The organism is Mesohalobacter halotolerans (assembly GCF_006120725.1).
GTDB classification, from domain to species: Bacteria; Bacteroidota; Bacteroidia; order Flavobacteriales; family Flavobacteriaceae; genus Psychroflexus; species Psychroflexus halotolerans.
The window spans coordinates 519,042-576,712 of record NZ_SWMU01000002.1 but is presented as its reverse complement, the minus strand read 5'-3'; the positions used below and the strand labels follow the sequence as shown (position 1 = coordinate 576,712).

Here is a 57,671-nt window from a genome sequence, read left to right as displayed (position 1 = left end):
ATCAATTCTCACATCATTGGGATCGATTTCGATATCAAATTCTTCGGCTTCTGGAAATACCATAACAGTGGCTGCACTGGTATGAACTCGACCTTGGGTTTCAGTTTGTGGGACGCGCTGTACACGATGCACACCGGCTTCATATTTTAATGTACCATAAACATTTTCACCACTGACCTCAAACTGTATTTCTTTAAAACCGCCGTTGGTTCCTTCACTGTAATCTACAGTACTGACTTTCCAGCCTTTAGATTCACAATATCGTCTCAACATTTTAAAGATATCACCTGCAAAAATACTGGCTTCATCGCCACCTGTTCCAGCTCTAACTTCTACAACTGCATTTTTTTCGTCTTCCGGATCTTTAGGAATAAGCATAAAGCGTATTTTCTCTTCGAGTTTTTCAAAAGCAGCTTCAGACTCCTCGAGTTGGACTTTAGCCATTTCTATCATTTCATCATCATCGCCGTCTGCAATTATTTCTTTAGCTTCATCAATGTTATCTTTGAGTTCAATATATTTTTCGCGCTCTTCATTAATTTCTTTCAGCTCTTTGTATTCTTTGGTCAATTCGACATAGCGTTTACGATCATTGATGATATCGGGTTGGATGATCAAATCACTAACTTCGTCAAAACGTTGCTTGAGTATATTGAGTTTATCTAACATAGATTTTATTAATGAATTGCAAATTTACGAAAGTTAAGCCTAAATAAGGTAGAGATAAACAGAATTAAAGTTCAAAAGTAACCCCTATACCGAGCTGTTGTTTCCATTGTACTCTGGAACCACCTTCAACAAAACTGCCATCCTCTTGTTCTATCCTAATTTTTACATCATCATCGTATCTTAAATGAGATCCAAAATTGGCTTTAATAAAACTATTGACTTTAAAGCTAAAATTGACTTCCCAGTCTATATCAATATTGCCAAAATTATTGATGTAATCAGTGTAAATGCTAATGCGATGGTTCATCAATACATTGTCAAAGAGTTCTTTTTTGTATTCATTGTTTATCAATATACCGCTTTCTACTCTGACCTGTTTGCCTTCTTCAATGATGTTCCCATCAGTATCTCTAATGGCTTCATCGACACCAAAAGCACCATCATTGGCGAGTTTTTGGTTTAAAACAAATGTAGATTTAAAGGTCATCGGTGAGAGATACATATAAAAATTTTGTTTTTTGATTTTATGCTCTACACCTAAACCCATAAAAAGATAACCCGGAGCCATAAATTGAGATATGATATCAGATGTGTTAGGAAAATTGAATCCGTTAAAAAATTGAGTATTAAAATTGAGTCTACCCAAATAATACCAATTGGAGTTTTTTTTAAAACTAAATCCGGCTTTAGAATTGATTTCTAAATGATCTTCTGTTTTTCTAATATCTTGGTCACTTTGTTTGTTTGCACCAACTCTGATAATCAATTGATTATCCCATTTGAACCTCTTATCTTTATAGTTTCTTTCAATTTCAATCCCCAAAAGTCCTGAAACTGAGTTTGTACCACCGCTATTCCAATTTGTAAATGATACTTCACTAGCCTGTAAACTAAACATATTGACTTTAGTCCAAAATACAGGATTATCAATTATTCTGACGAGTTCCTTTTCGTCAAGCTCAAGAGGCAGCATATGATGCATCTTTTGAGCCTCAAAGGATGTGATAATGACTCTTGGAATTTTAGATTCAGGGATTTGTGAATGTACAAGTGAAACATTCAAAATAAAAATCAGAATTAGACAAACACTTAATCTCATTATGTTAAAATACTACCTATTTTAATAATTGAAACTCCCAACCTCAGAAGTAATGCTTAGCTCTGTTTTTGATGAGGTTTCAACACGGCCTATAACCTTAGCATCGACACCAAATGATTTAGAAATATCGATGATTTCTTGGGCATTGTTGGGATGTGTGTAAAATTCCAGACGGTGTCCCATATTAAAAACTTGATACATTTCCCTCCAGTCGGTTTGACTTTCGCTTTGTATGAGTTGGAATAACGGTGGGATATCAAACATATTATCTTTTATAATCTTGAGATTTTTGACAAAGTGCAAAATTTTAGTTTGTGCACCACCGCTACAGTGTATCATCCCATGGATATCTTTTCGAGGTAATTTATCAAAAATTGATTTGACAATTGGCGCATAGGTACGGGTAGGTGAGAGGATAAGTTTGCCGACATCTAGATTTAATCCATTTACAGCGTTAGTAAGTTTTTGACTTCCGGTATAGACTAAATTTTCAGGAACGTGACTGTCAAAACTTTCCGGGTATTTTTTTGCTAAATATTTATTTAACACATCATGCCTGGCAGAAGTGAGTCCATTACTTCCCATACCAGAGTTATAAGTGTCTTCATAGGTGGCCTGACCGAACGACGACAGACCTACAATGCAATCGCCTGGTTGAATATTGGCATTGTCAATAACATCTTCACGCTTCATTCTTGCTGTCACGGTAGAATCTACAATAATTGTTCTAACTAAATCACCGACATCAGCTGTTTCACCACCTGTAGTGATGATATTTATGCCGTATTGTTTAAGATTTTGGGCAATTTCTTCTGTTCCATTTATGATTTCAGCAATGACTTCACCGGGTATTAAATTCTTATTTCGCCCTATAGTAGAAGATAATAAAATATTATCAGTAGCACCGACACAAAGTAAATCATCAATATTCATAATAATGGCATCCTGAGCAATGCCTTTCCATACTGAAAGGTCTCCAGTTTCTTTCCAATACATATAGGCCAGAGATGATTTGGTTCCAGCACCATCCGCATGCATAACAATACAATGTTTATTGCTATTAGTGAGATAGTCTGGTATAATTTTACAAAAAGCCTTAGGAAACAGTCCTTTGTCTATATTTTTTATGGCTTCGTGTACGTCTTCTTTTTGATGAGATACACCTCGACCGGCATATCTATTTTGATTGTTTTCGTCCATGTTTGCAAAAATAAGAATACTTTCGGGATTAAATTTTAATCATAAAAAAAACCGCATTACAATAAAGCAATACGGTCTTAATAGTGTAGTGTAAGAAAAAATTATTTCATTTTTCCTTTGATATCTTCAGCAGCTTCTTCAGCTGATGCTTTAACATTTTCAGCGCCTTCTTCAACAGCTTCTTTAGCGTCTTCAGCAGCTTCTTTCACGTTTTCTGCACCTTCTTCAGCAGCTTCTTTGACATCTTCAGCGCCTTTTTCAGCGGCATCTTTAACATTTTCAGCGCTTTCCTCCATGTCTTCTTCTGCTTCCATAGCAGCATCATCATCTGCTTCTTCGCTATAGTCTGCAGCTTCTTCTGAAGCTTCTTCTGTAGTTTCTTCTACTTGGTCTTCAGTGTTTTCTTTCTTTTCAGGCTTGCAACTAGTGATGCTGATCGCAAAAAAGGCAAGCATGGCGAGTGATAAAATAGTTTGTTTCATAATAAATTGAATTTTTAGCAATATTAAGTTAAAAAAATTAACAATCAAAGTATATTATAATTAATTTAAAAATTTATTCAATTTTTAAAAATGTGGGTCAGAAATTATGAAAATCTAAATGTTTTCAAAGTCTTTCCAGAATTCAGGATAAGATTTACCAACAACTTCCGGATCGCGAATTATGAGGTTGGTTTTTGTTTTTAATGGAGCAAAAGCCATGGCCATTCTATGATCGTTATAGGTATTTACAGTTGGATTTGAATTAAGTGTTTTAGGCGGTGTCATATGGAGATGGTCGTTGTCAATTTGAACTGAAGCGCCAAATTTTTCCATTTCATTTTTGAGTGCGACTAAGCGATCGGTTTCTTTGATTTTTAAAGTATGTAGTCCACTTAATTGACACGAGATTCCAAGACCTAAGCAAGTTACTGCAATGGTTTGTGCTAAGTCCGGTGTGTGGTTTAAGTTTTGGCTATAAACGCCCAATGGTGTTTTATTAGAGTTTTCCAATATGATTGAATCGCCTTTGAATGTTGTCTTGACACCAAGCGAACTGTAAAGGTCTACAAGCTTTGAATCTCCTTGTAAACTGTCGTTTTTAAATGTGCTTAAATTTAACTTTAAATCTGATGATAATGCCACTAAACTGTAATAGTAGGAAGCCGAACTCCAATCAGATTCAACTTTAATTGTTTGTGTTTCAAAATGGTTTTTGGGTTTTATATTTATTGATTTAGAATCAAAATTGATTTCAAATCCTAGGTTTTGCATCAGCTTTTGAGTCATTTTCAAATAGGGGAGAGAGGTGATTTTTGAAGTAAAGTTGATTTGAAGTCCTTCTTTGAGTTTTGGCGCTACAAGCATTAAGGCACTGATGTATTGACTACTAGTGTCAGCTCTTATATTTAGCTTATTCTGTTTAAGTTTTACTGGATAAATTTTAAGTGGTGGATAGCCTTCATTGTTAATATATTCTATCTTGGCTCCAAGTTGTAAAAGCCCATCAACTAAAATTTTGATAGGTCGCTGTTGCATGCGTTCACTGCCAGTTAAAGTAACAGTTTTGATTGTAAAGCAAGCGTAATAAGCTGTAAGAAAACGCATAGCGGTTCCAGCATGATGTATGTCTATAAGGTCTTTATCAGAACTTAAAGCTGCTTTTAAAACTTGCGTATCGTCTGAGGTTGATAGGTTTTGAATGTTCAGTTTATTGTATAGGGCTTGTATGATAAGCAACCTATTACTTTCACTTTTTGAACCACAAATGCTTATTCTATGTTCACCTTTATGCGATTTTTGCTGGAGTATTTTATTCATTCAGTTTTTGAGATTGGCTAGATTTTTTCAATTTATTTCTAAATTTAAAGAAACTGATAATAAACCCATACACAAATCCGCTCAAAATGTTAGCAAAGATAAACTGCAGTAATTTTTCAGACTTAAATCGTTCATTTAAAAAATCGCTTACATCAAAATTAAAGGCCATGCCCCAATCTACAAGATTATAAACTATGATAAACATTACTGATAGAAATGTGACTGATCTCCAAAAGCCTTTATGGCTGATTACTTTGGTAAACATTTATTTTAATTTTGGATTGTTATGATGTCTATCGTGATCTCTTTTTGATTTGGTGTCCATTTTCTTATCAAATGCGGCTTGCAAATCTACGCCAGTTTGATTGGCTAAACATAAGACGACAAACATCACATCGGCGAGTTCTTCTCCCAAATCTTTGTTTTTATCGCTTTCTTTTTCGCTTTGCTCGCCATAACGACGGGCAATGATTCTAGCTACCTCGCCAACTTCTTCTGTGAGTTGAGCCATGTTGGTCAGCTCGTTAAAATACCTGACGCCGTGCTGGTTGATCCATTCGTCAACTTGTTGCTGTGCGGATTTAATGCTCATATTTATTGTTTTACAAGAACAATTTTGTCTGTTTCTAAATTGACAATAGTTTTATAAAAATCTTTTAAAACTTGATAGTAATCGTGACTCAGTATAGATTCTTTGAGTTCTTTTTTTACTACAATTTGCAAATCACCTGTTGGAGACTCTTTGATGTTAAAACTGTAGTACCCTTTATCATTAGGAAGCTTAAAGGCTTGAGCTTTTGGTATATAATCTATTGTATAAGCCTCGGGTACATCAATATTTATCATATATTTATTGGATTTAGGAAATGTGAAATTGATGGGCAATTTTCGTTCCATTTGATCTTGCTTAAATGGATTTTCAGATTGTGCCAAAAACAATAACGGAGAAATATAAATGTTATCATTGATGTTATCAACTGCATCTTCTGATTCAAAAGATAGGGTTTCTACAACTGGTTTTGATAAGCTTGAGATATTTTGGATGTTGTAGTCGTTTATAGTTACCTTGAGTAAGTTTTGAAGTTTATCAACATAATCTTCTTGATCTACAGCGCTATACTTCACACGATATTGATAGGCATATTGATTGGTATATTGACGTCTCATTTGACCTTCTAGTTTTCCGGTCTCATTGATTTTAAGTGTCATAATAAAGTTATCTTTAGACAAACTTTTGGGGTTGAGAGATATTCTCTTGGAAGTCCCGTCGGGTCTTATCAATCTTCCATGCCAATTCAAGCACCTAGTGGGTAAAAGATTTGGAGCCGTAAATGGGTTTGAAGCATCCAGAAGTAAAATCTGATTATTTTTAAATTCTATAGCAGAAATGATGTAGTTGTAGTCTTCTGTAGATACAGTGGGACTTGGAATCCCGTTGTCTATTGTGCTTACCAAAACCGGATACGCTTCAAACCCTGCGTATCTGAGCATAGATGTCAACATAAGATTGATGTCTGCTATACTTCCGGTACGTTCTTTATAAGCCCGCTTTAATTTGTCTGAACAATAAATACCGACATAATTATTCCAAGTCATTTGGTTTTTGACAAAATTGAAAATATTATATATTTTTTCATCTGCGGTGTTAGATTGACTTAATATCGCATTAATATCGTCTTCAAAATAACGGGTATTGTCAAGCTCTTTTCCAAAAGAATCAGATTTTTGCAACATTATGCTTGCTTTTTGCCAGTTGGTTGTAAATTCTTTTATGTCATTGTTAGATGGATTTCTAAAAAAAGATAGCTCATGACCTATAGACGTCAAGAAATTACTGTGGTTATTAACAAATGGTTCATCTTTAAGTTTTGGTATATTATGACATTCATAAGTGTACTTTACAGCTTTTATTCTTGAGGTACCGGTTTTGGATCTATAGTTTGCATCTTGTCTAAAACGAAAATCAATTAAAGTGTTTTCCGTATTTCTTTTGATAGTATGAAAACCTTTTGAACGTTCGTTGTATCCGAAATATTCCGGAATAACGAGTTCGTACACCGAATGATTCACCGGAATTTCGTCTTGAAAAGACCATTCAGGAAAATCGTCAATATGCGGAGAAGTATGTATATAGGTATATTCTATGACCGATCCCGGTTTGATGTTGGGGAATGTAAATTTTACCTTATTCCTAAGTTCTGTTACTTCTTCATCTATAATATCTCTTTTTCTTATCTTATCATCTTTTATTTTGTTGCCTTCAAGATTGTAAACGTAAGCTTTTACCTTCATGATATTTTCTCGACTTGAGGTATTATCGCTATAATAATAAGGTAATTCAACTGTAGCATAATCATAACCCTCTGAATTATAAATTTTAACCCGTTTTTTGACTTCCAGCTTATACTTCCAACCATCATCGTACATCATAGTAAGATAGCCTTTTTCATAAAGCACAGCTGCCGGTGCTGTAGAGTCCTTGGGATGAAATTTTTCCTCTAATTCGGCTTTAGTGACATCTTTAAACTTATAGTCTTGTGCATGAATATTTAGGCAAAAAAGTAAAAGTAAACTTAAGATTGAAAGTCTCATAGTGTAATATTTATGGGATAGATTTATGTTTTATCAACTAAAATTATTTTAGAATTATCCGCTTTATGAACAGACTTCATAAATTCTCTGAATGCATTATAGTCTTCATTAGAAAATTTACCCTGTTTTAAAAGCATACTGCGCTTGTAGATCATTTTCCCGGTTTCATCTTGAGAAACCTCAGCGGTATATGCTCCAAACTTTGTCTCGATTTTAATAGGTTTTGGCATAGATTCTATTTGCATACCTTCCGGGAAGTTAAATGTAAGTTGGTCTTTATCAAAAAAACCACGACTAATCACAAAAGGAGTTTTTCTATTATCGTATTTATCAGGAATGCCAATGCTTTGATTTAAAACATTTGGCTTAAACATAAACCGATTACCAAATTTTGAACAGTACTTTCCAGCTGTGAGTTTTAGCGTTTCAACGAATTCAACCTTTTCATCATCTTGGGCAAACTGAAATGATTTTATCTCTAATTGTTTGAGATGAGAGTAATAAGATTTATAATATTTGATAATTTCATGATCAGGTTTACCGGCAAGTCTATATTTTCTATTGAATTGTGTGCCCTCTGATATGATACTAAATTCTGCTTCTAGGCTACCACTTTTGTTAAGCTTGATATCAGCTGTAATATTTTGAAAATTATCTTTGGCGTAGTAGCTGTCTGTGCTTTTTATTTGACCGCCGTTCTCATCTATTACCAAGACTTTACGGTCATCGGTATGGGTGCCTAAAAAACCAAAAGGAATATCTTGACTCGTGCATTCTAGCCATAAATCTTGATTGTCTAAGGGCACGTTTAAAATCACATGGTTCCCTTGTATAGATGCAAAATCTTCATCTATGTCAATTTTTTCTGTACCGGCAAAAACAACGCTGTATTTGGCATCTACACCTACAATTTTTAAAAGTGCTTTGGTATAATTAGTCAAACCTTTGCAGTCGCCGTACTTTACTTTATCTACAGTTTCAGCATCTATGGGTTGCCAGCCGCCTATACCAACTTGAACACTGATATATCTTGTATGATCTTGTACATATTGGTAAACAATTTTAACCTTTTCTAGAGGGTCATCTACACCTTGAGTTAGGTTTAAGATTTCTTGCTTGGTTTTTTTAGTCACCCTATCACGACCTTTGATTAATTTTTCGTACTGCCATTTTCCCATTTCATCCCAATTACTTGCTGTACCTGAAACGCCTTCCAAATTAAATTTGGATAATGCAAAATTAACTTTAGGCGAAAAAGAATTTAAACTTGGACTATAATTTTCTTTTTTGATGGCTTCAATAGCGTTGGCTTTGCAGCTGATGTGATTTTCTGAGTCGTTTACTTTTAGACCTTTGAGAAAATCGAAATTAAATGTTTTGTAACGAAGCTTCGCATCGGTATGGTTTTCTATGACAAACTCACTGAATTCAATACTTTGATAATAATTTCTCACAGGTCGCCAAGGCCTAATAAATGCGGTGTTGGAAGTTTTAATTCTATAGGTGAACTCTACGGTGTAAGGGTAATTTAAAGGGGTGTAATCTAAAAAATATACACGATTATCACTGTATAAAGTCCCACCATCAACAGCGCTCACATCTCTGAAATCTCTTTTTTTAATTTTTTTGATTTCGTTACCATATGTATCATAAATTTTTGCCTCTATATTTTTAACCTTTACATTGTCATCATAATGTAAAAAGGCATCGATATCCCTGTCTCCACTTTTGTTGAAGACCGTGATAATCTGTGTATGTTCTACATACATCTTGTCCTGAGCTTCTATATTGATGTGTGTGGAATAATGCCTGATACAAGAATTGGCATTTTTAGAATACTTTTTGTCTAAAAGTAAGGACTGGTAAGTTGTTGATTGCCCGATGCTTAGTTGAAAAAGAAATAAGGGCAAAATGAGTAAAATACGGTTTTTCAAAAACTAAAAATTTAAAAATATAAAATTAAACATTTAGATTTTTTTAAGAAAATAAGAAATGTTAATTATTATGATTCATACAATTTACATCCTCAATATATTTTCATTTAAGGGATTTGTGGTGTATGGCTATTAAGACTGATCGGGATAAGCAATAACAGTCATGATGCCTAAAGACTTTTGTTTTTCTTTGAGTTGTTGAGGTAAAAACTTAAACTTACCCCAGAGAAAATTCAAAAATTCGTCTTCCATGTTTTTACTCCAATCGATATTCTTAGCTTGCATTTTGCTCATCCAGAATAAAAGATATGGATCCATAGTGCCATGGCAAAGGATATCATCTGTTTTCCAGCCACTATTTTGCAGTAAGAGTTTAATATTATTGGGCGAAAACAATGAGATATGTCTTGGCGTGTGCCATCCTGCCCAATCTTTACCGAACTTTTGTCGAGATACAGAATCAAAGTTGGGGACCTCAATAATCAGTCTGGTTTCGGGTTTTGAAATGGACCTTAGATGTTTTAGGTGCTTTTCAGGCTTGTAATCGTGTTCCAGATAATGCCACATCGTTATCACATCCGGTTTGAGCTGATTTGATAAATCTGAGATTTCACCAATTTTTAAATCGATGTTTTGGTAAATTGCTTCTTGATTTGCCCATCCACTATCGTTAAAATCGATACCCATGGTCTGGCAGCTTAATTTATCGTGACAGGCTTTTAAAAAACTTGGTTTTCCGCAGCCTATATCAAGGATTAAGGATTTTTTGCTGATTTGGGCATTATCAGTTACACATCTAAGCTTTTTTAAATCTTGGTTGTGCTGACTTTTAGCAACGATCGATTTGTATTTTCCCCAAACTTCAGCACCTCTGTAAGGCAAATAATAGGGTGTGTAATAGCGGTGAAGTTCTTTTTCTTCAACTCTTGGGTTCAGAAATACATAATCACAATTTTCACATTGGTCAAAATTGAATTTTTCCTTTACAGGATGCATTTGAGTAGCGTTTTGATCAAAAAATTTAATTTTTGAAGAATAACAAACAGGACAAGATTTAAGTTTGTAAGTTGATGGTAGAATAACTAATTTTTGATGTAAATATGAATATTAAGTTTGATGAAAAAAAAATTACCCTATGTTACTAACAAGATATTATAATAAATTCATTATTCATTATTGATTGTTTTATTCTTCGATTTTACTTTGTCCTTTTTGGTTTTGGCACTGTAGCGTCTTTGCTCATTAAGTTCCTCTTGCAATTTGAGTTCTTCTTCTGTGATGACTTTTTTAAATGAAGGATGCTGTTCAATAGCGTATTCAATTTTTTCTACAATGTCTTGAACGCTATCGTTTTCATAATCGACATCTAATGGCTCTTTGATTTGCATAGATTGTAAAATTCCTCGTTTTTTGATATTAATTCCTTTTTTATCAAATGAACGTCTGAAACCATCTATAACAATGGGAATTACCGTGGGTTTATATTTTTTAATGATATGTGCCGTTCCTTTTCTGATGGGTTTCCATGGTTTTGTGGTGCCTTGTGGAAACGTAATGACCCAACCGTCCTCTAAAGCCGTCCCAATATTTGAGATATCGCTAAATTTTACTTTTCGGTTAACTTCTTGTCCGGCAGCACGCCAAGTTCTATCTATACTTACAGAGCCAGCGTAGGCTAGAAGTTTGGGTAGAAACCCGCCTTTCATGGTTTCTCTAGCCGCAACATAGTAAATGTTCAGTTTTGGATTCCATAAATAGCCTACATTTTTTATCGAGTCTACACGACCGCTTAAACTGGCATTAAACACGTGATACATGGCTACAACATCAGCAAAATAGGTTTGATGATTGGAGACAAACAAAACGTTTTTATCCGGAAGCGTATTGATAATTTCTGAACCTTCAATTTGAAGTTGGTTAAATCCTGAATACCTCCTATGCGTTAAAACGCCCATGATTCGAATGAGCCACTTTTTTAATATAAGATAATGTCCAAAAGGATTTTGTTTGAATAACCCCATAGCGTAAAATTAATGTGTAAATATACTAAACCTTGAGCGATACACGTATTTGATATCATTTGGCATCAAAAGTTGAAAGGCTAAATCTGTTTGTACAATGCCTTCAATTCTTCTTGGCTAAACATACGGTACTGACCTACAGGAACATCTAGTTTTATATGCATAATTCTAATGCGTTTTAGGGCAATTACTCGGTAATTTAAGGCTTCGCACATACGTCGTATCTGACGGTTGAGTCCTTGAGTTAAAACAATTTTAAATGTATTTTGATTTACTTTTGAAGTTTTACAGGGTCGAGTAGTGGTATCCAAAATGTCTACGCCGTTTTGCATTCGGTTTAAAAAAGTGTTGGTGACCGGTTTATTGACTTTAACCAGGTATTCTTTCTCGTGATGGTGTCTTGCTCTTAAAATTTTGTTGACAATTTTACCGTCGTTGGTCATAAATATTAAGCCTTCACTCATTTTATCCAAACGCCCGACAGGGTAGATGCGTGTAGGATAATTGATATAATCTACAATATTGTTTTTTTCTACACTCGAGTCGGTCGTACAAACGATGCCTTTGGGCTTGTTAAAAATCATATAGACTTTGTCATCTTCTTTGGGCTTGACTGGTTTTCCATCTACTTTGACTACGTCGTTTTCTAACACTTTGGTTCCTAATTCCGGTAATTTGTCATTAATCAAAATTCGGTTGTTTTGTAAAAGTTTATCGGCTTGTCGACGAGAACAAAAACCCACCTGACTCAAGTATTTATTGATGCGTATTGGAAATTCCATTTAGTGTTTTAAAAATTTAATGACCTCTTCCTCAATACAATTGGTGTTTAGAGAGTGGCCTGCTCCTTCTGTGAGGATAAGTTCAGATTCTTTTAAGGCCTTATCGATAGCGACAGCTTCTTTGTATGGCACAATTTTATCGTATTTATCATGAATGACAAGACTTGGAATATTGACATCTTGAGCAAATGAAGATATCGAAAACTCCTTAAACCGGTACCTGTATCTCGATTCAAAATAGTCTTCAGTAACCGACATAAAGTTGTCGCTAAGTCCTAAAATTTTTTGAAATCCTTTCATAACACGTACCATATTTGAGGGCGATCCCAGCAAAACCATTTTATTGATATTAGTCTTATTTTGCTTGTGCTGGTTATAGACACATGTCATTGCTCCGAGACTGTGGCCTATTAGTATAGACGGGTCAAACTTGTCTATCATGAGCTGTACAACTTCATCGTAAATGGGAACATTGAGAATATTGCCTTCAGAATAACCATGTGCCGGTGCATCGCATGCTACAATATCATAGTCTAAAGCCCTTAATTTCTTTACTAAACCTTTCCAGCGAAAGGTATGACTATCCCAACCGTGTAAAAGCAAAATTTTAGGTCCTTTACCCGGCCAGTGGTAAGTTTGAATGTTTATTTTTTTATAGGGTATGGTTCCTGCCTGATGTGCTTTGAGATAATCTTTTTGATGAGCTTTTACAAAACCACCTCGAGGTGTACAAAACAATAAAAAAGCTTTGTGAATGGCTTTTTTTGGTTTTATTTTATATAAAGCCATTAAGCGAAATCCCATTAATTTTGGGACAAAAGATTTGATGATGCTTTTAACCATCTTGTTTATTGTGTTTTAAATTGCCATTTTTCAACTTCTTTCAGTGCGTAGCTTTCGTCGAACCACCCTAGGATTTCTATTGATGCAGTTTTGTCGTAATATTGAAACCACTCTGCTAGCATTTCTTAAATTTTAGAATGGTTTTGAGATAAATCTTTAAAACTTTTGATATCTAGTGTTTGGTACTTGCTTTCGGTTGGAACACTCAATATCTTATTGTCCAAAGCACCATTGTCTTTCATCCTGAGCATTCCAATGGGTTTGACGGCAATAATTTGTCCGGTTTTTAAAGTTTTACCTAATATTAAAATGTCTAGAGGGTCGCCATCACCATTGCCTTGAGTCCTCATTGACGTTGAAGGAACGAAACCATAATTTACCGGATAGCTCAAAAACTGAATGACTCGTGGTCCACCATTTAGAGTATCTTGCTCAAAGCGATTATTTGTAGGGTTATATTCTATCTTATTGTTGGTTCCAACGGGAATTTCAACCACAGCTTGCAAGTTGTCATTAATGTCATAACTGTTTAATTGTGCATAATTTATACTTTTTGAACTGCAGGACGCTAAAAGTAAAATCCCAACAAGAGGCAGAAGTTTATTGTTTAGCATCTTTAACGGCTTCAAAATTTAACCAAAACCTATTGACTTTAGCATCGTCTGGAATCATGGTAGGTTTAATATCAGCATCCAAATCAAAACGCAAATCACCAGACAATACTTTTCTGTCGAAAGACACAAAAGCATTTAAATCTTCTAGAGTGATGATGATAGATCGCGGTGAACTTTGAATACGGCTGACATCATGATGTTTTTTGACCTCGGCAAAATTTGAACCTATGCTGATGCCATTTTTGGTCTTGTACTTATCGGTTAAAATACGGATGCTTTTAATTTTTGCAACAGAATCTAATGTGCCATGAGGTTTTATAGATAGTAATTGCTTTCCAGATGTGTCATACACTTTCACCTGACCTATCGCAGATTTGATCATGTTGCCGTAGGCATTTTTAGCATTGACTTTTACCACCGAATCTGATGCGAGAAGGGTTTCGATTTCAAAAACCTGAGTTGTATTATTTAAAGGTCCTAATTGGTTTTTGGCAATTAAATGCTCTGTGCTTTTTTGACAACTTGAGATGATGAGGATTAGAACTATAAAAGGAGCGTATTTCATTGTTTAATATTTTTATGCGAAAATATAGATTTATTTGAGTTTAAAATAATGTAAGTCTTTTAAAAATGGTATAAAACTAAACAACAAAATTTCATCGAGATTGAAGAAGTTTTAGGTTTACTAAAAGTCTATCTTAAAATTAAACAATTTGATCAATTGTTTTGTGCTTTAAGCTCTTCTTTGTGCTTATCAACCGGACTCCCAAATAAGATTTCCCAAGCTTTTTTAAAGGAATTGGCCTTTGTTAAATCTTTAAAAACATTGAGCCACTCGTGAAATACCAGATAAACCGGATTATAAGAATTGACAGGTTTGGTAATCCCGTAGATTGGTTTTTCTTCCTCGTCCAATTCCTGAAAGGTGCCAAAGAGTCTATCCCAGATAATCAAGGTAGAGCCGTAGTTTTTGTCGATGTATTTTTCGTTGGTGGAGTGGTGCACTTTATGATGAGATGGTGTAGTAAAAATGTATTCGATAGGTTTAGGCAATTTACCGATTAATTCGGTATGTAGCCAAAACTGATAGAGGACTTCTAGTTGATGAATAATTAAAAACACTAGTGGGTGAAACCCCATTAATATGACGGGTAGAAAAAAGACCAGTTTTAAATTTTGCGTCCATGACAATCTGAATGATACAGATAAATTGTAATGCTCAGAAGAGTGGTGGACGACGTGTGTTGACCACCAGAAGCGTTGTTCGTGTGCAATACGATGCGCCCAATACCGCATTAAATCCAGGGCAAAAAAGCACAAGATAAATGACCACCAAGTGACGGGAAGATGTATTGGCGAAAGGTTATAAAAAAATAAAAATACCATAAAAACACCCACTTTCATTAAGCTATTGAGCAAAATATTGACAAGACCGATAGAAAGCGATGCCAAAAAATCTTTACCAGAATACAAGTTGAGGTTGTTTTTTTTGCCGAGGAAATACTCTAAACCGACAAAAAAGAACATGAGCGGAGCGACAACCCAGATAATAGTGGTAAAGTCGTAGTTTTGGATTTCCTGCAAGGTTAGATGTTGATCGTTCATTATAAGATTTTAATGTGCTAAAATATAAATATCAATAGGGTTGTGCTAAGATTTAAGATTAAAAACTGAAGTTCTTATGAAATAATTAATTTTAATATAATCATCCTGGGAAGACTAATAACCAATTACAAATGCTTATAATTGCTTATAAACGTTTGGAAATATTAATTTTCTCTTTTTTATTTTGCAAGTAATTGTATTTGAGTATTTTATGCTTTTGTATATATAAATTATTGTTTTCAAAAAAATTGGTGTATTTTTAACAATGTATACTAGTTATGGGAAAGTTAAAGAACCTTTCAAATCATCGGCCTTTCATTTTTTAAGTAGCAGTCCAAGTTTTATTTCAAAACACGCTGTTGGTAATGGAAAATACAAGAGTATTTTATTCGTGTAAAACGTGGTTTATATAAGTTGAAATAATAATCAAAAACACTAAGATGATAATGAAATATATTTTGATATTAACCTTTGCCTTAGCTTCAAATAGCAAATTATTTGCTCAAAAGGTTTTCTCTGTTGACTACGAAAATCAAGCAGACGTGAAAGTTTTTGTTGTTAAATATGAAAATCAAGCAGATTTAAATGTTTTCAAGGTAAAATACGAAAACCAAACAGGAGACAATAACGGTAAATGGTTTTTTACAGATTATGTGAATCAAGCAAAAAAGAAAATTTACTTTGTGAAATATGAAAATCAAGCGGACTTGAAAATATATTTTGTCGAATATGAAAATCAAGCAGGTTGGAATAAAAAAGGAAAGAAACATCTAATGTATTAAAACCAGCCCATAACAATGTATATAAAAATAGGCTAAAAAGTAATGAAATCAGGTGTTTAGGCTCGTATCAAATTTTGTGCTTAACCGAATGACTAGTGCTTCTAAACCGCCTACTTTTCATATACTAACCGTTAGGCACAAGGCTGAAAAAAATATCTGCTAAAATTGAACATGTCGCTAAAATTTGTAAATTAGTGATATGAAAAAACAGCGAATATATTTGGACACTTCAGTTTTCGGAGGATATTTTGATGACGAATTTCAAGAATTCACAACACCATTGTTTGAGCGAATTAAGAAAGGTGAATTCAAAATCATATTTTCAACGATGCTTGAAACTGAATTGGAATTTGCGCCTGAAAAAGTTCGTGATTTGGTTCGTAAGATTGAAAATGAAGACACCGAATTTGTGGAAGAAACTGACGACGCTGTTGAACTGGCAACTGAATATATTAGTGAAAATGTTGTTGGAAAAACAAGTTACCCTGATTGTTTACATATCGCACTTGCGACAATCAATCAAGCTGACTTGCTGATTAGTTGGAATTTTAAGCACATCGTAAATATAGAACGTATACGTGGCTACAATTCTATAAATATTAAAAATGGATATAAACAATTGGAAATACGTTCACCAAGAGACTTAATGAATTATGGAAACTAAAACAAAAAAGAAATTTGACGCTGTAAAAATGGCTCGTGATATCAAAGACAAATTGGATGCTAAATTGTCCAAAATGTCTAAAGAAGAAGTTGTTGCGTTTTTCAAAGAACAACGAATGAAACCAAATCGCGTAAAGCCCAGTGCCTAACAATATGTATCTTCAATGGCGAGGTTTGGGAGCTGAAACTTAATACTAATAATGAATTTTTAATTTCAACAACAACATTACTTTTTTTCTTCTTGTGACGGACAAAAACAGAAAACGGTTGAATTAAAAGAACCTAAAGCTTATACGAGTGCTGATATTGTTACAAGCAATTTAATAGACAATAATGGAGACCTATGGTTAGGGACATCAACCGAAGCACTTTATAAATTTAATGGCGAAAAATTCTCTAATTTTAATGAAGATGATAGACTTTGTACTAACCAAATATCGGACATTATTGAAGATGATAAAGGTGGCAATACGTGGTTTGGCCGCAGAAAAGGCAATTTGTGGAAATATGATGGAAAGAAGTTGACTGACCTAACACAGTTGAAAAATGAAAAAAAACTAAGTCAGATTTATCACTCACTTTGCTGTTATTTGGATATGAATATTACAAATATTATATTGCATTTATGTTAGTCTTAAATTCTAAAAAAGAGGCCTTAGACATACTATTGAGTTTTTGGATAAAAGCATTGGTAGAAAATTAAAAAAAAACTGACTTAACAACACTTCCTGAAGTAAGACGTAACTAAATGGGCTTTTTTGAATAATCTGATAGTCATTCATGTGAATTCCCAACGTCAGAGTAAAACCAATTAAACCGTACTCAAAAAAATAATCTGCCTTAAAAAGCATTATATTAAAATTGTCAGCATCAATTCAAAATAATCACAAAATATGCATAACTAAAACATTAAAAGTCACCCCGTGTGCATTTTAAACTATGTTAATTTTAATGTTATTTATATTTCTATTAAAAATGAATTTGTTTATATATTGAATAATTGTTAGCGAAGTAATTTTAGATATTATTCTAGTTTTGAAACCTTTAAAAGATTTTGCATAGTTGCGTCTAATCATAAACTGATCACATAACTGTGAAAATAAAGTTTCAATTCTTTTTCTTTTTTTTCTGTATATATAAGGCTGTTCTTTATAGTTTTTCTGATTTTTTCTCATCGGTGTGTTTAATTTTATATTTTAGCTTTCAAAAAGATTTAACTGTATTTGTGTTGACAAATAACCTCTGACTGCGATAAGCGTACAATCTTTAATTTGGGTTCTAATATCTTTCAAATAATTGATATCATGTACTGATGCTGGGCTTAAATCTAAGCTCTGAAAAACGCCGTTTATAGAACAAACTGCGTGGAGTTTATAGCCATAGTAGGTTGAACCTTGAGATGCACAATATCTTTTATCAGGATACGCATATTGTACTTCTTTGCATATCTTAGAACGATAACTTCGAGATAGTTTACAGAATTCTAAAAGCATACTGTCTATCACAAAATAATCTTCAAATTCATTAAAACTTGATGCAAGTTTTAATCGAATCGTATCAATGTAATCAGACAGTTTGCGACGTCTTCGATTATAAAACTTCGTTCAATTTTAGATGAGATGCTTAAAGGAAGTTTTCTGAACAAATCATTTTCACTGTCAATTCCCATATATTCAGAAGTAAGCGACAAGCTGACTAATTCTAAGTCACTTAATTTTGGATTACGCCTTAGATAAGGTAATAAATGTTCTTTTGATATTTTTTGCAATACTTACAAAATTCTTTTGTAATTAGCGACTAAATTGTTCATGTTTAAGGTTTTATGATTAAAACAATATACTGATTATCAGTAACATGACCAACTTTCTTATTCTAAAACATAATGCACATCTTGTTAAGTTTTTTTTATATGTTTGTAATATGAAAAAAACTATAATTAAAATACTCCTATTTACTTTAATTTCATACTATGGGTATGCTCAAAACTCACCACAAATAGCGGAAATAGAAATTGTTGATTTTAATACTTCTGTTAATTACGGAGGCGGTTCCGGTATAACCATCCATTTTAATCCTAAAGGGGTTTATAAATTTAAAGATAGCAATGACGATAATAAGTTTTTCTTAGAATTATCAGATGCCAGTGGCTCCTTTTCAAATCCTACAATTTTAGAAGAAGTAGATGGCTTTTTTACTACGATGATGAATGGTGAGCTACCAGGTAATGTCAACGGAGATTATAAATTAAGAATTCGCGCTTCTAAGGGATTAACAGGTTTTACTAACGGTCAGCCGGATTATGGAGAAATATTGTCACCTGAAACATCAACCTTTACCATTAATTCAGGCGATAATTACAATCAACCACCCGTAACCGGGTATTCAAATATAAGTCCTAACTCAACCCGTTTTAACTGTACAGACCAGGGTCAATTTACTAATGAGACGATGTTTGGTTCTGTTACAGCTTCATCAGGAGAAACAGCAAATGATATATTAGACAATTTTTCAAACAAAATACAAATATCATCACCTGATTCAAACTTAACCTACTCTCTAAAACGGATCAATATCTTTGATAATACCATAACTGATTTAGGTACAATTACAAACTCACACACCATTGATGATAATCTACCCATAGGGACCTATAATTATGAACTCCAGGCTATAGATAGTAATGGCATAGCTTCAGTTTATTCGGTCATATTAGTATTACATAGAAATGCAACTACTATTTCAAACAGTACTAGTGATAGTGTATGCGTAGGTAGTGAAGTTTTGTTTAATGTTGATACTTCAACTGATGGGATTGGTGATAATTTTTATGGCTCTTATTATACTATAGATTTTGGAGATGGAAGTCCTTTAGAATATTACACACATGCGGAACTTATGTTGAGTGAAGATCAAAACCAAATATCACATCAATATAACGATGTGTCCTGTGGAGAATTAGGAAATGACGAATCTAATTTTGAAATTAAGAAGCGTTTATACAATAAATTTAACAATAATGTAGACCCAAGTTGTGATTATAAAGAAAACGGTGAAGGGGTATCTAAAGAAGTTAACACGAGCTTACCACCGGAAGCATCCTTCACAGCTGATGATATTTGTCAAGATCAACCATTAACGGTTACTAATACAACAAGTTTAGGTCAGTATGGTGCTGAAGGTTGTCTTGATGCTGCAAATTTTATATGGGAAATACAAAAGCCGGATGGTACGATTCTTTCTGCACAAATATCAAGTAATGGTTCAACTTCTGGTGGAGCTGTAGACTGGGTTTTAAACGTTGATACCGGCAAACCTGATTTGGAGATACCAGCTTCAGTTATAACAGCCGGCTGTTGGGGATTTAGGCTTACAGCTGTTAACGCTGATCTTTGTCAAACTAATTCTTTCTTCCCTTCAGAAAACTCATTTTATACAGTTAATGTGCAAGCTGACCCTCAAGCTGATTTTAGTATTACTGATCAAAATAATCAGGAAGTAACGCAAATATGCTCTGGGCAGTCATTACAGTTTACTGACACTTCAAACATATCAAGTTTAGACTGTCAACAGCCAACCTATACCTGGAATATTTCACCAGACACCGGATACACTTATGTAAGCCCAAATGACAGTAGTTCACAAAGTCCTGGAATTATTTTTAATGAGCCTGGAGTTTACACAATAACTCAAACAATATCTAATCTCTGCGGAGAAGACTCTAGGTCAAAAGACATAACAATACTTGGAGATCCTACGGTTGAATTTGATCTTTCCACATTTTCAGTTTGTGAAACAATAGATGAATTAAATACAGATGGATATACATTAGACTTTAACGATCTGGAAATTAAACCTGTTTACAGTGACTCACCTTTTGCCCCCTCTTCTTACAATTGGACAGTATCCGGTAATAGTTATACTTTTATAAATGGTACCAGCAGCACAGATCCATATCCTGTAATTCAATTTGATGATTTCGATAGTTATAATATATCTGTTCAGGTAGATGGACAATGTTTAGGATCTAACTCTTCTCAGTTAGTTTTTGATTATAAACAAACTCCGGAGATAACTAATACTAATCTCACACAAACGTTATGTTCGGGTGAAACCACTGTAGACATAAACTTAACTTCCAATATGGAGGGAAGTACCTTTTCTTGGACAGTGGCAGAAGTTACAGGCTTAAGTGGATATATTCAAGATGGTTCTGGATCTACCATATCTTCCGCTACAATAACTAATAGCACTAATCTGCCTCTTGAATTGGTTTATGAGGTAGATGCCACAAACGATGGATGTGATAGTGAGATAAAAGAATTTAAAATCACGGTTAATCCAACACCACAAGTAAATAATAAAACAGCTGAAATTTGTTCAGGCGAGATATTTAATATCTCGCCAGCCAACGGAGTAGATGGAGATATTTTACCAATAGGCACAACGTACATCTGGACAGTAGGATCTAACCCTAATGTAGGTGGAGAAAGTTCTGTATCTTCACCTCAAACAGAAATAAATCAACAACTTACCAATACTTCAAATGCCTTTGAATATATAATTTATGACGTGACACCTGTATCCAGTGAAGGTTGTGAGGGAGTCCCATTTACTATCATCGTAACAGTTAATCCAGAGCCCGTAGTATCTGATCAAACAGTAAGTGCATGTAGTGATTCTACATTAGATTTCAATTTTCAATCAAGCACAAGCATATCTGCGGGAACCTATAATGTAATAGACCTTCAACTGAACGATTTGAGCGTATCCGGTGGTAATGCTCAAGTAGAAGACGGGTTAGATGCAGCTGATCTTTCAGATGATTCTTTTACAAATACTACAAATGCACCGGTTGATGTACTCTATACTGTTGTACCTGTATCAGATGATGGTTGCGAGGGAGATTCTTTTACAGTTACAGCTACTATTAATCCGGAACCAGTTGTCAATGACCAAATAGCAACAATTTGTAGTAACGAACCGGTAGGTTTAACCCTCAGCAATGATACAGATAGTCCAAGTGTAGGTACATACAACTTAACGAACATATCTTCTGTAGGTCTTACCGGAGGCAGTAGTAATGTAACGGTACAAAATGGTTTATCTGCTGACGCTATCGTCAATGATATCTGGGAGAATGTTAGCGGAAACGATCTGAATGTCGTCTACACTTTCGTTCCCGTAGGCGATAACGGATGTGAAGGTGATGAATTTACCGTAACGATCACTGTTAATCCAGAACCGGTAGGAATTGATTATAACGAAACAGTTTCGTCTAATGTAGGTTTTAATTTTGACCCACAAGAAAACATTAATAATGGAGGTAATGGGCTAGTAAGTGATTTTACTTGGGAAATTACTAATACAACCGGAACAGTAAGCGGTGCAAACATTGGTGATACAGGGACAGATGAAGTTATGGGTACACTTGTCAATACCTCAGATGCAGTAGCTACCGTAGATTATGAAGTTACACCAACCTCTACAGTATCTAGTTGCGAAGGAGCTCCTTTTACCATTACAGTAACAGTTAATCCTGAGCCCGTCGTGGACGATCAAACAGTAAGTGTATGTAGCGACACCGCCTTAGGGGTTGACTTTGGGTCAGGTAATACGATACCGGTGACAAGCTACAATGTAACAGACCTTGAACTGAACGCTTTACCGATCTCTGGCGGAGGTCCACAAGAAGAAAACGGCTTAAACGCTGCTGACCTTGCTGATGACTCATTTACTAACATTACAAATGCACCGGTTGATGTTATCTATACTGTCATACCTGTAAGCTCAGAAGGCGTGGAAGGAGCTGCTTTTACAGTCACAGCAACTATAAACCCGGAACCAGTTGTCAATGACCAAACAGCAACAATTTGCAGTAACGAACCGGTAGGTTTAACCCTTGGAGATGATACGGATACTCCCAATGTGGCTACTTATAATTTGATTGATATCGTACCTGAGAGTGGCTTAACAGGTGACAGTAGTAATGTAACGGAACAAAATGGTCTAGCTTCTGACGCTATTGTTAATGATACTTGGGAGAATCTTAGCGGAAACGATCTGGATGTCGTCTACACTTTCGTTCCCTTAGGCAATAACGGGTGTGAAGGTGATGCATTTACCGTAACGATCACTATTAATCCAGAACCGGAAGGAATAGATTCATCGCCTGAGGTCTGCTCCGGTTCTTCTTTTAGTTTTGATCCACAAGAAAATATTAATAATGGTAATGGGGTAATAAGTAATTTTGCCTGGGTAGTTAGTGATATAACCGGAACAGTAAGCGGAGCAACAATTGGTGATACAGGGACAGATGAAGTTATAGGTACACTTGTCAATACCTCAGATGCAGTAGCTTCCGTAGATTATGAAGTTACACCTACTTCAATAGCATCAGGTTGTCAGGGAAATCCTTTTACTATTACTATATCAGTTAATCCAGAGCCCGTAGTATCTGATCAAACAGTAAGTGCATGTAGTGATTCTACATTAGATGTCGATTTTGAATCAAGCACAAGCATAGCTGCGGGAACCTATAATGTAGCAGACCTTCAACTGAACGATTTGAGCGTATCCGGTGGTAATGCTCAAGTAGAAGACGGGTTAGATGCAGCTGATCTTTCAGATGATTCTTTTACTAACACTACAAATGCACCTGTTAATGTTATCTATACTGTTGTACCTGTATCAGATGATGGTTGCGAGGGTGATCCTTTTACAGTCACAGCAACTATAAACCCGGAACCAGTTGTCAATGACCAAACAGCAACAATTTGCAGTAACGAACCGGTAGGTTTAACCCTTGGAGATGATACGGATACTCCCAGTGTGGCTACTTATAATTTGATTGATATCGTATCTGAGAGTGGCTTAACAGGTGACAGTAGTAATGTAACGGAACAAAATGGTCTAGCTTCTGACGCTATTGTTAATGATACTTGGGAGAATCTTAGCGGAAACGATCTGGATGTCGTCTACACTTTCGTTCCCTTAGGCAATAACGGGTGTGAAGGTGATGCATTTACCGTAACGATCACTATTAATCCAGAACCGGAAGGAATAGATTCATCGCCTGAGGTCTGCTCCGGTTCTTCTTTTAGTTTTGATCCACAAGAAAATATTAATAATGGTAATGGGGTAATAAGTAATTTTGCCTGGGTAGTTAGTGATATAACCGGAACAGTAAGCGGAGCAACAATTGGTGATACAGGGACAGATGAAGTTATAGGTACACTTGTCAATACCTCAGATGCAGTAGCTTCCGTAGATTATGAAGTTACACCAACTTCAACATCAGGTTGTCAGGGAAATCCTTTTACTATTACTATATCAGTTAATCCTGAGCCCGTCGTGGACGATCAAACAGTAAGTGTATGTAGTGATTCTCCATTGGGCGAAAATTTTAATTCTTCAGGCTCTAATACAGGTACTACATATAATGTAACTGATCTACAACTGAATAGTTTGATCGTATCTGGCGGAAATGCACAGGTAGAAAATGGATTAGATGCCGCTGACCTTGCTGACGACTCATTTACCAATACTACAAGCTTAACTGTTGATGTAATTTATACTGTCATACCTGTAAGCTCGGAAGGCGTGGAAGGAGCTGCTTTTACAGTCACAGCAACTATAAACCCGGAACCAGTTGTCAATGACCAAACAGCAACAATTTGCAGTAACGAACCGGTAGGTTTAACCCTTGGAGATGATACGGATAGTCCCAGTGTGGCAACTTATAATTTGATTGATATCGTACCTGAGAGTGGCTTAACTGCAGGAGGAAGTAATCAAGAGATTGAAGATGGCCTGTCAGCTGATGCCATAGGAGACGATTCCTGGGAGAACCTGACATCAGCAGCATTGGATGTTGTTTATACTTTTGTCCCCGTAGGCGATAACGGTTGTGAAGGTGACGCATTTACCGTAACGATTACTGTTAATTCAGAACCGGAAGGAATATCGTCAACACCTGAGGTGTGCTCTGGTTTTTCTTTTAACTTTGATCCACAAGAAAATATTAATAATGGAGGTAATGGGCTAGTAAGTGATTTTACTTGGGAAATTACTAATATAACCGGAACAGTAAGCGGAGCAACAATTGGTGATACAGGGACGGATGAAATTACAGGAACGCTTGTGAACTCAACGGATGCGGCAGCTACAGTAGATTATGAAGTTACACCAACTTCAACATTGTCCGGTTGTGAAGGATCGCCATTTAATATTACGGTAATAGTTAATCCGGAACCATTGGTAGCTGATCAAACAGTAAGTGTATGTAGTGATTCTACATTAGATGTTGATTTTGAATCAAGCACAAACATAGTTGCAGGAACCTATAATATAACAGACCTCCAATTAAACGGTTTGAGCGTATCCAGCGGTAATGCTCAAGTAGAAGATGGATTAGATGCAGCTGATCTTTCAGATGATTCTTTTACTAATACTACCAATGCACCAGTTGATGTTATCTATACCGTAATACCTGTATCTAATGAAGGTTGCGAGGGAGATTCTTTTACAGTTACAGCTACTATTAATCCGGAACCAGTTGTTAATGAACAAACAGCAACAATTTGTAGTAACGAACCGGTAGGTTTAACCCTCAGCAATGATACAGATGGTCCAAGTGTAGGTACTTACAACTTAACGAACATATCTTCTGTAGGTCTTACCGGAGGCAGTAGTAATGTAACGGTACAAAATGGTTTATCTGCTGACGCTATCGTCAATGATATCTGGGAGAATGTTAGCGGAAATGATTTGGATGTAGTCTATACTTTCGTTCCCGAAGGCGATAACGGATGTGAAGGTGATGCATTTATCGTAACGATTAATGTTAATTCAGAACCGGAAGGAATACCATCAACGCCTGAGGTCTGCTCCGGTTCTTCTTTTAGTTTTGATCCACAGGAAAATATTAATAATGGAGGGAACGGCCTCGTAAGTGATTTTACTTGGGAAGTTACCAATATTAATGGAACAGTAAATGGAGCAACAATTGGAGATACAGGGACAGATGAAATTGCAGGTACGCTTGTCAACACAACGGATGCAATAGCTACCGTAGATTATGAAGTTACAGCTACTTCAACAGCATCAGGTTGTCAAGGAGATCCTTTTACTGTTACTGTATCAGTAAATCCTGTTGCAAGTTTAGAACCAATACAAGATCAAACTATTTGTAGTCAGTCTTCGTTTGATGATATTTTTGTTAATTCATCAACCCAACCAACAAGCCAAATTCAGTATGAATGGGAAGTGATCAATGCGGGTTCAAATTTAAATGGTTATACGGCAAGCTCAGGTTTAGAAAACCTATCAGTCCCAATTTCAGGAGAAATTATAATAAACGCTTCTAATAATGCAGAGGATATAGAATATAAGGTTACCCCTTATTTTGGAGATTGTCCTGGTACATCTCAGACTTTTATGATTACTATTCTTCCAAATCCAGAGATTTCAGATGCTAATCAATCTATCTGTTCTGATGACACCTTTACTTATACTCCTATTAATGGTGGCGGTTTGAATGGAAATGATATTGTTCCTAATAACACAACTTATACATGGTCAGTAGAAAACAACCCAAACATTACAGGTGAGAGTGATCAAACAATTGCGCAAGACGAGATCAGTCAAAGTTTAATTAATACCACTAATACTTCTCAGGATGTTGTTTATACAATAACCCCGTTGTCGTCAGATGGATGTGAAGGCAATCCATTTGATCTCACTATAACAGTCGAACCTGAACCCGTTATCAATAACAAGGTAGTTGGTATATGCAGCGGGGAATCTTTTATGGTTAATCCATCTAATAATATACCACAAGAAATTGTTCCCGCTAATACACTTTATACCTGGAGTATACTCTCTGGACAATCTGATTTAGCCGATTTAACAGGTTATAGTAATCAAAACACAGGAGTTCCACAAATTAGCCAAAACATAACTAACCTTTCAAATGAGACTAAAACAATTACCTATGAAGTAATACCTAAATCAGGAGCTTGTATAGGAGAAGCTTTTGAAGTCGAGGTAAATATAAGTCCAAAACCAATTATTGAAAATTTAACGGCTAGCCCGATTTGTAGTGAAGATACATTTTTGGTTTCTCCTCAAAATGGAATTCCAAGCGGAAATACAATAGTACCAGACGGAACCACTTATACCTGGACGGTTGAAGATAACCCAAATATAACGGGTGAAAGTGATCAGGCGATCGAACAGAATGAGATCAGTCAAACCCTTGTTAATACCAGTTCTGAGACTCAAGCATTAACTTATACAGTAGTTCCAGATTCAGATGGATGTGAGGGTGATCCTTTTGAAATAATAGTTGAAGTTAAACCTCGTCCTTTTATTCCGTCTTCAGCAGACTTACAGAATACGCAGTGTAGTGGTGATACATTTGTTATCTCTCCACAAGATGGTGTACCTAATTCTACTACTATAGTTCCAGAAGATACAGAATACACCTGGGTAGTTTCTGCACCAAACGCAAATCTAACTGGCTGGTCAGATCAAACCACACCAGAAGAGTTTATTTCTCAAACCTTGATCAATACAACAAATCAGATTCAACAAATAACCTATACTGTAACACCAGAAGCTAATGGTTGTATTGGCCCTGACTTTGATGCTGTAATTACAGTTGAACCTAAACCGTTTGTGTCAGATATAATTGTAGATATATGTGATTCAAGTTCCTATGTGTTAAGTCCACAAAATGGAATTGAGCCTGACGATCAAACTATTGTCCCAGAAATTACCAAGTATTCCTGGAACTCTCCAAGTGTAACCGGTGGAGTAACCGGAGGATCTGTTGGTAATGACGAAGACTTTTTTGATTCTGGTGTGCTTAACAACCCAACAGATGATATTCAAACAGTCATTTATACTGTAACTCCAAAATATTTCACAACATCTAATCCATCAACACCTCAATGTGTTGGTGATGACTTTACTATAACAATTACGGTTGGTCCAATTCCTAATGTTAATGCTGAAATTTCAAATATATCCTGTAGTTATTCAGATCCACTATGTGGAGGAAGTATAGAAATAAGTCCTGAAGGATTAGAACCATTCACTTATAACTGGACATCAACAAATGGTAATATAAGTAATCCCTCAAATAAAGATCAGTTTAATCTATGCCCAGGCGAATACACGCTTGAAATCACTGATTCGTTTGGTTGTACATATACTTATAATTATTTAATAGAACCACCAACTCCAGTTTCATTTGATTTAGTATCCTTAGTCGACTTATCCTGCAACAATGTACCTCCAGATTGCGATGGATATATTGATGTAGATCTTACTGGTGGTACAGAACCTTATAATGTATTAGAATGGTACACAGAGAGTGTTGATGGCTCGGGTAATTTTGATATTTTAGTAGATACTGGTTCAGATACAATATCTAACGCCTGTGAAGGCAATTATGTTTTAAAGGTATTTGATTCAAACGGATGTGAGTTTATTTCTCCTGTGTACAATATCGAAGAAACAGGAAGTCCTATAACTATTAATGATACTATATCAGATTATAACGGATATGGTGTGAGCTGCTTTAATTCAAATGATGGTTTTATAGTAGTAGATGTTTCAGGAGGTTCAGGAAGCTTTACTTATTCATTTTCGCCAGGAAATGTTTTAGATAGCGATCCAAGCACTCCTAGTCTATTAGAGTTTGAGAATCTTTCGGCTGATGATTATACCTTAACCATAAATGATGATAATTGTCCAGCTGATATAACTCTGAATTATACATTAGAAGCTCCATCTCAGATAACCACTTTTCATGAACTTACATCAGATCCAGCAGCATGTTTTGGGGATACGGCAACTTATAATGTTTCTGCATCAGGTGGTGTTTCCCCATATATAGGAACCGGCAATTATACATTAAATGCCGGAGAAGAACATGAAATCGTTATTACTGATGCTAACGGTTGCTCTTCTATTGAACTTATCACAATTCAAGAACCAACAGAACTCACTGCAGATGCTAGCATAATTGAGCCTGTAGAATGTTTTGGTGAAACGGCAACAGTTGAAATAACAGCCAGTGGTGGCACACCTCCATATACAGGAACCGGTGAATTTAATGTTGGCGGTGGTGATTACGTATTTACAGTAACGGATGCAAATGATTGTACCTACTCAAACAGTATTCCCATACCTGAACCAAATGAGTTAGTTTACAATATTGAATCTGTCAATAACCCAACATGTTCACCTGATAGAAGTTATTCAAATGGTTCTATATGCATAAGTATAACCGGAGGCACTAATCCTTTTCCTATTGGTAACGATTGGACTGAGACAGAGGGTGGGATATGGTGCCTCGAAGGTCTGACACCCGGCACTTATTTTGTTGATGTTACTGATGATAACGGCTGTCTGAGTGATGAGGAGCCTACTGAAGTCACTTTAACAAGGCCAGAACCCCTAGATGCTTTTATTACTAATGATATTAATTCAGATTGCAGTTCAAATACAATTACTCAAATAAATTATGTATTTGTTTCCGGTGGTATACCACCTTATGAAATAACCTGGTCTGCCGGTGATCAATGCGATCCAGTTAATCAAGAATGTATGCAAACGACAGAATCAGGCGTTTATACAGCCTTTATACATGACCAAGAAAGTTTATCTAATAGCTGCCCTCCAATTGAAGTAGATGTGACAGTAGATCTTCCAGAGATTGGAAACGCATCGTTTAACTACTCTTCCCCTAATAGTAATTTATGTGATGTATTAAGTTTTGAAGAACCTGTGAGTTTTATAAGTGAATCAACAGGAGATATAGTCAATCTGTCATGGGACTTTGGCGATGGGTCTGCTGTTGTTAATGGCGACCCCAATCCATCTCATACCTATAATAGAGCTGGCACTTATCAAGTTGAATTAACTGTAGAGTATGCATTTGGATGTACTAAAACTCACTCAGAGATATTAGAAATAACCAAAGGATATGATATTGTATTACCGAATGCTTTCACTCCAAATGGTGACGGCATGAACGATACTATACGGCCTGTTACACTTTGTTTTGAAGATGTTAAAATGTCTGTTTACGATACTTTTGGGTCTCTAATATATATTGAAACTGGTAAAGATGATACATTAACAGGTTGGGATGGAACTATTGATGGAAGACCCGCAGAAAATGGCAACTATATCATTGTTGTAGAAGCAACCACATATGCTGGTGAAACGATAAAGCTTAACGGTCCTGTTACCTTGATCAAATAATTTTTTATGAGAAATATATTAATAATTTTTTTACTAATTTCTACCTTTGGCTACGCTCAAGATCCAATATTTACTCAATACTTCATGATCCCTGAAACACTTAATTCGAGTTTTACTGGTGCTAAAAAGTCAACACGAGCTGGAATCATTCACAGGACACAGTGGCCGGGCCTTAATTTTAGTATCAATACCCAGTACGCATTTGTAGATAATTGGTTTGAAGAAATCGATAGCGGTTTAGGTATAAGCATACTTAATCATAAAGAAACAACAACGCGATATAATTTAACTCAAATAAACATTAATTATGCTTATGAATTACAATTAACTTCTGAATGGTATTTCAGACCAAGCCTATCGTTTGGTTTAGGATTAAAAGATTTCGGATTCCAAAATTTATTACTAGAAGATCAGATAAATTTGTATCAAGGGATCATCAACCCTACTAGTATGGATCAGGTGAACCTTAATGATTCACGCATATTTTATGATATTGGAACCTCTTTTTTGTTATACAATGAAGATTCCTGGATAGGGCTTTCTGTATTACATTTGAATCAACCAAATATTAGTATGACCTTTGAAGGAGAAGAGTCACTGGATATATTTGCTTCTTTGCATGGTTCATACAAAATTCCGACAGGCTACAGAAGTAAAGTGGAAGTGTATGGATTATTTAATGCTATGATACAAGGTGACTACAATCGCATGGATGTTGGTGGCAAAGTAAAATATAATAGTTTCTATTTCGGAGCTTTAGGTGCGACAAACCCTATCAAAAGTGGTTTTCAAAGCCATACTCTAACGTCCATTAATGGTTTCTTTGGATTTGATTGGAAAGGTTTTAGAATTGCTTATTCTTATGATTTTAACACAACTAATATCGGGCGTACGGGAGGAGTTTATGAGTTATCTGTTTTTTACGATTTTGGTCAAGGCAGAAAATGTTATGGTTGTCCTGATTATTAAAAATATTTACGTAGGCGTTTTGTAAATGTTTATGAAAGATAATAAGTTTGGAAGTACAGATATTATAAAATCAGCTGTATTAAAAGATGAAAGTTACAGAAATGAGATATGCGGAAAAGGGTATTCAGACCAAAACTTATTTACGGCTAAAAAATGTAACCTTACTTAACATTTTGAGGAAATTAAAGCATTTATTAAAGGAAATGACTTAGAAAAAATTATTTATACCTGGGGCAAGCGTGAAAACCCTGTCTATTTTAAAAGCCAAATAAATCTACTAAAGGACTTTTGTGCACAGGAAAATGTTGTATTTATTGAGGATTGTCCATCTCTAAGCGTAAGAATTAGAAGCAAAGAACATAAAACTAAATTAATTGAATTTTATAAAACACATCTGATAAAACCAGCCCATAACAACGTATATAAAAAATAGCGGTTTAATCGCCTTATCGAAACAAAATGAATAAATTAGAGGTGAGTCGTAATCCGAAAAATTAGTGCTAATTATCCGCTACTTTTCATATACAAATCCGTTGTGCGTAAGTTGAAAAAAACCCATATGAAATAAAGTTGACAACTAATTACCAAAAAATATCTGAAGAAATTAAATTAAAGGATGGATTTTATCATCCCAAATATTCGGCTAAAAGATTAGCGATTTCTGAAGAAGATTTTATTGAAAAAGTCGATAAAGCGCAATTAAAATATGTTGGTCTATTAGATGAACATACATTAATCAATCAACTACACTCCAAAACAAAAGATACTTTTGATATAATTTTAGAAAACACTTTATTAAATCGTCAGTTTCAAGAAACAAATAATCTTTTGTTTTATCATTGGTATGAAAGAAAGTATAATAAAAATGTTATTAACAATGAAGTATTATACACTCTCAATATCAGCTCTATTATTCCTTGGTATAATAAATTCACTAAAAAAGATATAAGCAGAAATATTTATGACAAATTAGAAAAGCATTTTGAGTCCTCACAATTTCCGGGTTTTAGTATATATTACGAATACTACTATAAATTTTTCCCAAACATAGAAAAGTTTACTTTTGAAGAATTTAAGAGAAAGCAATTCTTAAACTATTTATTAGGATTATTTCCTGAAATAGTTGCAATTGACTATAAAAATAAAAAAAAACTTTGGCGAATTACAGATTCTAAATTAGAATTTTACGGCGATGATGGTCATCATATGACCACAATGGATAGAAAAAATAAATATAATGCAGTAACTTATAATAATAATGATTTGCCTTGTTTTTATCCAAGTAAAATAGGTGAAAAAAATTATGAGTATTATAAAATTGATTTACCTGAAACTCACACGCCACTTTTCAAAATTGTAAAATTTAAGATAAGAAGTATCGAAAATGAAATTAGGGAAGAAAGAGAATTACCTAAAATTGGAGAAGGTTGGATATCAGAAACTCTACTATTTTATAAAATAAAAAAGAGTCTAAAAAATTATATTGTAGTTCATCACGGAAGTCCTGAATGGCTTGGTTTACAACATTTTGATATTTTCATTCCCGAATTAAATATAGCAATTGAATATCAAGGTACACAACATCAAAAACCAATTGAATATTTCGGAGGTGAAACAGCATTTAAAAAAGGGCAAGAAAGAGACGAAAGAAAAAAAAGACTATGTGAAGAAAATAATTGCACTTTATATTATGTTTATCCAGATGATGATATTGATAAATTTGTAAAAGAACTGAAAGAGAATATTAATTAATTAAAAACAAAAATGTAGAATAAAACCTACGCACAACACTATGTATCTTCAATGGCGAGGTTTGGGAGCTGAAACTTAATACTAATAATGAATTTTTAATTTCAACAACAACATTACTTTTTTTCTTCATGTGACGGACAAAAACAGAAAACGGTTGAATTAAAAGTCATTTAACCTTATTTTAAAGAGTTCTGAACTCTAAAATCACCTTGGTTATTACACTTTATTTATTGGATAATTTATACAATAATTTAGATACTGAAATGCAAATTATTTGACTTTATTATTTGAATCCAGTTTTCTATTTTATGTATGCTCATAATTGTAAAGTCGTAATTATATCCGATATTGCAAATCGTAACGAATTAAGAATACATAGCTACAATGCTCTTCAATTCTATCGATTTTGCAATTTTCTTGCCTATAGTTTTTGTGCTTTATTGGTATGTGACCCACAAAAATTTAAAATTTCAAAACTTGCTCATTGTTGTAGCTAGCTACGTGTTTTACGCCTGGTGGGACTGGCGGTTTTTATCGCTCATTGTTTTTAGTACCGTAGTTGATTTTACAGTAGGAAAAGCATTAAAAAAAGAAGACCGACCGTTTCAACGAAAAGTTCTGCTGTGGGTCAGTATTTTGGTTAGCCTGGGATTTTTAGGTTTTTTTAAATACTACAATTTTTTTCTAGGCAACTTTAAAGCTGCTTTTTTGTTTTTTGGATATGAAATTCAAGGGGAATCTTTAAGCATCATACTTCCTGTCGGCATCAGTTTTTACACCTTTCAGACCTTAAGTTATACTATAGATGTGTATCGGCATAAACTGACGCCAACAAATAATTTTATTGCATTTTCAGCTTTTGTCAGTTTTTTTCCTCAACTCGTCGCCGGACCCATTGAACGGGCGACAAACCTATTACCTCAATTTTATAAAAAACGACAATTTGATTATGCTCAAGCTGTTGATGGCATGCGGCAAATCCTGTGGGGAATATTTAAAAAGATAGTCATAGCAGACAACTGCGCTATATTTGCAAACCAAATTTTTAGTCAATCTTCAGAACTTAATGGAAGCACACTTGTCTTAGGGGCTTTATTTTTTACATTTCAAATTTACGGGGATTTTTCAGGATATTCAGATATTGCTATTGGAACCTCTAGATTGTTTGGATTTAATTTAAAACAAAACTTTGCATTTCCCTATTTTTCCAGAGATATAGCTGAGTTTTGGCGTCGTTGGCATATTTCATTGTCCACCTGGTTTAGAGATTACCTCTACATCCCGTTAGGAGGAAGCCGAGGAAGTACTAAAAAGACTTTGCGCAACATTTTTATCATTTTTATCGTGAGTGGCTTTTGGCATGGGGCCAATTGGACGTTTTTAGCCTGGGGCGCTCTAAATGCTGTGTATTTTTTACCTTTATTTCTCACCCATAGTAACCGTTTAAATTTAGATACAGTAGCTGCAGGAAAACCACTGCCTTCATTGAGAGAATCTTTTTTTATGTTGGTAACTTTTGCTTTTACGGTTTTGGCATGGATATTTTTTAGAGCTGAAAACATAACACACGCCTTCAGCTATATTTCAAATATGTTTTCATTTTCAATATTTCAAATGCCCAAATTTGAGGGTATGCCCAAAGCCTTTGCAACGATTTTACTTATTTTACTTTTTTTAGGTATTGAATGGAATGGAAGAACAAGTCAATTTGCTATTGAAAATATGGTAAAATACTGGTCAAAACCCATAAGGTGGTTTTTTTATGCATTTATTATTTTTCTCATTGGAGTATTTATGCCTACTGCTGAATCTCCTTTTATTTATTTTCAATTTTAAAGCGTATGAATCATTTTCTCATCAACAGTATAAAATTTCTCGTCTTTTCAATAGTGACATATGTTGTACTTATTTTTTTATGGGGTTCAGTTGCGCCATCTTTTCTCAAACCTAATATCAATTATCCTTTAGGATCTTATGGCCACATGTATACAAGATTATCTGAAGCTAAAAATTATAAAAATGTCGATATACTCTTTCTAGGGTCATCCCACTCATATAGAGGTTTTGACCCTCGAATTTTCGCTCAACACAACTACAAAACTTTTAATTTGGGATCTAGTGCTCAGACTCCACTTCAAACTAAGGTTTTGCTAGAACGATATATAAAAAATCTTAACCCTAAAAAAGTTGTTTATGAGGTCTTCCCTAGATCATTTACGACAGATGGTGTGGAATCTTCACTAGATATTATAGCCAATGCCCACAATGATAAATACAGTTTAAAAATGGCAATGGAAGTCAATCATGTTAAGACTTATAATACATTATTATATGCCTCTATTCGTCAAGCATTAAATTTAGATAAAGCCTTTGTAGAACCTAAAATAAGAGAGGAAGACCAGTACATTTCAGGAGGTTTTGTAAAGAAGCAGATCCATTATTTTAAGCCTAGAGCATTCAAAAAAAAGAAAATTAAAATTAAAGACAATCAACTCGACGCCTTTTCAGAAATAATAGAAACATTAAACAATAAAAATATAGAGGTTCTTCTCGTTTTTGCCCCAATTACAACATCAAAGTACAGCCAATATAACAATATCAGTACTTTTGATAGTATTATGAATGAATATTCAACTTACTATAACTTCAATAAGACCACATTGTTAAACGATTCATTGCATTTTTACGACCCACATCATTTAAACCTTAGAGGTGTTAAATTATTTAATGAAAGGCTTATTGATAGTCTTGATAAAAATTAAAGTTTTTGACTAAAAAGATAGTTTTTTCGATTATTAGCTTTCAGGTTAATTATAAATTTACTCTTGATTAAAAATCAAAATGTTCTCCATTAAATTTTTACTTTTGCAATTATGAAGTACGAAAGATTAACCAAAGAACAATTTGAAGAGTTACATCAGGAGTTTATTAATTTCCTAGCCACACAATCCATTACGGCAGAGGAGTGGGCAGACCTTAAAAAAAATAAACCGGAAGTCGTGGAAGAAGAGCTTGATATCTTTAGCGATTTGGTCTGGGAAGGGGTTTTGAAAAAAGTGGACTACCTGGAACACCTCTCAAAAAAGTTTATGTTTTTATTTAAGTTTACAGATGTTCAAATCGAGCTGATCAAAGTTGAAGTAAAGCATCCCAATATCGACATTACGACTAAAGAAGGCTACCAGTGGTTGCAGAACAATCTACTCGAAGATGAAGTTGAAATTCATCAAGCCACTAAAGCCTTAAGTGATGACAGAAATAAGGATATCTTTGCATTGATAAAGCAAGGGGCAAATATCACCAAAGGCGAGTTATTTGACTATTTTGATAAATGGATAAACGCCCAATCTAAATCACAGTAAATGGCACAAAAACCCGCTATACCCAAAGGCACCAGAGACTTTAATGCCAACGAAATCGCCAAGCGTAATTACATTTTTGACACCATCAAACACCATTTCCAACTGTTTGGTTTCGAGCCGATTGAGACGCCTTCCTTTGAAAAGTCGAAAACACTCATGGGCAAGTATGGCGATGAAGGCGATCGATTGATATTTAAGATATTAGATTCCGGTGATTTTTTAAAACGCGTCGATGATAATCAGCTTTCTTCTCGGGATACATCTATGTTAACTCCTAAAATCTCCGGCAAAGCCCTACGTTACGACCTCACGGTCCCATTTGCGCGGTATGTTATTCAACATCAACACGAACTCAATTTACCTTTTAAGCGCTATCAGATCCAACAAGTCTACCGTGCAGATCGTCCTCAAAAAGGCCGGTTTAGAGAATTCTATCAATGTGATGCTGACGTTGTAGGCAGCGAAAGTCTTTGGCAGGAAGTGGAATTTGTTCAGTTATACGATGCCGTTTTTAAATCTCTTCAACTCCAAGGCTGTACCATCAAAATGAACAACCGTAAAATTTTAAGTGGTCTTGCTGAAATTATTGGAGAATCTGACAAGCTCATCGACTTTACTGTGGCTCTGGATAAACTGGATAAGATTGGAAAGGATAAAGTCATTGAGGAGATGTTAGACAAAGGCATAAGCCGGGAAGCTGTAAGTAAACTTGAACCTATTTTTAACGTATCCGACGGCCACATTCGCGAAAAGTTGACTGAGATCAAAGCGCTGTTATCCGATTCAGAAATTGGCCTGAAAGGCATTGAAGAATTAGAATTTATTGTGAACCAATGTTTGAGCTTAAAACTGAGCGATTCTATACTTGATTTTGATGTTACTCTGGCTCGAGGTCTCAATTATTATACCGGAGCTATTTTTGAAGTTCAGGCTCCAGAAGGGGTCAAGATGGGCTCCATTGGTGGCGGTGGCCGATACGATGATCTCACCGGCATTTTTGATCCTAAGAACAAACTCAGTGGCGTGGGTATATCGTTTGGCTTAGATCGTATTTATCTGGTTTTAGAAGATTTAGACTTGTTTCCCGAAAACTTGTTGTCCAATAACCGGTTATTGTTTATCAATTTTGGTGAATTTGAAGCCGGCCACGCATTAGAAATTATCAAGACGTGTCGGGAAAATGGGATTGCCGCAGAATTGTATCCGGATGCCGATAAAATGAAAAAGCAAATGACCTATGCTGATAAGAATGAATTTAAATACGTGGCCCTCTTAGGCGGGAATGAAATTCAGCACGGTACGTTGGCCTTAAAAAACATGAAAACCGGAGATCAGGAACAAGTGGTGCAATCAGAATTGATGGATAAACTTAAGGCTATTCTAAATTAAAATCAATGAAAAAAACCGTTGCAATCGCCATGGGTGGTTATACCAGTGAGTGTGATGTTTCACTGCAAAGTGGCAAAAACGTCTACGATCAACTCAAGGATGTCTATGAGGTTTATCAAGCTCATATACTGAAGGAGGATTGGTACGTCTGGTTTGATGATCAAAAATATCCCATAAATAAATCAGATTTTTCGGTACTAATTAAAGGGAAAAAAGTCACGTTTGATCTTGTGTTTAATACCATACATGGAACACCTGGTGAAGACGGTCTCATTCAAGGCTATTTAAAGAACCTAAACATCAAACAAACTGCAGCAGACTACTATCATGCCGCTTTAACCTACAACAAACGGGATTGCATCAGTGTCTTAAAAGCTTACGGTATTCCCACAGCCAATAATTATTTTTATAATCAAGGCGATAACATCGACCCGGATGCCATTGTTGATGCTGTTGGCTTACCGTGTTTTGTAAAGGCTAATCGTGCCGGGAGCAGCTTTGGGATTACTAAAGTGAAAGCAAAAAATGAAATCCCTCAGGCCATTGCACATGCTTTAAAAGAAGACGACGAAGTCATCATAGAATCCTTTTTAGAGGGTCGTGAATTTTCTGTAGGGGTAATCAATTATCAGGGCGAGGTGAGAGCGCTTCCCATTACAGAAATTATATCTGAAAATGAATTTTTTGACTTTGAAGCTAAATATTACGGAAAATCCAAAGAAATCACGCCTGCAGAATTAACTTCAGAAGAAACACAATCGATTCAGGAGTTGGCAGTCAAAATTTTTAAAACCTTAAAGATGAAAGGTCTGACCCGTTCTGAATTTATATTCCATAACGGTAAACCTCATTTTTTAGAAATTAATGCCTGCCCTGGTCTCACTAAAGCCAGTATTTTACCACAGCAGGCTAAAGCCGCAGGAATATCATTAAAAGACCTGTTCAGTAATACCATTGAAATGGCTTAAGCGCTATTATTTTATTATCTTTACGCCAAAAGTTAGATTATGAAACGTGCAGTATTTCCGGGATCTTTTGATCCTTTGACGATGGGTCACTACGACATTATTTGTCGTGGTATGACATTGTTTGATGAGATCATTCTAGCCATTGGTGTTAATGCCAATAAAAAATATATGTTTAGCTTGGAAGAGCGCAAACAATTTCTGACCGAGGCGTTTAAAAATGATGCTAAGATAAAAGTCGATACTTACAAGGGTCTCACCGTAGACTATTGCGTGGAACAGGAAGCAGACTTTATTTTAAGAGGCTTAAGAAATCCTGCAGATTTTGAATTTGAGAAAGCCATTGCCCACACCAATAGAAAACTCCAAAAAATTGAAACCGTTTTTCTCTTAACCTCAAGTGGTAAAAGCTATATTTCTTCATCTATTGTGAGGGATGTGATTAGAAATGGTGGCGATTATACCGTTCTTGTACCGGATGCCGTACGCGTTTAAACTTCTTTCTACTTTGTGAGTCTTAATGATATAAATCTGAAATATTGAAAATATACCGCTTAAACCTCCTCATTTTTCTGGTTTGTATGCCTTTAGGTTTGTTCAGTCAAAACATAAACATTGATAATAATGCTTTTACCGATCAAGAACTCATAGAAAATGTACTTTTTGATACCAATTGTGTTAATAATGTCAATGTCACCAATACGATTTCGGGTAATTTTTCAGATGGCGAGTTAAGTTATGGGTTTTTTGATGCCGGGAATTCTAATTTTCCGTTTCAAGACGGTATTGTATTAAGTACCGGGCGATTGGACAATGTTCCGGGACCAAACTCAACCTTAAGTGATGATGATGCGCCAAATTGGACGGGTGATCCTGATCTAGAGAATGTGCTCGGAATCAACAATACGCTCAATGCTACCGTTTTTGAATTTTCATTCGTGCCTCAAGCCTCAAACATTAGTTTTCGCTACATTTTTGCTTCCGAGGAATACCGCGAAAACAATTCGACCACCTGCGATTTTTCTGATGTATTTGCATTTTTAATACGACCAGTAGGCGGACAATATGAAAATATTGCGGTTGTACCGGGAACCAACACACCTGTTCAGGTTACTACCGTAAGGCCGGAGATTCCCGGAGCTTGTGACGCCATCAACGAAGAATTTTTTGGTCAATTCAATGACATCAGTGCACCCATAAACTTCAATGGACAAACCGCGATTTTAACTGCTGAGAGCGACGTTATAGCCGGTCAGACCTATGAAATAAAACTCGTTATTGCCGATGAAATTAATTTTAGATTTGACTCTGCCGTTTTTTTAGAAGGTAGCAGTTTTAATATTGGCGTAGACCTGGGACAGGATCAAACCCTTTGTCAAGGTGAAACTTTAGATTTAGAAGTAGAAAATGACGATGCTACCGATGTACGATGGTTTTATGAGGGCCAACTCATCAATGATACAGACGATATGATCACGGTCTCTCAAGCCAATTTCGGTGAAGGGCTCTACACTGTAGAAGCTGATCTCCCGAGTGGATGTACAGCGGTAGATGAGGTGCAAATTAATTTTGATCAGATCACTTTGCCTCAAGATTTAAATCTAAGTACATGTGTTGACTCTAACGGCTTAGGCGTGTTTAACTTGTTTAATGTGACCAGCCAAATCGATAACAGTTTACAAGTATTAGATTTTTACTTATCCCAAAGCGATGCCGATCAAGACATTAATCCAATCCAAAACCCCAATGCATTTGAAAATACGGTATCTAATCAAAATGTCTTTGTTCGCGTACTCAATGCCAACAATTGCATTGCGGTAGGTGAACTTGAACTCAGTGGAAATACGCAAACCTTAGATGAGGTGACCTATACCGTTTGTCCCTCACAGGAGACAAGCCCAACCTCTTTTGCAAACCAAGCGGTAAAAAATCAGGTGGCTGTTTCTTTAAACATCCAGGCTGGTGCAGTCGATCTATACTTTTCTGAAGACGATGCCATCAATCAAACAGAAGAAATTACAACCGGGTTTATCGAAATTGAAACGGATGTTTTGCCTTTAACCATTTTTGCACGATTGGAAGATCAAGGTTCGTGTTTAGGAATAGCACCTGTGGTACTGCAAAAAATTGATGGGCCCATTTTTAGTGCTGAAACTGATAATTTTTTGATTTGTGAATCCAGTGGAACCTCAGCCATACTAGATGGAAGTATAGAAAACCCTCAAGGCGAAATATTTTATGATTGGGATACAGGTGATACGACTCAAACCATTTCAGTCAATGAAGCAGGAACCTATCGCGTGGATGTGACTACGGTGCAGGATATTGCCGGTATAGAAGTTATATGTACAAACTTTAAATTATTTACGGTTGAGGTCTCTAGCCTCCCTGAGGTGAGCTTTACCCAAACAGGTTTTGCCGGAAATGGAGAAGTCATTATTAGTGCAGAAGGCATTGGAGACTATGAATATGCACTTAATACTTCCGGATTTGGAGATAATAATACCTTTCCGGTTAACCAAATCCAAAACACGATTATTGTGAGAGATAAAAATGGTTGTGGACAGGTGGCCCTGGATTTTGTGGCCTTAAGAGTTCCTGATTTCTTTACGCCCAATAACGATGGCTTTAATGATTATTGGCAAATTGAAGGTATTCGTAGTAATGCCAATAGCGTCAAAAACATTTTTATATTCGATCGATACGGGAAACTGATTCACAAACTCTCGCCATTATTGATTGGTTGGGATGGCACCTATAACGGCAGACAAATGCCCTCACAGGACTACTGGTATAGAATTGAACTCCAATCTGGAGAAAGTGTTTCTGGGCATTTTACATTGAAAAGATAATATTTCATTAATTCTTATACCGACTAATACTCAATCCATCTCTTATTGGCAATAATACGGTTTCTAATTGTGAATGTGTAATGAGTTTTTCATTATAAGCCCGAATGGCTACGGTGTCTTCATCGTTGATTTGAGGATTGACGATTTTCCCGTCCCAAAGGACATTATCAGATAATATAACCGCTTTGGGATTGAGTTTGGACATCACCAAATCTAAATACAAACTGTAATTTTGTTTATCGGCATCGATGAAAATTAAATCAAAATTAACCTCAATTTTGGGAATAACGTTTTGTGCATCGCCCAGGTGGGTTTTGATTTTGTGGTAAAATGGTGAATTTTTAAAGTGTTTTTCCTGAATATCAATCAATTCTTCATTAACATCAATGGTATGTATAACGCCATTTTTTGTCAATCCTTCAGCAAGACATAGGGTAGCATATCCAGTGTAGGTACCAATTTCTAAAATAATTTTAGGCGAAACTATTTTAGAGATTAAGCTTAACAATCTGCCTTGATATGCGCCGCTGAGCATTCGGGGTTGCAACACCTTTTGCCAGGTTTCTTTGGCTAAGGCTTTTAAGTATTTTGGCTCGTTTTCACTATGCTCAATACTGTAAGCTTCAACGCTTTCATCAATGATCTTCATATCCAATACGTTTGTAAAATTCAGATTTTAAGGTGTCATCCTCACCAAACAACCAGGTTACCACGTTATCGCTCCATATTTCATCCCGCTGTTGTGCAGTAATAATGTCTTGCTCCACCGCCAGATCCAAAAGTTTCCCCGGATAGGAGGATTGGGGTTCACTTTCCATTTCTCCCAACGGATAAGGATCGTCTAATCCGGTGATGATTTGTTTACATTTTTGATTTTCCAAGAGCAATTGGAAAGATTTGGTATCGTGCACCAACGTATCAAAGAAAATGTTTTTATGCCCGACAGACTTACGGGGATGCACTTTACCTTCAAACAAATCGGGGCGACCGTCAAAGCCTTGAATTCTTCGGCCTAAGTTAATTTGTGCGAGTTGTCCACCGTGCGCAAAACACACCCGCATATTCGGAAATTTATCCGGATAGCCATTGAGGGTCAAAAAATGATAAGCATCGGCACATTGGGCAAGCATCCAAATGAGGTGAAAACGCCAGGCTGTGTTCTCTAATTTGATGAACTTTTCCCCATCGTAAGGATGAATTTCCACAGCGAGATTATATTTATTGGCGAGTTCAAATATGGGTTCGTTTTCTTCGTCAAAAATACACCGCCAGGTGCCAATAGAATCCATGTAGTGGGTAGGTAAGCATAACAAGCGCATGTCTAATTCTTCGACACAGCGCTCGATTTCCCACATGGCACTTCGCACAAAACCCGGATGCACCACAAATCCACAGGTGAATTTAGTAGGATTTTCGCGTTGAACTTCGGCATTAAAATCATTTTGAAAACGCAAAGCTTTTTTCATTTCTTCTACCCGAAGACCATTACCATAGAGTTGCGACAAGTTAAGTACGACGGCATGGTCAATATTGTAGCGCTCCATCCATTCCAGTTTTTCGTTGAGAAAAAAACTTGAATCGGTGACGGGTCGTTTCCAGTTTTTTTGTAACATAAATTTACGCTCCTCATCGACCCAAAAGATCCCTTTTTCTTTCATAAAAGTAGGGATTTGTTCCGGATAAGGTAATAAATGAGAATGGCCGTTTATGCGAAGTTTTCGTTTCATATTCCTCAAAAATACATTAATTAGTTCGGGTAAAATTAAAGAAATTGTAAAAAATATTCAATTAATTATAAACCTGCTATGGCTGAGAAAAAATAATTAATTTGCAGTTTTCATAGTGCAATACTTTAGATTTTGATAAAATCCACTTTAATATTTTTATTGACCTTAATAATTGTTGGACTTAGTATTTATACAGGTATTTTTTGGGATAATATCACTTTTGTATCTGCCATGGGAAATGCACTATATAACAATGGCGTTTTAAATTGGTTGAGTATATCTAATCAAATTGATCCAGGTCATCCACCGACATTAGCAACTTTGTTAGCATTTTTTTGGAAGCTGTTAGGGAAGTCACTTTGGATTTCTCATCTTGTGATCTTACCTTTTGTGTATGGATTACTACTTCAGCTATACAATTTTGTGCATCATATTGTCAATCATAAACGCCTAAGCCTATTTGCATTTTTGTTAGTTTTAGCGGATCCAACTTTACTTGCACAGTTGGTGACTGTTAACCCTGAGGCCATTCAGCTATTTTTTTTCTTTTTATCACTTAATGCCGTATTGAACAATAACAAAACACTAAAAGTTATAGGTTTAGTTGGTTTATCTCTTGTTTTGTATCGAGGTATGATGCTTGGTTTTGGTATTTTCCTCATCGATATTTTGCAACACAGTTATTATCATAAACAGACTCTAAAATCTTTTTTAAATAAGCAAAATATTTTAGTTTATATTTTAAGTTCTATACCTGCATTAATCTACATCCTTTGGCGACTTGTCATGAAAGGTTGGCTGATATCAAATCCGCATCAACCTTGGGGAAATGCTTTGGATTACTCTTCAGAATCTGGATTTTTATGGAATTTTGGAAGAAATATAGGTATGTTGGTACACCGTTATATTGATTTCGGTCGAGTATCAGTTATTATATTTATAATAATTGTCCTGATATGGTTTAGAAATAAAATTTCGGATAAGATTAAGTTGCTCTTGTTCATGGCAATTTCATCTGTGGTCGCCATAATAATTACGAGTCTTTTTATTAATAATCCTATGGGACATCGCTATTTCATTCCCTCTTATTTGCTTTTGTCATTAACAGCATTTGTTTTGATAGAAGAGAATATTTCTAAGGTTAAAACAAAATCAGTTTTATATGCTTTTTTATTAATAAGCTTAATATCTGGAAATTTTTTCATATACCCAGACAAAATTTCTCAAGGTTGGGATGCTTCTTTAGCACATTTGCCCTATTGGGAATTGCGTGAAAGCGCCATAAATTATTTAGATGACAATGATATTAAAATAAATCATACAGAAACTTTTTTTCCTAACAATACAAGTATTGATGCTGTTGAACTTAATGGAGACGAAAGAACTTTTTTAGATTTTTCAGGACAAGAGAAATATGTTTTGTATTCTAATGTGTTTAATATTAAAGATTCTGAATATAAAACCCTTAAAATCGAATACGATACTCTAAAGATATTTAAAAAAAGAGGTGTTAAAGTTCTGATTCTAGAGAAAAAATAATCTCAATATCTTAAATAAATTCAAGTTTTACTTTTAAAGTATTTATATTTATCGTAATATTGCAATGTAATAATCGAGTAGTGATTAGTGATTAGTGAGTAGTGAGTGGTGAAGAGTGAGTGGTGAAGAGTGAGTAGTGAGTGGTGAAGAGTGAGTAGTGAGTAGTGAGTGGTGAAGAGTGTTATTTCCTAAAACATACTAAACCAACAACCAGCAACAAACAACCAGCAACAAACAACCAGCAACGAACAACGAATAACGAATTACAAAATCATGGGTTTAACCAAAACAGAAAATTTTACAGTAAAGCAAAATCAAATTGCAGGTATGGCGAAGGCTTTAGCTCACCCGGCACGAATTGCCATCCTACAAGAAATCATAAAAGCCAAATCTTGTATTTGTGGTGATCTGGTCAGTCGGATCAATCTCGCACAACCTACCATTTCACAGCATCTCAGGGAGTTGAAAAATGCAGGATTAATTAAAGGTGATATTGAAGGAACCAGTGTATGTTACTGCATTGATGAACACCATTGGAAGTTGTTAAGAGATACTTTAAATACCTTTTTAAACCAAGTTCCTGAAATCAAAGACAATTGTTGTTAACCAAAAAAAATAATAATATGACTTTAGCAGAAATCAAAAACAACCTCAAAAAAATTGAAACCTTAAAATTTATACTACCCGATGGCACTCAGGTGCCTTCGCATTTTCATGTCACTGAAGTGGGTAAAGTGACTAAGCACTTTATAGATTGTGGTGGTACTGAGCGATTTCAAAACGTAATTAATTTTCAACTCTGGACTGCCGATGATGTTGATCACAGGTTACAAGCCGAAAAACTCAACAGCATCATTTCACTTTCTGAGAAAAAACTCAATCTCGATGAAAATGCACAAATTGAAGTTGAATATCAAGGACAAACCATAGAAACTTACGGGTTAGATTTTGAAGATGAAGAATTCAAACTCATTCCTCAACAAACCGACTGTTTAGCCAAAGACAAATGTGGTATACCTGAATCCAAACCCAAAGTTAAATTAAGCGACATGCAAGCTTCTCAAGCGTGTTGCTCACCCGATAGCGGTTGTTGTTAAGCCATGGGGAAGTTTGAAAAATACCTAAGCGTATGGGTGGCTTTAGCCATTTTGGTTGGAATCGGCATTGGTCGACTGTTTGGTGACTCTATTACGTTTTTAAGTGAACTTGAGATTGCTAAAGTTAATATTCCGGTGGCGATCTTGGTGTGGATGATGATCTATCCAATGATGGTGCAAATTGATTTTTCATCACTTAAAAACGTCACTAAAAACAGTAAAGGCATCGGACTGACTTTAGTGATCAACTGGTTGGTAAAACCCTTTACCATGGCGTTTTTTGCCTGGTTATTTTTAGATCAGATTTTTCAGGCCTATTTATCGCCCGAAGATGCCGAACAATACATTGCCGGTGCTATTATTTTGGGTGCAGCGCCATGTACAGCCATGGTTTTTGTGTGGTCTTACCTCACAAAGGGTGATGCCAATTATACGTTGGTTCAAGTGTCGTTAAACGACATCATACTATTGGTCCTTTTTATCCCTATTGTCAAGTTTTTACTGGGCGTCACCAATATTGAAATTCCTTACGACACCCTAATCTATTCGGTTGTAATTTTTGTGGTTATTCCTTTAACAGCTGGTTATATTTCGAATAAGATGTTGATCAAAAAACATGGAATCTCCTGGTTTAAATCGGTGTTTTTAATCAAATTAAAACCGCTATCGATGATAGCTTTGATCACCACATTGGTCTTATTGTTTGCTTTTCAGGGCGATAAAATACTCAACAACCCCTTTGATATACTCTTGATTGCCGTTCCGTTGACCATTCAAACCTATTTTATATTTTTTGTTACTTGGTTTATTGGACGTTATTTGAAATTAAAACACAGCGTTTGCTCGCCTTCGGCTATGATTGGCGCGAGTAATTTTTTTGAATTGGCCGTTGCGGTAGCGATATCACTGTTTGGGCTTAATTCCGGGGCGTCACTTGCTACCGTGGTTGGGGTTTTAATTGAAGTTCCAGTCATGTTATCACTAGTGGCTATCGCTAACCGTTGGAAATATTAAGCTATGTATACTCGCGTAAAATCTTACATTAAACAATTTGAGCGAGACGATCATCGTATTGAAATGCAGAGGAAAACTGACATTAAGGCTATAGCCGAAGCCATGAAGCAGCACTCAATTGAGTTTTACCAATGCATCTTCATATGTACTCATAATTCTCGTCGGAGCATATTTGGACAGGTCTGGGCAACTGTCCTAGCCGATTACTATGCTGTGGCTTTAAACGCCTTTTCCGGTGGAACTGAAGTGACGACAGTCAATAATAATGCCCTCTTAGCATTAGCAGACCTGGGATTTGAGGTTCAAGAACCTCAAAATGCCGATAATCCAAAGGTTGAGGTGCGTTATGGCAGTTCCAGCGTTGTACATTGTTTTTCAAAAGTATTTGATGACGACCCAAATCCACATCGAGATTTTTTTGCCATGATGATGTGCGACCATGCGGCAGAACACTGTCCTATTATTCCAAATGCTTTAGAGCGATTTAATTTGACTTATCCTGACCCCAAACGTTTTGATGGAACCGCTCAGCAAAATCAGGAATATAAGAGAGTCGCATTGACCATAGGGCAGGAGCTGAGTTATCTTTTTCGATGCTTTCAAGTCTAGAAGCTCGTTGGTACGATAATGCTGCTACATAAATTCAAACTGTAAGCGTTTTAAAACCTTGTTTTCTCTTGCTTAATGGCTATATTTGCGAAGCCTAGCCCCGATAGAAGTGGAAATCCCGCATCACGCCTTAAGCGTGAGAGGAATTGAAACGGATAGCGGGTATAAGCTCCAAAAAAAAATTCTATGATAGATTTAAGAAGCGATACGGTTACCAAACCAACAGCCGAAATGTTAGCATTTATGCAAAGCTGTGAAGTTGGTGACGATGTTTATAAAGAAGACCCAACCGTGAATGCTCTCGAAGACTTTGTTGCTAAATGGTTTGGCTTGGATTCGGCTTTATACTTTCCTACGGGGAGCATGGCCAATCAAGCCGCGATAAAGATGCATACTCAACCCGGAGAACAGCTCATCTGTGATAAATACGCCCACGTCTACCATTATGAAGGTGGTGGTGTATCCTTTAACTCTGGCGTATCTTGTAAACTGATAGACGGCCACCGCGGAATGATCGAAGCCGAGCAGGTCAGAGCGGCAATTAATCCGCCGGATTTTTACCACAGTCCGCTTACGAGTTTAGTTTGCTTAGAAAACACGACGAACAAAGGTGGAGGCGCTTGTTATGATATCGAGGTCATGAAGAATGTAAGAGCCGTATGTAATGATGAAGGATTGGGGTTACATCTGGATGGGGCAAGATTATTTAATGCTATTACCGCCAGCAGCTATACTCCAAAAGACTTAGGACAAATTTTTGATACCATCAGCATTTGTTTATCTAAGGGACTCGGTGCACCCATGGGCACAGTTCTGGTTGGAAAAAAACATGTGATGCAAAAAGCGATGCGCGTCAGAAAAGTTTTAGGTGGCGGTATGCGACAAATAGGGTATATGGCCGGATGTGGACTTTATGCGCTTCAAAACCACGTTGAAAGGTTGCAGGATGACCACGATAAAGCACAGGCCATTAGTTCGACTTTAGAACACTTAGACTTCATTAAACGCGTTGAACCCACGGAGACGAATATCATTATATTTTACTTAGATGATCAGGTTCAAGCTACTTTATTTGAAGACTACCTGGCTGAAAACCAAGTTCAAATAAGCAATATGGGTGAAGGGAAGTGGCGCATTGTGACTCACCTGGATTATACAGATGCGATGCACGTCGAATTTTTAGATATTCTCAAAGGCTTCAAGGCCTAAACGCGGGGTTTGATAACGTAAGGAATGAATTCCCGCTGGGGTAAGCTGTAATAGGTTTTTTCTTTTTCAGTAAAATCATTCGTATACTCAACAGGGTGAACGTCAAAACCAACAGAACTGAGCTTCTCAAAATAATCTAAGCCGTAAACTCTAACGTGGTCGTACTGGCCAAAGATTTGTGTACGTGCCTTTGGGTCGGTAATACTATCGTCTTCAAAGGTCTCTTTTCTGTTCAGATCCTGAGGAATTTGAAGGATTGCCCATCCACCGGGTTTGAGAACCCTAAAGATTTCCTGCATGGCTTTGACATCATCCTTAATGTGCTCCAGGACGTGGTTACAGAGAATAACATCAAAAGAATCATCTTCGAAGGGTAAGTCGCAAATATCAGCTTTTACATCAGCTAATGGCGAATTGATATCGGTGGTGGTGTACTCTAAATGATCGAGGGTTTTAAATCGCTTATAAAAGGCCTGTTCTGGGGCAAAGTGCAAAAGCTTATGTGGTGCTGAAAAAAAATCAGTTTTGTATTTTAAGAATAACCATAACAACCGATGTCTCTCTAGTGATAGGGTAGAGGGAGAAAGCACATTTTGGCGAACATTTTCATAACCGTAAGGTAAAAATCTTCGAAATGTGGAACCATCAATGGGGTCCTTAAATTCTGAACCATTGTATATGATTTTCAGTAAAGGTTGAAAGGTGACGCTCAGTCTAATTAGAAACGTCCTTGGGAAAATGTTAAGTAAAAACTTGAATAAGGCGTTCATTAGATGTATGTCAGTAGAATTAAAATTTTGAAATGAACGATACAAAACGTATTAAAGTGCCCAGAGCGGGAGTCGAACCCGCACGCCCTAAAGGACACATGGCCCTCAACCATGCCTGTCTACCAGTTCCAGCACCTGGGCTCAATCTATAGCTTATAAGCAAAGCGTAATAATACTTTGAATGATTTAACGATTCATAATTGTGACCTGGTTGGGGCTTACCTCGACAAGCTCAGCATATCCCGACACTTCTCCCGACACTTCGGGACTCGCCACATCCATCTCACGTTGTGATCTGGCTGGGGCTCGAACCCAGGACCCTCTCCTTAAAAGGGAGATGCTCTACCAACTGAGCTACCAGATCTAAAAATTTTCGGAACTATCGAAAATTGGTGTTGAATACATGATTAGTTCAAAAAAAACCAATCGGTATTCGGTATTCTGCTGAATTTGGTTAACGTTTAAAACTTCAAATCCTGCTTAAATAGTGATCTGGCTGGGGCTTACTTCGACAAGCTCAGCATATCCCGACACTTCGGGACTCGCCACATCCATCTCACGTTGTGATCTGGCTGGGGCTCGAACCCAGGACCCTCTCCTTAAAAGGGAGATGCTCTACCAACTGAGCTACCAGATCGTGTTTAAATGTCAAAGATGCATTTGCAACTAAGCAAGTCTCAAATTTTTGAGGGTGCAAATATACTATCATTATTTAATTTATCAAGATTAAGACTTTATTATTTTAAAGTAATTTTAAATTTGTCTATCAAATTATTACTATGAAAGTTATATTAGGATATATGGGTTGCGGAAAGTCCTCAGTTGGAAGCTATTTGAGTGAACATCACAACCTAAGTTTTGGCGATTTGGACGATTTTATTGAGCGACGAGAAAACCGCTCCATTAAGGATATTTTTCAACATCAAGGTGAAATTTATTTTAGAAGGATTGAACACCAATGTCTGAAAGACTGTTTAAAACAACAACCTTATGATGTTTTTGCACTTGGTGGAGGTACACCGTGTTATGCAAACAATATGGAGCTCATTAATGCTGAACAGAACGTCACTAGCATTTATCTTAAAGTCGATTTCGAGATCCTGACCGACAGACTTTTTAATCAAAAAGAACAACGGCCTTTAATAGATAACATCACGGATAAAAATCAACTCAAAGATTTTATCAGAAAGCATTTATTTGAAAGAGATTATTATTATCGTCAGGCCAAGCACCTAATCGACGTATCTGAAATGAGAATTGAGGCTATAGGTCGACAAATCTTGTCCATTTAAAACAGTTCTGCTTTTGAAGATTCGCCAAAGCTTACTTTGACAGTTTCGTTGATAGATGTTGAAAGTGATATGCCCTTAAAATCAGCTTTTATAGGATATTTCTTATGACTCCGATCCACTAAAACAGCCGTTTTAAGTTCTTTGAGGTTGGTTTCCAAAAGATGTTTAACCGTGTAGATTAAAGTAGTACCTCGGTTAAGAACATCATCGACGATCACAACGCTTTGGTCTTTCATGTCTTCAAGGCTCAGGCTAAATTTTGGATTTTGGTAGGGATGTTTCTTATCAATTTTAATTTCACAGAGCAAAGGTTTAATATCACTAATCTCTATTATAGTTTCCATGATGCGTTTCGCAAACACAAATCCGTTTTTTGATATCCCTCCAATAATAAGTTGCTTTTCTCCGTCATAGAACTCCAGAATTTGAAAGGCAATGCGTTTGACTTTGTGGCGAATTTGTTGGTCGCTTAATATGATAGTCTTTTTATCCATAAAATTAAAATATTGTATTTAAACCCAACTTTGATTGAAAACCCTTCAATTAAACAAAGTATTTTCAACAAGTTAATAAAAATGAAGCTTGATGTAAAATATCCGAGCTAGGGATTGTAAAAATAATTATTTAATCGATATTTAGCCCTTCATTCTAACCTTAAAATTTATAAATTTTGTGTGGTATTGTTTGTGCATTCAATTTAAAGACGACACCGGAGAAACTTAGACCTCAAATTCTTGAAATGTCCAAAAAACTCCGACATCGCGGTCCTGACTGGAGTGGAATATCTGCTCATAAAAATGCGGTTTTAGCTCACGAGCGATTAGCTATTGTAGACCCGACTTCCGGTAAACAGCCTATATTTAGCGAAGACCAAAAACTGGTGCTTGCTGCCAATGGTGAAATATATAACCATAATGACCTCAGGCAAAAGGTTGAAAATTATAAATTTACGACACAATCAGACTGTGAGGTTATCTTGGCTTTATATCAACAAGAAGGACGTGAGTTTTTAAACGAACTGAATGGAATTTTCGGATTTGCCCTTTATGACTCTGAAAACGATGAATATTTGATTGCCAGAGATCATATGGGCATCATACCACTTTATGTGGGTTGGGATGAGCATGGCACGTTGTACGTGGCTTCTGAGCTCAAAGCTTTAGAGGGTATCTGTCAGAAAATAGAGGTATTTCCACCAGGACATTACATGACTCAAGAATCCCATGATTTTAAACAGTGGTATCAGCCAAAGTGGAGAAATTATGAGGATGTCAAAAACAATAACACTTCAAAAGAAGCGATTAGAGAAGCCTTGGATGCAGCTGTTCACAGACAATTAATGAGTGATGTGCCTTATGGTGTTTTACTTTCCGGAGGTTTAGATTCTTCTGTAACTTCTGCCTTAGCAAAAAAATATGCTGAAAAACGGATAGAAGAGCACGACAAAACAGGGGCATGGTGGCCAAAATTGCATTCTTTTGCAACTGGTCTTGAGGGTTCCCCGGATTTGAAAGCAGCAAAACTTGTTGCCAAACATTTGGATACCGTACACCATGAAATCATCTTTACCATACAGGAAGGGCTTGATGCCGTTAAGGATGTGATTTATCATCTTGAAACTTATGACGTGACTACAGTAAGGGCATCGACACCCATGTTTTTGATGGCAAGAGCTATTAAGGCTATGGGTATCAAGATGGTTTTGTCCGGAGAAGGTTCTGATGAGTTGTTTGGCGGTTATCTTTATTTTCATAAAGCCCCAAATGCCAAAGCTTTTCATGAAGAAACGGTAAGAAAACTCGATAAACTTTATTTGTATGATTGTTTACGAGCAAATAAGTCTCTCGCAGCTTGGGGTATTGAAGGGCGCGTTCCATTTTTAGACAAAGAATTTATTGATGTTGCGATGAGTATAAACCCGGAAGATAAAATGATCAAAGAAGGGAGAATTGAGAAATGGGTATTGCGGAAAGCATTTGAAGACTTGCTTCCAGATGAAGTGGCATGGCGACAAAAAGAACAATTTTCCGATGGAGTGGGATATTCATGGATAGATACCTTAAAAGATAAAGTTAACAATGAAGTGAGCGACGACCAACTTAAAAATGCACACTATAAATACCCATATCAACCTCCAAAAAGTAAAGAAGAGTTTTACTACAGAAGTATTTTTGCTGAACATTTTCCAAGTCAGACTGCTGCTCAAACTGTTCCGTCTGTTCCATCGGTAGCGTGTAGTTCTGAAGTGGCGCTAGAATGGGATGCCTCATTCAAAAACATGAATGATCCGTCAGGTCGTGCAGTTTCAAATGTCCATGATAAAGGCTATTAAAAGCTGACTTGTGATTTAATTATTCTAATTCTACACTGTAATTTACTAATTCTTGTAGAGTCAAAAGACTAATATCTTCTAAAGTAAATTCTGGAATAGGAATCTCTTCAAATACAAAATTGGTATCGGTTTCGCTTTGGACTAAACCTACACCATCTGCAAAATAATTGGTCACTACCACAGCATCTTGGCTTTGGAGAATAGGAATATTTAAAGGTAAAGGATCCGTGATGTTAGCCGTGATTTCTAAATTAATAATTAACTGTGAACTAATGACATTGTCGTAAGTAACGTCATTTGAATCAAAACTTTCAAAACTGTCTCCCATTATAGAAGATAATGTATAATTGATACTAAGAGGTAAACCTTGAAATTCCTGCTGTATTGATCCGTCTTGTGAGAAAAGCTCTGTATCTAAACTTGCAGAGGTATCGTAAATTTGAACATTTTCTACATCAAAGTTTATCTCGGGAAAATCCGTTAGACCCAAACCGAACTGTCCTGCATAAATTAAAGACGCATCGTTTTTACGAAGTACACCTTGTGATAATACCAAGGTCACCGGACTTGAACCCGCCGGATTATCAGTATCTAATTCATAAACGGTATTTCCGCTATTCTCGGTGGTGCCAGTTATAGATAAAGTTTCTGTGGTGACTATATCATCCTGGCCGGCAACAGATGAAGATAAAGTGTTTTCGTAATCCCAAGAATTGTTAACGACTAATGGAAAAAAGTTCTCGCTTTCTTCGGTTTCAGGATTGTTATTATCATTGTTGTCATTTATAGTGTCATCATCTGAAGAGCAAGCTATTAATAATCCAAATCCAAAGGCTAATAATAAATTAATTGTAATTTTTTTCATCAAATACTATTTTGTGTTACAAATATAGACATTTCAAAAGAAAAGACATAAACCATAGGTTTACATAATAGTATTTATATATTTGTATAAATAATAACTATTATGACCATTACACAATTAAGATATGTCTTAGCCGTAGCAGAGCACAAAAACTTCACCAAGGCTGCAGAACATGCTTTTGTCACTCAACCTACGCTAAGTATGCAAATTCATAAATTGGAGGAAGAGCTTGGAGTTGAAATATTTAACCGTAACAAAAAGCCTATAGCTCTAACTCAGGTTGGTCAAAAAATAGTAGAACAAGCACGAAATATTGTTAACGAAAGCTTTAGAATACAGGATATTGTCGAACAACAAAAAGGTCATGTAGGTGGTGAGTTCAAATTGGCTATTATTCCAACAATAATGCCAACCTTATTACCGATGTTTCTTAAAAATTTTATTAATCGCTATGCAAAGGTCAACTTAAAAATATTAGAGCTCAATACGGCTGATATTATTTTGAAACTCAAATCAGGACAAATTGACGCAGCTATTGCTGCAACACCACTGGAAGCCGAAAACATTGTGGAAAAACCATTGTATTATGAGCCTTTTGTGGGGTATATACCAGAATCTCATCAATTGCATTCTAAGTCCAAATTGTCACCAGAAGATTTAGATGCAGATGATATTTTACTACTAGAAGACGGGCACTGCTTTAAAGATAATGTACTGAATATTTGCAAGAACAGAAATGCTCCACATCAACTGCCTTATCAAATTGAGAGTGGAAGTTTTGAGACTTTAATAAAACTTTCTCATGAAGGTTTAGGAATGACATTACTGCCTTACCTTCAAACTTTAGAACTATCGAGCAAGCTTCAGTCTAATCTCAAAAATTTTAAAAATCCAAAACCTGCCCGAGAGGTCAGTCTAATTTATCATAAAAGCGAACTTAAACTTCAAATTATCAAAGCACTTCAAGATACGATAACCGGCGTGATAAAAGGTGCAATTGCTTTTCAGGACGTTGATATTGTAAGTCCAATACCAAAACAATGACATTTTATAAAACCTAAACTTTAAATGTTCTTAGGCTTTATAAAATACATAAACAATGCTTACTTTTGCCGACTAAATTATTATTGATATGAAAGCAGGAATTGTAGGCTTACCTAACGTTGGAAAATCCACCTTATTTAATTCGTTGTCTAATGCAAAAGCACAAAGTGCAAATTTTCCGTTTTGTACTATCGAACCTAACATTGGTGTCGTAAATGTACCGGATCCAAGGTTAGAACGATTAGCAGAAATTGTGAATCCCGAACGTGTTATTCCTGCAACTGTAGAAATAGTTGATATCGCTGGCTTAGTTAAAGGTGCAAGTAAAGGCGAAGGCTTAGGCAACCAGTTTTTAGGAAATATTAGAGAAACAGACGCCATAATTCACGTTTTAAGATGTTTTGAAGACGACAACGTCGTACATGTTGATGGAAGTGTAGACCCCATTAGAGACAAAGAAACTATAGATATAGAATTGCAGCTCAAAGATTTAGAAACTGCAGAAAAAAAATTGGACAAAGTCAAACGTGCGGCAAAGACTGGTCAAAAAGAAGCTCAAAAAGAAGCTGAAATCCTTCAGAAAATTATTACTTGGCTAGAACAAGGAAAATCGGTAAGAAGCCTTGAAGTGGATGACGAAGACCGTGTAAATTTTATAAAACCACTTCAGTTTATTACCGATAAACCCGTGATGTACGTCTGCAACGTCAATGAAAACGATGCTGTAAATGGCAATACCATGGTAGAAAAGATAAAAAATGTAAGTCGTGATGAAAATGCTTTAGTCTTGACTCTTGCTGTAGGAATAGAGGCTGATATTGCTGAGTTGGAATCGTACGAAGAACGACAAATGTTTTTGGAAGACATCGGTTTAGAAGAACCTGGTGTGTCCAAGTTAATCCGTTTAGCCTATAATCTTCTCAACCAACAAACCTACTTTACAGCTGGCGAAAAAGAAGTCAGAGCCTGGACTGTGCGTAAAGGTTCAACCGCACCCGAAGCAGCCGGTGTAATTCACACTGATTTTCAAAAAGGATTTATACGAGCAGAAGTTATAAGCTTTTCAGACTACGATAAATATGCTAGTGAATCTAAAATTAGAGAGGCAGGAAAGCTCAGAATAGAAGGTAAAGACTATATTGTAAAAGATGGTGATGTGATGAACTTTAGATTCAACGTTTAGGTATTTAGAAACTTAATAAAATTATAAAAGACATTGCATATATTCAAAATTTGTTGGGTTATATTGCATCTTTTATTATATTTAATTTTCGAACCTAAACATTGAAAGATATGTCTGAAGATAAAGCTAAAAATACCCAATCTAACAATCATCACAACAAGAGTGAAAACCTTAAAAACGGAGATGATACTAATAATGCTTTAAATCCTGATAGTCAAGCGCAAGACAAGCCCTTGACTGAAGAAAAATCTCAAAGTCCAACTGAGGCAAAGCAGAAGTCTTCAGACGCTAAAACAGACAAGACAGCAGCAAGTACTAAAATCAACAAAGACTCGACATCTAAGTCTAAAGATGATAATGAAAAGACCAAAAATTCTGCTAAGGATAAGCCATCTAAAAAACCTTCTGATAACGACACCAAGGAAAAAGATTCTTCGACTAAACCTGTAGAAGAAAATATAACAAATGAAGTCGAGACAACATCTGGTGATAAAACTGATGATTCGACAGAATATCCAGACCCTAAAAACACTGCAAACGATACCGAAGTAGGCGATATCGAAGATAATCATCACAAAGCAATTGATGATGCCAATGCTGAAGATTCTGAAGATGAACACAATGCCTCAAGACATGATATTGAGCTGAAAGACTATGATGCTATGTCTATGGACGAACTGGTTATTGAACTTGAAAAACTTTTAAAAAAAGAAAAAGTTCAAGCTATTCGCGAGCATGTGACACAAATTAAAATAGCGTTTGACAAGAAGTTTAACGAAATAATAGATGAAAAGAAAGAACAATTCATAGAAGATGGCGGTAATATTATAGATTTTCATTACTCCTCACCGGTTAAAACTAAGTTTAATCGCATCTATTTTGAATACAGGGAAAAACGAGATGCTTATTATAAGAATCTCAAAAAAAACCTCAATGAAAATCTTCAAAACCGCTTGGCTTTAATCGAAGAACTCAAAAATATGATTGGAAGTGGCAAAGACATGAAAGCAACTTTCAAGCAGTTTAAAGACCTTCAAGAGCGGTGGAAAAACGCTGGACCTGTTCCGAGAAATGAATATTCTCAATTATGGAAAACTTATCACCATCACGTCGAGCGTTTCTACGATTTCTTGCACCTAGATCGAGAGTTTAGAGACTTAGATTTTCAACACAACTTAGACCAAAAGTTAAAAATTATTTCTAGAGCTGAAGAACTGGCTGAAGAAGATGACGTTAATCGGGCGTTTAGAGAATTGCAACTGTTACACAAGATGTGGAAGGAGGAACTTGGTCCTGTTGCCAAAGAATATCGCGATGAAATATGGGATAAATTTTCTGCAGCAACCAAAAAAATTCACGACAATAGAAAAGCCTATTTTGAGCAACTAGACAAGGAACGTGAAAAAAATTTAGATGTCAAGCTCGATATTATCAAGCAAATTGAAACGCTTGCTGATACCGAAATTAAGTCGCACAAGCACGCCCAAAAGCAAATAAAACTCGTGCAGGAGCTCAGAGATTTATTTTTTAAATCTGGTCGAGTGCCACAAAAAGATAATGAAAGGGTCTGGAAAGCATTTAAAGAACAAACCAGACGATTTAACCGTTCCAAAAACGCTTTTTATAAAAACTTAAAAAAACAACAAAAAGAAAATCTTGAAAAAAAGCTCGAGTTAATCAAAATTGCAGAAGACAACAAAGACAGTGAGGATTTTGAAACCACAACACCACTGATGAAAAAAATACAGGCCGATTGGAAGAAGATTGGTTTTGTGCCTCGTAAGCATTCAGACAAAATATGGAAACAGTTTAAAGCCGCATGT

46 protein-coding genes, 3 tRNA genes and 1 pseudogene (2 of these 50 cut by a window edge) are annotated in these 57,671 nt (G+C 35.8%); 25 read left to right on the top strand and 25 right to left on the bottom strand.

All coding sequences use genetic code 11. The features are described 5' to 3' along the window. The 16 genes from prfA to FCN74_RS07100 form a co-directional block, all read right to left on the bottom strand. Positions 1–669 carry the 5' portion of a peptide chain release factor 1 gene (gene prfA / locus FCN74_RS07180; RefSeq protein ID WP_138931902.1) on the bottom strand. The gene continues 408 nt to the left of window position 1, outside the view, so only the first 669 of its 1,077 coding nucleotides appear in the window; its start codon is at positions 667–669; its stop codon lies beyond the left edge, outside the window. A 64-nt stretch (positions 670–733) separates the two neighbouring features. Then, positions 734–1,732, bottom strand: a complete 999-nt coding sequence (locus FCN74_RS07175; RefSeq protein ID WP_171047132.1) for a DUF3078 domain-containing protein — start codon at positions 1,730–1,732, stop codon at positions 734–736. Between the two features lie 57 nt (positions 1,733–1,789). Continuing rightward, entirely contained in the window at positions 1,790–2,968 is a 1,179-nt protein-coding gene (locus FCN74_RS07170; protein WP_138931900.1) for an AIR synthase related protein, read from the bottom strand. Between the two features lie 101 nt (positions 2,969–3,069). Beyond that, positions 3,070–3,450 carry a hypothetical protein gene (locus FCN74_RS07165; protein ID WP_212751761.1) on the bottom strand — a complete coding sequence of 127 codons (381 nt, stop codon included), beginning with the start codon at positions 3,448–3,450 and terminating at the stop codon, positions 3,070–3,072. 114 nt (positions 3,451–3,564) lie between these two features. Next, positions 3,565–4,767 carry a 3-phosphoshikimate 1-carboxyvinyltransferase gene (locus tag FCN74_RS07160; RefSeq protein WP_138931899.1) on the bottom strand — a complete coding sequence of 401 codons (1,203 nt, stop codon included), beginning with the start codon at positions 4,765–4,767 and terminating at the stop codon, positions 3,565–3,567. Then, positions 4,760–5,032 (bottom strand): hypothetical protein, encoded by a 273-nt coding sequence (locus tag FCN74_RS07155; RefSeq protein WP_138931898.1) that lies wholly within the window; start codon positions 5,030–5,032, stop codon positions 4,760–4,762. Before FCN74_RS07155 ends, FCN74_RS07160 begins: the two co-directional genes overlap by 8 nt. Next, a complete protein-coding gene (locus tag FCN74_RS07150) occupies positions 5,033–5,359 on the bottom strand; it encodes a nucleotide pyrophosphohydrolase (protein WP_138931897.1) in 327 nt (108 codons plus the stop codon). 2 nt (positions 5,360–5,361) lie between these two features. Then, positions 5,362–7,359 (bottom strand): DUF3857 domain-containing protein, encoded by a 1,998-nt coding sequence (locus tag FCN74_RS07145; RefSeq protein WP_138931896.1) that lies wholly within the window; start codon positions 7,357–7,359, stop codon positions 5,362–5,364. Positions 7,360–7,382: 23 nt separating this feature from the next. Then, positions 7,383–9,293 carry a DUF3857 domain-containing protein gene (locus tag FCN74_RS07140; protein ID WP_138931895.1) on the bottom strand — a complete coding sequence of 637 codons (1,911 nt, stop codon included), beginning with the start codon at positions 9,291–9,293 and terminating at the stop codon, positions 7,383–7,385. Positions 9,294–9,425: 132 nt separating this feature from the next. Continuing rightward, positions 9,426–10,289: a class I SAM-dependent methyltransferase gene (locus FCN74_RS07135; RefSeq protein WP_138931894.1), complete on the bottom strand. Its 864-nt coding sequence runs from the start codon at positions 10,287–10,289 to the stop codon at positions 9,426–9,428. Positions 10,290–10,459: 170 nt separating this feature from the next. Next, positions 10,460–11,314 (bottom strand): lysophospholipid acyltransferase family protein, encoded by an 855-nt coding sequence (locus tag FCN74_RS07130; protein WP_138931893.1) that lies wholly within the window; start codon positions 11,312–11,314, stop codon positions 10,460–10,462. 80 nt (positions 11,315–11,394) lie between these two features. After that, positions 11,395–12,096, bottom strand: a complete 702-nt coding sequence (locus FCN74_RS07125; protein ID WP_138931892.1) for a pseudouridine synthase — start codon at positions 12,094–12,096, stop codon at positions 11,395–11,397. Continuing rightward, a complete protein-coding gene (locus tag FCN74_RS07120; protein ID WP_138931891.1) occupies positions 12,097–12,939 on the bottom strand; it encodes an alpha/beta hydrolase in 843 nt (280 codons plus the stop codon). Positions 12,940–13,064: 125 nt separating this feature from the next. Continuing rightward, positions 13,065–13,553, bottom strand: a complete 489-nt coding sequence (locus FCN74_RS07110) for an inorganic diphosphatase (protein ID WP_138931889.1) — start codon at positions 13,551–13,553, stop codon at positions 13,065–13,067. Continuing rightward, positions 13,540–14,118 (bottom strand): hypothetical protein, encoded by a 579-nt coding sequence (locus FCN74_RS07105; protein ID WP_138931888.1) that lies wholly within the window; start codon positions 14,116–14,118, stop codon positions 13,540–13,542. The genes FCN74_RS07110 and FCN74_RS07105 overlap by 14 nt, the downstream gene beginning before the upstream one ends. 152 nt (positions 14,119–14,270) lie before the next feature. Next, the gene (locus FCN74_RS07100) at positions 14,271–15,158 is read right to left on the bottom strand and encodes a sterol desaturase family protein (protein ID WP_138931887.1); all 888 of its coding nucleotides are present in this window, start codon (positions 15,156–15,158) and stop codon (positions 14,271–14,273) included. A 446-nt stretch (positions 15,159–15,604) separates the two neighbouring features. Here FCN74_RS07100 and FCN74_RS07095 point away from each other — a divergent pair, with 446 nt between their 5' ends. From FCN74_RS07095 to FCN74_RS12065, 3 genes are all read left to right on the top strand, one after another. Next, a complete protein-coding gene (locus FCN74_RS07095; protein WP_138931886.1) occupies positions 15,605–15,940 on the top strand; it encodes a DUF6150 family protein in 336 nt (111 codons plus the stop codon). A 199-nt stretch (positions 15,941–16,139) separates the two neighbouring features. Beyond that, positions 16,140–16,604 (top strand): PIN domain-containing protein, encoded by a 465-nt coding sequence (locus tag FCN74_RS07090; RefSeq protein ID WP_138931885.1) that lies wholly within the window; start codon positions 16,140–16,142, stop codon positions 16,602–16,604. Further along, positions 16,594–16,752, top strand: coding sequence for a hypothetical protein (locus FCN74_RS12065; RefSeq protein WP_171047131.1), 159 nt, complete (start codon positions 16,594–16,596; stop codon positions 16,750–16,752). The genes FCN74_RS07090 and FCN74_RS12065 overlap by 11 nt, the downstream gene beginning before the upstream one ends. 783 nt (positions 16,753–17,535) lie before the next feature. On the opposite strand, the pseudogene FCN74_RS07085 reads toward FCN74_RS12065, so the two are convergent. Then, positions 17,536–18,371, bottom strand: a pseudogene (locus tag FCN74_RS07085) (IS982 family transposase). A gap of 152 nt (positions 18,372–18,523) precedes the next feature. On the opposite strand from FCN74_RS07085, the gene FCN74_RS07080 reads away from it, so the two are divergent. The 11 genes from FCN74_RS07080 to FCN74_RS07035 all read left to right on the top strand — a co-directional run bounded on the left by FCN74_RS07080 (position 18,524) and on the right by FCN74_RS07035 (position 41,167). Then, positions 18,524–29,878, top strand: a complete 11,355-nt coding sequence (locus FCN74_RS07080; RefSeq protein ID WP_138931884.1) for a PKD-like domain-containing protein — start codon at positions 18,524–18,526, stop codon at positions 29,876–29,878. A gap of 6 nt (positions 29,879–29,884) precedes the next feature. Further along, positions 29,885–30,847, top strand: coding sequence for a PorP/SprF family type IX secretion system membrane protein (locus FCN74_RS07075; RefSeq protein ID WP_138931883.1), 963 nt, complete (start codon positions 29,885–29,887; stop codon positions 30,845–30,847). Between the two features lie 31 nt (positions 30,848–30,878). Beyond that, complete coding sequence (locus tag FCN74_RS12060) at positions 30,879–31,016, top strand: hypothetical protein (protein ID WP_171047130.1); 138 nt, start codon at positions 30,879–30,881, stop codon at positions 31,014–31,016. Between the two features lie 401 nt (positions 31,017–31,417). Beyond that, on the top strand, positions 31,418–32,599 hold the full coding sequence (locus tag FCN74_RS07070; RefSeq protein WP_138931882.1) for a hypothetical protein: 1,182 nt from the start codon (positions 31,418–31,420) through the stop codon (positions 32,597–32,599). A gap of 384 nt (positions 32,600–32,983) precedes the next feature. Next, positions 32,984–34,435, top strand: a complete 1,452-nt coding sequence (locus FCN74_RS07065; RefSeq protein WP_138931881.1) for an MBOAT family O-acyltransferase — start codon at positions 32,984–32,986, stop codon at positions 34,433–34,435. Between the two features lie 5 nt (positions 34,436–34,440). Next, entirely contained in the window at positions 34,441–35,361 is a 921-nt protein-coding gene (locus tag FCN74_RS07060; protein WP_138931880.1) for a hypothetical protein, read from the top strand. 111 nt (positions 35,362–35,472) lie between these two features. Beyond that, the gene (locus FCN74_RS07055; protein WP_138931879.1) at positions 35,473–35,961 is read left to right on the top strand and encodes a DUF6495 family protein; all 489 of its coding nucleotides are present in this window, start codon (positions 35,473–35,475) and stop codon (positions 35,959–35,961) included. Next, entirely contained in the window at positions 35,962–37,350 is a 1,389-nt protein-coding gene (gene hisS / locus FCN74_RS07050; RefSeq protein WP_138931878.1) for a histidine--tRNA ligase, read from the top strand. Between the two features lie 5 nt (positions 37,351–37,355). Further along, positions 37,356–38,318 carry a D-alanine--D-alanine ligase gene (locus tag FCN74_RS07045; protein ID WP_138931877.1) on the top strand — a complete coding sequence of 321 codons (963 nt, stop codon included), beginning with the start codon at positions 37,356–37,358 and terminating at the stop codon, positions 38,316–38,318. A 39-nt stretch (positions 38,319–38,357) separates the two neighbouring features. Beyond that, positions 38,358–38,810: a pantetheine-phosphate adenylyltransferase gene (coaD, locus tag FCN74_RS07040; RefSeq protein WP_138931876.1), complete on the top strand. Its 453-nt coding sequence runs from the start codon at positions 38,358–38,360 to the stop codon at positions 38,808–38,810. Positions 38,811–38,854: 44 nt separating this feature from the next. Further along, positions 38,855–41,167: a T9SS type B sorting domain-containing protein gene (locus tag FCN74_RS07035; RefSeq protein WP_138931875.1), complete on the top strand. Its 2,313-nt coding sequence runs from the start codon at positions 38,855–38,857 to the stop codon at positions 41,165–41,167. Positions 41,168–41,174: 7 nt separating this feature from the next. On the opposite strand, the gene FCN74_RS07030 is transcribed toward FCN74_RS07035, so the two are convergent. Beyond that, positions 41,175–41,816 carry an O-methyltransferase gene (locus tag FCN74_RS07030; protein ID WP_138931874.1) on the bottom strand — a complete coding sequence of 214 codons (642 nt, stop codon included), beginning with the start codon at positions 41,814–41,816 and terminating at the stop codon, positions 41,175–41,177. Continuing rightward, positions 41,803–42,894 carry an amidohydrolase family protein gene (locus FCN74_RS07025; protein ID WP_138931873.1) on the bottom strand — a complete coding sequence of 364 codons (1,092 nt, stop codon included), beginning with the start codon at positions 42,892–42,894 and terminating at the stop codon, positions 41,803–41,805. The genes FCN74_RS07030 and FCN74_RS07025 overlap by 14 nt, the downstream gene beginning before the upstream one ends. A 159-nt stretch (positions 42,895–43,053) precedes the next feature. Between FCN74_RS07025 and FCN74_RS07020 the strand changes: the two genes are divergently transcribed. The 6 genes from FCN74_RS07020 to FCN74_RS06995 all read left to right on the top strand — a co-directional run bounded on the left by FCN74_RS07020 (position 43,054) and on the right by FCN74_RS06995 (position 48,362). Continuing rightward, a complete protein-coding gene (locus FCN74_RS07020) occupies positions 43,054–44,433 on the top strand; it encodes a hypothetical protein (protein WP_138931872.1) in 1,380 nt (459 codons plus the stop codon). 273 nt (positions 44,434–44,706) lie between these two features. Next, positions 44,707–45,039 (top strand): ArsR/SmtB family transcription factor, encoded by a 333-nt coding sequence (locus FCN74_RS07015; protein WP_138931871.1) that lies wholly within the window; start codon positions 44,707–44,709, stop codon positions 45,037–45,039. Positions 45,040–45,056: 17 nt separating this feature from the next. After that, a complete protein-coding gene (locus FCN74_RS07010) occupies positions 45,057–45,530 on the top strand; it encodes a DUF6428 family protein (protein ID WP_138931870.1) in 474 nt (157 codons plus the stop codon). A 3-nt stretch (positions 45,531–45,533) separates the two neighbouring features. After that, positions 45,534–46,544, top strand: a complete 1,011-nt coding sequence (gene arsB / locus FCN74_RS07005) for an ACR3 family arsenite efflux transporter (protein ID WP_138931869.1) — start codon at positions 45,534–45,536, stop codon at positions 46,542–46,544. Between the two features lie 3 nt (positions 46,545–46,547). After that, positions 46,548–47,153 (top strand): low molecular weight phosphatase family protein, encoded by a 606-nt coding sequence (locus tag FCN74_RS07000; protein WP_138931868.1) that lies wholly within the window; start codon positions 46,548–46,550, stop codon positions 47,151–47,153. A gap of 186 nt (positions 47,154–47,339) precedes the next feature. Further along, positions 47,340–48,362 (top strand): threonine aldolase family protein, encoded by a 1,023-nt coding sequence (locus FCN74_RS06995; protein ID WP_138931867.1) that lies wholly within the window; start codon positions 47,340–47,342, stop codon positions 48,360–48,362. Here the strand turns inward: FCN74_RS06995 and FCN74_RS06990 are convergent. From FCN74_RS06990 to FCN74_RS06975, 4 genes are all read right to left on the bottom strand, one after another. Next, on the bottom strand, positions 48,359–49,132 hold the full coding sequence (locus tag FCN74_RS06990; RefSeq protein WP_138931866.1) for a class I SAM-dependent methyltransferase: 774 nt from the start codon (positions 49,130–49,132) through the stop codon (positions 48,359–48,361). The genes FCN74_RS06995 and FCN74_RS06990 overlap by 4 nt on opposite strands. Before the next feature lie 57 nt (positions 49,133–49,189). Beyond that, positions 49,190–49,273 (bottom strand) — tRNA-Leu (locus FCN74_RS06985). Positions 49,274–49,423: 150 nt separating this feature from the next. After that, positions 49,424–49,496, bottom strand: a tRNA-Lys gene (locus tag FCN74_RS06980). Positions 49,497–49,696: 200 nt separating this feature from the next. Continuing rightward, a tRNA-Lys gene (locus tag FCN74_RS06975) sits at positions 49,697–49,769 on the bottom strand. 142 nt (positions 49,770–49,911) lie between these two features. Here FCN74_RS06975 and FCN74_RS06970 point away from each other — a divergent pair. After that, positions 49,912–50,424: a shikimate kinase gene (locus tag FCN74_RS06970; protein WP_138931865.1), complete on the top strand. Its 513-nt coding sequence runs from the start codon at positions 49,912–49,914 to the stop codon at positions 50,422–50,424. Here FCN74_RS06970 and FCN74_RS06965 read toward each other — a convergent pair. After that, on the bottom strand, positions 50,421–50,918 hold the full coding sequence (locus FCN74_RS06965; protein ID WP_138931864.1) for a phosphoribosyltransferase family protein: 498 nt from the start codon (positions 50,916–50,918) through the stop codon (positions 50,421–50,423). The genes FCN74_RS06970 and FCN74_RS06965 overlap by 4 nt on opposite strands. Positions 50,919–51,094: 176 nt before the next feature. Here FCN74_RS06965 and asnB point away from each other — a divergent pair, with 176 nt between their 5' ends. Further along, positions 51,095–52,756, top strand: coding sequence for an asparagine synthase B (gene asnB / locus FCN74_RS06960; protein ID WP_138931863.1), 1,662 nt, complete (start codon positions 51,095–51,097; stop codon positions 52,754–52,756). A 19-nt stretch (positions 52,757–52,775) separates the two neighbouring features. On the opposite strand, the gene FCN74_RS06955 is transcribed toward asnB, so the two are convergent. Then, entirely contained in the window at positions 52,776–53,621 is an 846-nt protein-coding gene (locus tag FCN74_RS06955; RefSeq protein ID WP_138931862.1) for a hypothetical protein, read from the bottom strand. Positions 53,622–53,723: 102 nt separating this feature from the next. Here FCN74_RS06955 and FCN74_RS06950 point away from each other — a divergent pair, with 102 nt between their 5' ends. The 3 genes from FCN74_RS06950 to FCN74_RS06940 all read left to right on the top strand — a co-directional run. After that, on the top strand, positions 53,724–54,665 hold the full coding sequence (locus FCN74_RS06950) for a LysR family transcriptional regulator (protein WP_138931861.1): 942 nt from the start codon (positions 53,724–53,726) through the stop codon (positions 54,663–54,665). 88 nt (positions 54,666–54,753) lie between these two features. Continuing rightward, positions 54,754–55,848: a redox-regulated ATPase YchF gene (gene ychF / locus FCN74_RS06945; RefSeq protein ID WP_138931860.1), complete on the top strand. Its 1,095-nt coding sequence runs from the start codon at positions 54,754–54,756 to the stop codon at positions 55,846–55,848. A gap of 110 nt (positions 55,849–55,958) precedes the next feature. Further along, positions 55,959–57,671, top strand: the 5' portion of a protein-coding gene (locus tag FCN74_RS06940) for a DUF349 domain-containing protein (protein ID WP_138931859.1). The gene runs 531 nt beyond the window's last position; only the first 1,713 of its 2,244 coding nucleotides appear in the window; the start codon lies at positions 55,959–55,961; its stop codon lies off the right edge, out of view.

Excerpts from the sequence above, each read along its gene's own strand:
- FCN74_RS07000 (WP_138931868.1), top strand. The coding sequence starts at position 46,548 with ATGTATACTCGCGTAAAATCTTACATTAAACAATTTGAGCGAGACGAT.
- FCN74_RS07145 (WP_138931896.1), bottom strand. The coding sequence starts at position 7,359 with ATGAGACTTTCAATCTTAAGTTTACTTTTACTTTTTTGCCTAAATATT.
- FCN74_RS07125 (WP_138931892.1), bottom strand. The coding sequence starts at position 12,096 with ATGGAATTTCCAATACGCATCAATAAATACTTGAGTCAGGTGGGTTTT.
- FCN74_RS12060 (WP_171047130.1), top strand. The coding sequence starts at position 30,879 with ATGAAAGATAATAAGTTTGGAAGTACAGATATTATAAAATCAGCTGTA.
- coaD (WP_138931876.1), top strand. The coding sequence starts at position 38,358 with ATGAAACGTGCAGTATTTCCGGGATCTTTTGATCCTTTGACGATGGGT.
- FCN74_RS06950 (WP_138931861.1), top strand. The coding sequence starts at position 53,724 with ATGACCATTACACAATTAAGATATGTCTTAGCCGTAGCAGAGCACAAA.
- FCN74_RS07135 (WP_138931894.1), bottom strand. The coding sequence starts at position 10,289 with ATGCATCCTGTAAAGGAAAAATTCAATTTTGACCAATGTGAAAATTGT.
- FCN74_RS07015 (WP_138931871.1), top strand. The coding sequence starts at position 44,707 with ATGGGTTTAACCAAAACAGAAAATTTTACAGTAAAGCAAAATCAAATT.
- FCN74_RS07100 (WP_138931887.1), bottom strand. The coding sequence starts at position 15,158 with ATGAACGATCAACATCTAACCTTGCAGGAAATCCAAAACTACGACTTT.
- FCN74_RS07045 (WP_138931877.1), top strand. The coding sequence starts at position 37,356 with ATGAAAAAAACCGTTGCAATCGCCATGGGTGGTTATACCAGTGAGTGT.
- FCN74_RS07105 (WP_138931888.1), bottom strand. The coding sequence starts at position 14,118 with ATGAAATACGCTCCTTTTATAGTTCTAATCCTCATCATCTCAAGTTGT.
- FCN74_RS07030 (WP_138931874.1), bottom strand. The coding sequence starts at position 41,816 with ATGAAGATCATTGATGAAAGCGTTGAAGCTTACAGTATTGAGCATAGT.
- FCN74_RS07055 (WP_138931879.1), top strand. The coding sequence starts at position 35,473 with ATGAAGTACGAAAGATTAACCAAAGAACAATTTGAAGAGTTACATCAG.
- FCN74_RS07120 (WP_138931891.1), bottom strand. The coding sequence starts at position 12,939 with ATGGTTAAAAGCATCATCAAATCTTTTGTCCCAAAATTAATGGGATTT.
- FCN74_RS07090 (WP_138931885.1), top strand. The coding sequence starts at position 16,140 with ATGAAAAAACAGCGAATATATTTGGACACTTCAGTTTTCGGAGGATAT.
- FCN74_RS06965 (WP_138931864.1), bottom strand. The coding sequence starts at position 50,918 with ATGGATAAAAAGACTATCATATTAAGCGACCAACAAATTCGCCACAAA.
- FCN74_RS07170 (WP_138931900.1), bottom strand. The coding sequence starts at position 2,968 with ATGGACGAAAACAATCAAAATAGATATGCCGGTCGAGGTGTATCTCAT.
- FCN74_RS06970 (WP_138931865.1), top strand. The coding sequence starts at position 49,912 with ATGAAAGTTATATTAGGATATATGGGTTGCGGAAAGTCCTCAGTTGGA.
- FCN74_RS07080 (WP_138931884.1), top strand. The coding sequence starts at position 18,524 with ATGAAAAAAACTATAATTAAAATACTCCTATTTACTTTAATTTCATAC.
- FCN74_RS07010 (WP_138931870.1), top strand. The coding sequence starts at position 45,057 with ATGACTTTAGCAGAAATCAAAAACAACCTCAAAAAAATTGAAACCTTA.
- FCN74_RS07060 (WP_138931880.1), top strand. The coding sequence starts at position 34,441 with ATGAATCATTTTCTCATCAACAGTATAAAATTTCTCGTCTTTTCAATA.
- FCN74_RS07155 (WP_138931898.1), bottom strand. The coding sequence starts at position 5,032 with ATGTTTACCAAAGTAATCAGCCATAAAGGCTTTTGGAGATCAGTCACA.
- FCN74_RS06995 (WP_138931867.1), top strand. The coding sequence starts at position 47,340 with ATGATAGATTTAAGAAGCGATACGGTTACCAAACCAACAGCCGAAATG.
- arsB (WP_138931869.1), top strand. The coding sequence starts at position 45,534 with ATGGGGAAGTTTGAAAAATACCTAAGCGTATGGGTGGCTTTAGCCATT.
- FCN74_RS07075 (WP_138931883.1), top strand. The coding sequence starts at position 29,885 with ATGAGAAATATATTAATAATTTTTTTACTAATTTCTACCTTTGGCTAC.
- FCN74_RS12065 (WP_171047131.1), top strand. The coding sequence starts at position 16,594 with ATGGAAACTAAAACAAAAAAGAAATTTGACGCTGTAAAAATGGCTCGT.
- FCN74_RS07025 (WP_138931873.1), bottom strand. The coding sequence starts at position 42,894 with ATGAAACGAAAACTTCGCATAAACGGCCATTCTCATTTATTACCTTAT.
- FCN74_RS07165 (WP_212751761.1), bottom strand. The coding sequence starts at position 3,450 with ATGAAACAAACTATTTTATCACTCGCCATGCTTGCCTTTTTTGCGATC.
- FCN74_RS07095 (WP_138931886.1), top strand. The coding sequence starts at position 15,605 with ATGAAATATATTTTGATATTAACCTTTGCCTTAGCTTCAAATAGCAAA.
- FCN74_RS07130 (WP_138931893.1), bottom strand. The coding sequence starts at position 11,314 with ATGGGGTTATTCAAACAAAATCCTTTTGGACATTATCTTATATTAAAA.
- FCN74_RS07110 (WP_138931889.1), bottom strand. The coding sequence starts at position 13,553 with ATGCTAAACAATAAACTTCTGCCTCTTGTTGGGATTTTACTTTTAGCG.
- FCN74_RS06990 (WP_138931866.1), bottom strand. The coding sequence starts at position 49,132 with ATGAACGCCTTATTCAAGTTTTTACTTAACATTTTCCCAAGGACGTTT.
- FCN74_RS07150 (WP_138931897.1), bottom strand. The coding sequence starts at position 5,359 with ATGAGCATTAAATCCGCACAGCAACAAGTTGACGAATGGATCAACCAG.
- FCN74_RS06955 (WP_138931862.1), bottom strand. The coding sequence starts at position 53,621 with ATGAAAAAAATTACAATTAATTTATTATTAGCCTTTGGATTTGGATTA.
- ychF (WP_138931860.1), top strand. The coding sequence starts at position 54,754 with ATGAAAGCAGGAATTGTAGGCTTACCTAACGTTGGAAAATCCACCTTA.
- hisS (WP_138931878.1), top strand. The coding sequence starts at position 35,962 with ATGGCACAAAAACCCGCTATACCCAAAGGCACCAGAGACTTTAATGCC.
- FCN74_RS07065 (WP_138931881.1), top strand. The coding sequence starts at position 32,984 with ATGCTCTTCAATTCTATCGATTTTGCAATTTTCTTGCCTATAGTTTTT.
- FCN74_RS07160 (WP_138931899.1), bottom strand. The coding sequence starts at position 4,767 with ATGAATAAAATACTCCAGCAAAAATCGCATAAAGGTGAACATAGAATA.